Source organism: Curtobacterium sp. MCBD17_003, from assembly GCF_003234885.2.
In the GTDB taxonomy this organism is placed as follows: domain Bacteria; phylum Actinomycetota; class Actinomycetes; order Actinomycetales; family Microbacteriaceae; genus Curtobacterium.
The window spans coordinates 508,308-563,946 of the sequence record NZ_CP126275.1 but is presented as its reverse complement, the minus strand read 5'-3'; the positions used below and the strand labels follow the sequence as shown (position 1 = coordinate 563,946).

General features: G+C 73.2%; 55 protein-coding genes (2 of these 55 only partly in view). 16 read left to right on the top strand and 39 right to left on the bottom strand.

The genetic code is table 11. The annotated features are described in order from the left end of the window. A protein-coding gene (locus DEI88_RS02785; RefSeq protein WP_181434603.1) for a hypothetical protein crosses the window boundary here: on the bottom strand, positions 1–91 show its 5' portion. 80 nt of this gene lie to the left of the window's left edge; the window shows 91 of its 171 coding nt (coding positions 1–91); it begins with the start codon at positions 89–91; its stop codon lies beyond the left edge, outside the window. A 300-nt stretch (positions 92–391) separates the two neighbouring features. Here DEI88_RS02785 and DEI88_RS02780 point away from each other — a divergent pair, with 300 nt between their 5' ends. From DEI88_RS02780 to DEI88_RS02770, 3 genes are read left to right on the top strand one after another with little or no spacing between them, the layout of a single operon-like run. Then, complete coding sequence (locus DEI88_RS02780; RefSeq protein ID WP_111035459.1) at positions 392–1,072, top strand: TetR/AcrR family transcriptional regulator; 681 nt, start codon at positions 392–394, stop codon at positions 1,070–1,072. Beyond that, complete coding sequence (locus tag DEI88_RS02775) at positions 1,069–1,812, top strand: P-loop NTPase family protein (RefSeq protein ID WP_146246121.1); 744 nt, start codon at positions 1,069–1,071, stop codon at positions 1,810–1,812. The genes DEI88_RS02780 and DEI88_RS02775 overlap by 4 nt, the downstream gene beginning before the upstream one ends. Beyond that, a complete protein-coding gene (locus DEI88_RS02770; RefSeq protein WP_146246120.1) occupies positions 1,809–3,917 on the top strand; it encodes a YhgE/Pip domain-containing protein in 2,109 nt (702 codons plus the stop codon). The genes DEI88_RS02775 and DEI88_RS02770 overlap by 4 nt, the downstream gene beginning before the upstream one ends. Positions 3,918–3,962: 45 nt before the next feature. Here DEI88_RS02770 and DEI88_RS02765 read toward each other — a convergent pair whose 3' ends face one another. Both DEI88_RS02765 and DEI88_RS02760 read right to left on the bottom strand, forming a co-directional pair. Continuing rightward, on the bottom strand, positions 3,963–4,769 hold the full coding sequence (locus tag DEI88_RS02765) for an NAD-dependent epimerase/dehydratase family protein (protein WP_111048947.1): 807 nt from the start codon (positions 4,767–4,769) through the stop codon (positions 3,963–3,965). A gap of 215 nt (positions 4,770–4,984) precedes the next feature. After that, the gene (locus DEI88_RS02760; RefSeq protein ID WP_284183584.1) at positions 4,985–5,716 is read right to left on the bottom strand and encodes a TrmH family RNA methyltransferase; all 732 of its coding nucleotides are present in this window, start codon (positions 5,714–5,716) and stop codon (positions 4,985–4,987) included. A gap of 230 nt (positions 5,717–5,946) precedes the next feature. Here DEI88_RS02760 and DEI88_RS02755 point away from each other — a divergent pair, with 230 nt between their 5' ends. Continuing rightward, positions 5,947–6,744, top strand: coding sequence for an HAD-IIA family hydrolase (locus tag DEI88_RS02755; RefSeq protein WP_111012270.1), 798 nt, complete (start codon positions 5,947–5,949; stop codon positions 6,742–6,744). A 54-nt stretch (positions 6,745–6,798) separates the two neighbouring features. Here DEI88_RS02755 and DEI88_RS02750 read toward each other — a convergent pair whose 3' ends face one another. After that, entirely contained in the window at positions 6,799–7,746 is a 948-nt protein-coding gene (locus DEI88_RS02750) for a CPBP family intramembrane glutamic endopeptidase (RefSeq protein WP_111072851.1), read from the bottom strand. A gap of 95 nt (positions 7,747–7,841) precedes the next feature. Between DEI88_RS02750 and DEI88_RS02745 the strand changes: the two genes are divergently transcribed. Together DEI88_RS02745 and DEI88_RS02740 are read left to right on the top strand one after the other, a co-directional pair. Beyond that, the gene (locus DEI88_RS02745) at positions 7,842–8,903 is read left to right on the top strand and encodes a sodium:calcium antiporter (RefSeq protein WP_111011658.1); all 1,062 of its coding nucleotides are present in this window, start codon (positions 7,842–7,844) and stop codon (positions 8,901–8,903) included. Between the two features lie 53 nt (positions 8,904–8,956). Next, complete coding sequence (locus DEI88_RS02740) at positions 8,957–9,904, top strand: aldo/keto reductase (RefSeq protein WP_111072850.1); 948 nt, start codon at positions 8,957–8,959, stop codon at positions 9,902–9,904. Between the two features lie 147 nt (positions 9,905–10,051). Here DEI88_RS02740 and DEI88_RS02735 read toward each other — a convergent pair whose 3' ends face one another. After that, positions 10,052–12,130, bottom strand: a complete 2,079-nt coding sequence (locus DEI88_RS02735; RefSeq protein WP_146246131.1) for a septum formation family protein — start codon at positions 12,128–12,130, stop codon at positions 10,052–10,054. A gap of 437 nt (positions 12,131–12,567) precedes the next feature. Next, entirely contained in the window at positions 12,568–13,119 is a 552-nt protein-coding gene (pyrE, locus tag DEI88_RS02730) for an orotate phosphoribosyltransferase (protein ID WP_111011661.1), read from the bottom strand. A 101-nt stretch (positions 13,120–13,220) separates the two neighbouring features. Here pyrE and DEI88_RS02725 point away from each other — a divergent pair, with 101 nt between their 5' ends. Beyond that, entirely contained in the window at positions 13,221–14,870 is a 1,650-nt protein-coding gene (locus DEI88_RS02725; protein WP_111072848.1) for a hypothetical protein, read from the top strand. Positions 14,871–14,921: 51 nt separating this feature from the next. Further along, the gene (locus DEI88_RS02720; protein WP_258375186.1) at positions 14,922–15,686 is read left to right on the top strand and encodes an aminoglycoside 3'-phosphotransferase; all 765 of its coding nucleotides are present in this window, start codon (positions 14,922–14,924) and stop codon (positions 15,684–15,686) included. A 152-nt stretch (positions 15,687–15,838) separates the two neighbouring features. Here DEI88_RS02720 and DEI88_RS02715 read toward each other — a convergent pair whose 3' ends face one another. Genes DEI88_RS02715 through DEI88_RS02695 form a run of 5 tightly spaced genes read right to left on the bottom strand, consistent with a single transcriptional unit; the run spans position 15,839 to position 18,357 of the window. Next, on the bottom strand, positions 15,839–16,432 hold the full coding sequence (locus tag DEI88_RS02715; RefSeq protein ID WP_111012265.1) for a hypothetical protein: 594 nt from the start codon (positions 16,430–16,432) through the stop codon (positions 15,839–15,841). Further along, on the bottom strand, positions 16,429–17,178 hold the full coding sequence (locus DEI88_RS02710; RefSeq protein WP_146246130.1) for a hypothetical protein: 750 nt from the start codon (positions 17,176–17,178) through the stop codon (positions 16,429–16,431). The genes DEI88_RS02715 and DEI88_RS02710 overlap by 4 nt, the downstream gene beginning before the upstream one ends. Continuing rightward, entirely contained in the window at positions 17,175–17,627 is a 453-nt protein-coding gene (locus DEI88_RS02705; protein WP_181441306.1) for a hypothetical protein, read from the bottom strand. The genes DEI88_RS02710 and DEI88_RS02705 overlap by 4 nt, the downstream gene beginning before the upstream one ends. Beyond that, on the bottom strand, positions 17,624–17,815 hold the full coding sequence (locus tag DEI88_RS02700; protein WP_111009649.1) for a DUF2273 domain-containing protein: 192 nt from the start codon (positions 17,813–17,815) through the stop codon (positions 17,624–17,626). The genes DEI88_RS02705 and DEI88_RS02700 overlap by 4 nt, the downstream gene beginning before the upstream one ends. After that, positions 17,812–18,357, bottom strand: coding sequence for an Asp23/Gls24 family envelope stress response protein (locus tag DEI88_RS02695; RefSeq protein ID WP_111012263.1), 546 nt, complete (start codon positions 18,355–18,357; stop codon positions 17,812–17,814). The genes DEI88_RS02700 and DEI88_RS02695 overlap by 4 nt, the downstream gene beginning before the upstream one ends. 162 nt (positions 18,358–18,519) lie before the next feature. Here DEI88_RS02695 and DEI88_RS02690 point away from each other — a divergent pair, with 162 nt between their 5' ends. Then, a complete protein-coding gene (locus tag DEI88_RS02690) occupies positions 18,520–19,356 on the top strand; it encodes an exodeoxyribonuclease III (protein ID WP_111027541.1) in 837 nt (278 codons plus the stop codon). 65 nt (positions 19,357–19,421) lie between these two features. Here DEI88_RS02690 and DEI88_RS02685 read toward each other — a convergent pair whose 3' ends face one another. Then, positions 19,422–20,342 carry an AEC family transporter gene (locus DEI88_RS02685; protein WP_111012261.1) on the bottom strand — a complete coding sequence of 307 codons (921 nt, stop codon included), beginning with the start codon at positions 20,340–20,342 and terminating at the stop codon, positions 19,422–19,424. 122 nt (positions 20,343–20,464) lie between these two features. Between DEI88_RS02685 and DEI88_RS02680 the strand changes: the two genes are divergently transcribed. After that, positions 20,465–21,064 carry a nitroreductase family protein gene (locus tag DEI88_RS02680; protein WP_111009653.1) on the top strand — a complete coding sequence of 200 codons (600 nt, stop codon included), beginning with the start codon at positions 20,465–20,467 and terminating at the stop codon, positions 21,062–21,064. A gap of 170 nt (positions 21,065–21,234) precedes the next feature. Here DEI88_RS02680 and DEI88_RS02675 read toward each other — a convergent pair whose 3' ends face one another. Further along, positions 21,235–21,765, bottom strand: coding sequence for a P-loop nucleotide/nucleoside kinase family protein (locus tag DEI88_RS02675; protein WP_111035448.1), 531 nt, complete (start codon positions 21,763–21,765; stop codon positions 21,235–21,237). 101 nt (positions 21,766–21,866) lie between these two features. Here DEI88_RS02675 and DEI88_RS02670 point away from each other — a divergent pair, with 101 nt between their 5' ends. Then, complete coding sequence (locus DEI88_RS02670) at positions 21,867–22,637, top strand: HAD-IIB family hydrolase (protein ID WP_111072490.1); 771 nt, start codon at positions 21,867–21,869, stop codon at positions 22,635–22,637. Between the two features lie 188 nt (positions 22,638–22,825). On the opposite strand, the gene DEI88_RS02665 is transcribed toward DEI88_RS02670, so the two are convergent. Both DEI88_RS02665 and DEI88_RS02660 read right to left on the bottom strand, forming a co-directional pair. Further along, complete coding sequence (locus DEI88_RS02665) at positions 22,826–23,452, bottom strand: phosphoribosylanthranilate isomerase (protein WP_111009656.1); 627 nt, start codon at positions 23,450–23,452, stop codon at positions 22,826–22,828. Positions 23,453–23,657: 205 nt separating this feature from the next. After that, the gene (locus DEI88_RS02660) at positions 23,658–24,725 is read right to left on the bottom strand and encodes a serine/threonine-protein kinase (protein WP_111072491.1); all 1,068 of its coding nucleotides are present in this window, start codon (positions 24,723–24,725) and stop codon (positions 23,658–23,660) included. A 176-nt stretch (positions 24,726–24,901) separates the two neighbouring features. On the opposite strand from DEI88_RS02660, the gene DEI88_RS02655 reads away from it, so the two are divergent. Next, positions 24,902–25,102, top strand: a complete 201-nt coding sequence (locus DEI88_RS02655; protein WP_111009884.1) for a hypervirulence associated TUDOR domain-containing protein — start codon at positions 24,902–24,904, stop codon at positions 25,100–25,102. Between the two features lie 153 nt (positions 25,103–25,255). Here the strand turns inward: DEI88_RS02655 and DEI88_RS02650 are convergent, their stop codons facing one another. The 14 genes from DEI88_RS02650 to DEI88_RS02585 all read right to left on the bottom strand — a co-directional run bounded on the left by DEI88_RS02650 (position 25,256) and on the right by DEI88_RS02585 (position 41,301). Continuing rightward, positions 25,256–25,921 (bottom strand): DedA family protein, encoded by a 666-nt coding sequence (locus tag DEI88_RS02650; protein ID WP_258375146.1) that lies wholly within the window; start codon positions 25,919–25,921, stop codon positions 25,256–25,258. 217 nt (positions 25,922–26,138) lie between these two features. After that, complete coding sequence (locus DEI88_RS02645) at positions 26,139–26,702, bottom strand: DUF2231 domain-containing protein (protein WP_111072492.1); 564 nt, start codon at positions 26,700–26,702, stop codon at positions 26,139–26,141. Positions 26,703–26,850: 148 nt separating this feature from the next. Further along, positions 26,851–28,044, bottom strand: coding sequence for an ABC transporter permease (locus DEI88_RS02640; protein WP_111072493.1), 1,194 nt, complete (start codon positions 28,042–28,044; stop codon positions 26,851–26,853). Then, entirely contained in the window at positions 28,041–28,859 is an 819-nt protein-coding gene (locus tag DEI88_RS02635) for an ABC transporter ATP-binding protein (RefSeq protein WP_111072494.1), read from the bottom strand. Before DEI88_RS02635 ends, DEI88_RS02640 begins: the two co-directional genes overlap by 4 nt. Beyond that, positions 28,856–29,947 carry a peptidoglycan-binding protein gene (locus tag DEI88_RS02630; protein WP_111009662.1) on the bottom strand — a complete coding sequence of 364 codons (1,092 nt, stop codon included), beginning with the start codon at positions 29,945–29,947 and terminating at the stop codon, positions 28,856–28,858. The genes DEI88_RS02635 and DEI88_RS02630 overlap by 4 nt, the downstream gene beginning before the upstream one ends. 44 nt (positions 29,948–29,991) lie before the next feature. Next, entirely contained in the window at positions 29,992–30,540 is a 549-nt protein-coding gene (locus DEI88_RS02625; RefSeq protein WP_146246094.1) for a hypothetical protein, read from the bottom strand. 68 nt (positions 30,541–30,608) lie between these two features. Then, entirely contained in the window at positions 30,609–31,142 is a 534-nt protein-coding gene (locus tag DEI88_RS02620; RefSeq protein WP_146246095.1) for a hypothetical protein, read from the bottom strand. A gap of 47 nt (positions 31,143–31,189) precedes the next feature. Further along, a complete protein-coding gene (locus DEI88_RS02615) occupies positions 31,190–32,398 on the bottom strand; it encodes a sensor histidine kinase (protein ID WP_111072497.1) in 1,209 nt (402 codons plus the stop codon). Positions 32,399–32,448: 50 nt separating this feature from the next. Continuing rightward, a complete protein-coding gene (locus DEI88_RS02610) occupies positions 32,449–33,102 on the bottom strand; it encodes a response regulator transcription factor (RefSeq protein WP_111072498.1) in 654 nt (217 codons plus the stop codon). Positions 33,103–33,284: 182 nt separating this feature from the next. Continuing rightward, the gene (locus tag DEI88_RS02605) at positions 33,285–35,453 is read right to left on the bottom strand and encodes an ATP-dependent Clp protease ATP-binding subunit (RefSeq protein WP_111009667.1); all 2,169 of its coding nucleotides are present in this window, start codon (positions 35,451–35,453) and stop codon (positions 33,285–33,287) included. 73 nt (positions 35,454–35,526) lie between these two features. Beyond that, the gene (locus DEI88_RS02600) at positions 35,527–37,011 is read right to left on the bottom strand and encodes an MFS transporter (RefSeq protein ID WP_111072533.1); all 1,485 of its coding nucleotides are present in this window, start codon (positions 37,009–37,011) and stop codon (positions 35,527–35,529) included. Next, entirely contained in the window at positions 37,008–37,859 is an 852-nt protein-coding gene (locus DEI88_RS02595; protein WP_111009668.1) for an SDR family oxidoreductase, read from the bottom strand. The genes DEI88_RS02600 and DEI88_RS02595 overlap by 4 nt, the downstream gene beginning before the upstream one ends. Positions 37,860–38,073: 214 nt before the next feature. Continuing rightward, positions 38,074–38,337, bottom strand: a complete 264-nt coding sequence (tatA, locus tag DEI88_RS02590; protein WP_111072534.1) for a twin-arginine translocase TatA/TatE family subunit — start codon at positions 38,335–38,337, stop codon at positions 38,074–38,076. Between the two features lie 147 nt (positions 38,338–38,484). Further along, positions 38,485–41,301, bottom strand: coding sequence for a glycoside hydrolase family 2 protein (locus tag DEI88_RS02585; protein ID WP_111072499.1), 2,817 nt, complete (start codon positions 41,299–41,301; stop codon positions 38,485–38,487). Positions 41,302–41,548: 247 nt separating this feature from the next. Here DEI88_RS02585 and DEI88_RS02580 point away from each other — a divergent pair, with 247 nt between their 5' ends. The 3 genes from DEI88_RS02580 to DEI88_RS02570 all read left to right on the top strand — a co-directional run bounded on the left by DEI88_RS02580 (position 41,549) and on the right by DEI88_RS02570 (position 44,172). Further along, positions 41,549–41,974 (top strand): pilus assembly protein CpaE, encoded by a 426-nt coding sequence (locus DEI88_RS02580; protein WP_111012416.1) that lies wholly within the window; start codon positions 41,549–41,551, stop codon positions 41,972–41,974. A 267-nt stretch (positions 41,975–42,241) separates the two neighbouring features. Further along, positions 42,242–43,078 (top strand): aldo/keto reductase, encoded by an 837-nt coding sequence (locus DEI88_RS02575; RefSeq protein ID WP_111009671.1) that lies wholly within the window; start codon positions 42,242–42,244, stop codon positions 43,076–43,078. Between the two features lie 152 nt (positions 43,079–43,230). Further along, positions 43,231–44,172 carry a hypothetical protein gene (locus DEI88_RS02570; RefSeq protein WP_146249084.1) on the top strand — a complete coding sequence of 314 codons (942 nt, stop codon included), beginning with the start codon at positions 43,231–43,233 and terminating at the stop codon, positions 44,170–44,172. A gap of 78 nt (positions 44,173–44,250) precedes the next feature. On the opposite strand, the gene DEI88_RS02565 is transcribed toward DEI88_RS02570, so the two are convergent. The 9 genes from DEI88_RS02565 to DEI88_RS02525 form a co-directional block, all read right to left on the bottom strand. After that, on the bottom strand, positions 44,251–45,399 hold the full coding sequence (locus DEI88_RS02565) for a class I SAM-dependent methyltransferase (RefSeq protein ID WP_111012250.1): 1,149 nt from the start codon (positions 45,397–45,399) through the stop codon (positions 44,251–44,253). 38 nt (positions 45,400–45,437) lie between these two features. Then, on the bottom strand, positions 45,438–45,851 hold the full coding sequence (locus tag DEI88_RS02560) for a heat shock protein transcriptional repressor HspR (RefSeq protein WP_111009674.1): 414 nt from the start codon (positions 45,849–45,851) through the stop codon (positions 45,438–45,440). Positions 45,852–45,855: 4 nt separating this feature from the next. Then, complete coding sequence (locus DEI88_RS02555) at positions 45,856–46,851, bottom strand: DnaJ C-terminal domain-containing protein (protein ID WP_111072500.1); 996 nt, start codon at positions 46,849–46,851, stop codon at positions 45,856–45,858. Between the two features lie 104 nt (positions 46,852–46,955). Beyond that, positions 46,956–47,663: a nucleotide exchange factor GrpE gene (locus tag DEI88_RS02550; RefSeq protein ID WP_111072501.1), complete on the bottom strand. Its 708-nt coding sequence runs from the start codon at positions 47,661–47,663 to the stop codon at positions 46,956–46,958. A gap of 3 nt (positions 47,664–47,666) precedes the next feature. Then, positions 47,667–49,526, bottom strand: a complete 1,860-nt coding sequence (dnaK, locus tag DEI88_RS02545) for a molecular chaperone DnaK (RefSeq protein ID WP_111009677.1) — start codon at positions 49,524–49,526, stop codon at positions 47,667–47,669. A 164-nt stretch (positions 49,527–49,690) separates the two neighbouring features. Continuing rightward, a complete protein-coding gene (locus DEI88_RS02540; protein WP_111072502.1) occupies positions 49,691–50,950 on the bottom strand; it encodes an ABC transporter permease in 1,260 nt (419 codons plus the stop codon). Beyond that, positions 50,947–51,894 (bottom strand): ABC transporter ATP-binding protein, encoded by a 948-nt coding sequence (locus DEI88_RS02535; RefSeq protein WP_258368529.1) that lies wholly within the window; start codon positions 51,892–51,894, stop codon positions 50,947–50,949. The genes DEI88_RS02540 and DEI88_RS02535 overlap by 4 nt, the downstream gene beginning before the upstream one ends. A gap of 67 nt (positions 51,895–51,961) precedes the next feature. Continuing rightward, a complete protein-coding gene (locus DEI88_RS02530) occupies positions 51,962–52,828 on the bottom strand; it encodes an alpha/beta fold hydrolase (protein ID WP_111072503.1) in 867 nt (288 codons plus the stop codon). A 58-nt stretch (positions 52,829–52,886) separates the two neighbouring features. After that, positions 52,887–53,591, bottom strand: a complete 705-nt coding sequence (locus tag DEI88_RS02525) for a GntR family transcriptional regulator (RefSeq protein WP_111009680.1) — start codon at positions 53,589–53,591, stop codon at positions 52,887–52,889. Between the two features lie 75 nt (positions 53,592–53,666). Between DEI88_RS02525 and DEI88_RS02520 the strand changes: the two genes are divergently transcribed. Then, on the top strand, positions 53,667–54,854 hold the full coding sequence (locus tag DEI88_RS02520) for an MFS transporter (protein WP_181434600.1): 1,188 nt from the start codon (positions 53,667–53,669) through the stop codon (positions 54,852–54,854). A 109-nt stretch (positions 54,855–54,963) separates the two neighbouring features. Here DEI88_RS02520 and DEI88_RS02515 read toward each other — a convergent pair whose 3' ends face one another. Then, a protein-coding gene (locus tag DEI88_RS02515) for a baeRF2 domain-containing protein (protein WP_111072504.1) crosses the window boundary here: on the bottom strand, positions 54,964–55,639 show its 3' portion. Its footprint extends 542 nt past the window's final position; only the last 676 of its 1,218 coding nucleotides appear in the window; the start codon falls outside the window, past its right edge; its stop codon occupies positions 54,964–54,966.

Genomic DNA, 55,639 nt, shown 5'->3' with positions numbered 1-55,639 from the left:
TGGCGGCGAGGGCGTCCGGCGGCGTCAGGCCACGGCGGCGCCACTCGATGGGGTTCTGGCGCAGGCTGGCGAGGGTCTCACGGTCGAGCATTGATGGCCTCCTGGTCGAGGAAGAGTTGGCGCATGTCGATTGGTTGCGTCGGGGGGAACGCGTCGACCGCGTGGGGCCCCTCGGGATTGCGCCGGTTCGTCATGGGTCGAGCATGGCATCGAAACACTAGGCCGTCTAACTACTTGTCCACCTTGCGCATCCTTTGCGTCAGAGCATCCCCTAGACGCGGGCCAAGGCCTCCGGAGGGCCGCAGAACGAACTCCGAGCCGCGTTGCGCAGCCGATCGCGATCCGCCACCCCGATGTTGCACAGCACTGTGCACGTTCGTAGGCTGATCCCATGCCCTCGAGGAGTCCGCGACGCGACGCAGCCGAGAACCGGACCGCGCTCGTCGACGCCGCCCGCACGGTCCTCCAGGCCGACCCCGACGGTTCGATCGAGACCATCGCCGCGGCGGCGGGCCTGTCGCGCCGCGCGGTCTACGGACACTTCCCCACCCGTGAGGACCTGGTCGACGAGGTCGTCACGGGCGGCGCGCGCCGGATCCTCGGCACGATGCCCGCGGCGGCCGAGCTCGCACCGCTCCTGCCCGACGTCCGCATCGCGACCATCGCCGCCGCGCTCTGGGCCGAGGTGGCCGACGTCCGCTCCCTGGCCCGGATCGCCCTGCACGGACCCTCGGTCGACCGCATCGCGTCGGTGTTCGCCCCGCTCCGCGCCGCCGTGCTCGACGCCTGCGCCGACGGCGTCCGGGCCGGGCTCTTCCGCGACGACGTGCCCGTCGAATCGCTCGCGCGCCTCGTCGAGGGCGCCTGCATCGCCGTGCTCGACGAGGCCACACGCGCCGGCACGAGTCCCGCCGACGGGCACCGCATGGTCGTCGTGTCCGCACTCGGCATGGCAGGGCTGGACTGGAGGTCCTCCCTCCATGTCCTCGAGACCGTCCCGCCGCGGACACCCATCGTCGCACCCGCACCCGCATCCGCATCCAGACCCGTCACCCCGGAGCCGCCCGCATGATCCTCGAACTCGACGCCCTCGCGATCGGCAGCGGGCCCGGCGCCCCACTGCCCCCGGTGTCCGCCGTCGCCGAACCCGGTCGCCCCGGGCTCGTCGCCGTCGAGACCGAGCAGACCCCCGTCGTGGCGTCACTCGTCGCCGGCGGCCGGATGCAGCCCGACGCCGGCCGCCTGCTCGTCGACGGTGTCGAGGACCCGGCCCGCGTCCGCCGGACGGTCGCCCTCGTCGACACACCGACCGTCGCCGAGCCCTTCGCCGTCATGACCGTGCGCCGCATCGTCCGCGAGGAACTCGCCTTCGCCGGACGCCACACCGGCCGCGACGCCGTCACGACCGTGCTCGACGAACTCGACCTGACCGAGTGGGCCGACACCCCGATCGAACGCGTCCCGACCGCGCCGCGCATCCGCCTGCTCGTCGAGCTCGCACTGCTGCGCGACGGCGTCGAGGGGCTCGTCGTGACCACCCCCGAGCGCCACGGCGGGTCCGTGGCGGACTGGTTCGCGGTCCTCCAGAACGTCGCCGACCGCGGCATCGCCGTCCTCGTCATCGCCTCGGCGGCGGCCGTCGAGACCATCACCGCCATCATGCAGCGGAGCCAGCCACGAGCGGGAGGCACGGCGCACGACGGACGCGCACCGTCCCTCCCGGCCGCATCGCCAGCCGCACCCGCACCCGCACCCGCACCCGCACCCGCACCCGCACCCGCAGCGTCCACCCAGGGGAGCACCCGTTCGTGACCACACCCGCACTCGTCCGCGCTGAACTCGGCCGGCTCACCGCGACCCCCCTCGCCCGCGTCGCGTTCATCGCGCTCATGATCGTGCCGCTGCTGTACGGCGGGCTGTACCTGTGGGCGAACCAGAACCCGTACGCCAAGCTCGACCACGTCCCCGCCGCGCTCGTCGTCAACGACACCGGGGCGACCGTCGACGGCCACCACGTCGACTACGGCGAGCAGGTGGCGAAGCAGACCGTCCGCGACGGCTCGTTCGACTGGACCGTCACGTCGGCGTCGGCCGCCACCTCCGGCATCAAGTCCGGCCGCTACGACTTCGTGGTCACGATCCCCGCGGCGTTCTCCCGGGACCTCGCGAGCGCCTCGGACAGCGACCCGCAGCGCGCCGAGCTCGTCATGACGACGAGCGACGCCAACTCCTACCTCGCGTCGACGATCGCGGAGCAGGCCGGCAAGACCATGCGCACCTCGGTGTCCGAGCAGGTCGGCAAGCGAGCCGCCAAGACCCTGCTCGTCGGGCTCGCGGACATCCGGACGAACCTGCTGCCGGCCGTCCGGGGCAGCGGGTCACTCGCGTCCGGTCTCGGGACGGCCGAGTCGGGCGCCCAGCAGCTCGCGGCGGGGACGGGGAAGCTCTCCTCCGGGGCGTCGCAGCTCGCGTCGGGTACCGCCGACCTGCCGTCGCAGACCGCCGCGCTCGCCTCGGGCGCGTCACGGGTGGCCTCCGGCTCGGCCTCGGTCGCGTCGGGCGCCGCGTCCCTGGACGGCGGGCTCGACCAGCTCCGGTCCCAGACGGCCTCGCTGCCGTCGTCGACGCAGCAGCTCGCGACCGGTGCCGCACGGGTCGCCGCCGGCAACCAGCAGCTCGCCACCACGTTCGACCCCGTGTTGAACGGCGTGGCCGCGCTGTCGCCCACCACCCTGCTGACGCAGATCCAGGCCGCCCTGCCCGCCGACGCCGCCCTGACACCCGCGCAGCAGGCCGCGATCGCCGCCGCGCTGCAGAACTCCACGCTCCAGCAGCAGATCACCGGCCTGCAGCAGCAGAGCGCCACGCTCCGCACCCAGCTCGACCAGCTCGCCTCCGGGTCCGCCCAGGTGTCGTCCGGCGCGGCCTCGCTCGCCACCGCGACCCCCACGCTGACGAACGGCATCGCACGGCTCGACGACGGCGCCGGCACGCTGTCCTCCGGTGCCGCCCAGGTCTCGAGCGGCGCCGCGGCCGTGTCCTCCGGGGCATCGGCCCTGGCGAAGGGCGCCACGACCCTGTCCTCGGGCGCGTCGTCCCTCGCCGCCGGGGCAGCCACGGCCGATGCCGGCGCGACGTCCCTGGCGTCCGGGCTCGACACCCTGCACGCCGGCGCAGTCGAGCTGCACACGTCGCTCAAGTCCGGTCGGAACGACATCCCCGCATCGAACGCCTCGACCCGGAACGCGCAGGCGTCGGTCATCTCGGACCCGGTGCGCGTCGCCGACCAGGACATCGCCAACGCCGGGACGTACGGCGCGGGGCTCGCCCCGTTCTTCATCTCGCTCGCGGCGTGGATCGGCATGTACGCGCTGTTCCTGATCCTGCGGCCGATCTCCCGCCGCGCGATCACCGCCGTCCGGAAGCCCCTGCCGATCACGCTCGGCGCCTGGCTCACCCCGGCGCTGCTCGGCCTCGTGCAGATGCTCGCGCTGTTCGCGATCGTGCGGTTCGCGCTGGGGTTCGGCGTGGAGCACGTCGCGGGCACGATCGCCGTGATGGTCCTCGCGTCGGTCACCTTCGCCGCGATCATCATGATGCTCAACGTGCTGCTCGGGTCCGTCGGGCAGTTCCTCGGGCTCGTGCTCATGCTCATCCAGCTCGTCACCGCGGGCGGGACCTTCCCGTGGCAGACGCTGCCCGCGCCGCTCGCCGCACTGCACTTCGCCCTGCCGATGAGCTACTCGGTCGACGCGATCCGGCAGCTCATGTACGGCGGCTCGGTGTCCGCTGCGTGGTCGGACTCGGGCGTGCTCGCCTGCTGGCTGCTCGGGGCACTGGTGGTCACCGCGCTCGTGGCCGGGCGGCAGAGTCGGTTCCGGACGCTGCGGGACCTGCGGCCGAGCCTGATCGGGTAGGCCGGGGCTCCGAGCGACGGGGCCCTCGGGTCACGGGGCCTCGGGTCAGGGGGCCGGCTCGCCCAGGGGCTGCGTCGCCATGCTCCCCCCGAGCCACCGCATCTCCTCGTCGGGCATCGCGGCGAACTCCTCGTCCGACAGCACCGCGGCCGCGTCGTCGACCGGGCGGAACCCGATCCGCTCCCCCGCCGTCAGGTCGACCTGCGAGCCGCTGTTCCGGGAGGTCGCCCACACCACGTGGTGCCCCGGCTCGGTCAACCCGACGGTGACCTCGACGAGGCGCGCGAGGTCGTCCGCAGACGTCCACACCCACCGCGCCCGTCGGGAGTGCGGACGCTCGGGCGCGAACGCCGCGATCCGGGCCGAGACGATCGACATCTCGAAACGGTCGACGAACAGGCTCCCGAGGAGTTCCATCACGGCCTTCGACACCCCGTAGTACGAGTCCGGGCGGGGCAGCCGGTCGCCGGGGACACTGCTCGGGGCGTCGTGCTCCTCGGCGACGAACCCGACGGCGTGGATCGAGCTCGCGAGCAGCACGCGGAGCACCCCGTTCGCCGCGGCGACCTCGAGCACGTCCTTGGTCCCGGTCATGTTCGTCGCGACGATGTCGTCCCAGGTGGCCTCGGTCGGGATGCCCGCGAGGTGCACGACCGTGTCGACGCCGATCATCGCGGTCTCGAGCGCGGCGCGGTCGTGGAGTTCCCCCGGCACGAAGCGCTCCCCGTCGCCCACCGGTGGGTCGGGCTCGCGCGCGTCGAACAGCACGAGGGAGTGTCCGGCCGCCAGGAGCCTCGGGCGCAGCGCCGACCCGATGCGTCCCGCGGCCCCGGTGATGAGCAGCGTCGCCATGCGTCGACACTACGGCCGGGAGGCCCACCACGGCCCAGGCGAGCACGCGCCGGTCGTCGCCGGGTGCTGTCGCCGACGCCGCTGCACCCTCCCCCGGTGTCGAACCGGGTACGGGACGTTGAACCCGGTACGGGCGTTGAACCGGGTACGGGACATTGAACCGGGGCATTCAGCGGTGCGACGTGCATTCGCGCGGTGCAACCCCGCGCCGCGGGTCAGCCCGCCGGTCGACGCTCGCTGCCGGGCAACACCCCGTGCTGCACGATCCACGCGTGCATGACGATCGCCGCCGCGGCCGAGGCGTTGATGCTCCGGGTCGACCCGAACTGCGTGATCTCGAGGGACCGGTCCGCGCCGGCGAGGGCCTCGGGCGAGAGCCCCGGCCCCTCCTGCCCGAACAGGAACACGCACCGCTCGGGCACGGCCGCGGTCTCGATCGACTCGGCGCCGGGCAGGTTGTCGATCGCGACGACCGGTCGCCCCTCGTCCCGCATCGCCGCGAGGAACGTCGCCACGTCGGGATGGTGCACCACGTGCTGGTACCGGTCGGTCACCATCGCCCCGCGTCGGTTCCAGCGCCGCCGTCCGATGATGTGCACCGTGCCGGCGAGGAACGCGTTCGCACTCCGCACGATCGACCCGATGTTGAGGTCGTGCTGCCAGTTCTCGATCGCCACGTCGAACCCGTGCCGACGGGTGTCGAGGTCGGCGACGATCGCCTCCATCCGCCAGTACCGGTAGGCGTCGACGACGTTGCGGGTGTCACCGTGCTGCAGCAGCTCGGGGTCGAGCCGTGGGTCGTCGGGCCACGGTCGGGGGTGGGGCCCGACCCCGTGGGTGGTGTGCTCGTGCGACGGCGGGAGGACGGGGGCCGGGGCTGCGTCGGGGACAGCAGCGGGGCCTCCCGGCCGGACGGGGACGTCGGGTGCCGGGGCGTCGTCGGTCACCAGTCGAGGATACGGCGGCCGGGAGGCACGGGTCCGGTGCGCGGGCGCGTTCCCGCACCGAGCGGGCGGCCGGGAGGCGCGGCTCGGGTCCGCGTGCTCGATCCCTCACCACGTGGCCGGGCTGGCACTCCGCCCACAGGCAGCCGTGAGCCCGACGGGTGGTCGAGGCTGCGACGGTATGGTGAAGCGGCCCGCTGGGCGGCGGGACCGGACTCCGACGAGAGGGACGCATGGGATCGCGCGACGAGGTCGAGGCGTGGCTCACCGACATGGACGGCGTGCTCGTGCACGAGAACCACGCGCTCCCCGGGGCGCCCGAACTCGTGCAGCAGTGGCTCGACACCGGGACGCCGTTCCTCGTGCTGACGAACAACTCGATCTTCACGCCGCGTGACCTCAGCGCGCGGCTCCGACGGTCCGGTCTGAGTGTGCCGGAGGACCGCATCTGGACCTCGGCGCTGGCGACGGCCGACTTCTGCGCGTCGCAGATGCCCGGCGGTTCCGCGTTCGTGATCGGCGAGGCCGGCATGACGACTGCCTTGCACGAGGCCGGGTTCATCATGACCGAGACCGCGCCGGACTACGTCGTCGTCGGCGAGACCCGGAACTACTCGTTCGAGGCCATCACGAAGGCCGTGCGACTCATCCGCGACGGCGCCCGGTTCATCGTCACGAACCCGGACGCCACCGGTCCGAGCGCCGAGGGTGTCCTGCCCGCGACGGGCGCCATCGCCGCGATGATCTCGAAGGCCACGGGCAAGGAGCCCTACGTGGTCGGCAAGCCCAACCCGATGATGTTCCGCTCGGCGATGAACCGCATCGGGGCGCACTCCGAGAACACGGGGATGATCGGCGACCGGATGGACACCGACATCGTGGCGGGCATCGAGGCCGGGCTGCACACCATCCTGGTGATGAGCGGCATCAGCGACATGTCCGAGGTCGAGCGGTACCCGTTCCGTCCGAACGAGATCCTGTCGGGCGTGCACGAGCTCGTGACGCAGACCCCGTACGAAGTGGAGATGTAGGGGCTGCTCGGGTGGTTCCCTCCGCGTCCCGGCCCCGGGGGAGGGCCGTTACAGCTAGCCCAGGGCCACGGGCTCGGCGTCGGACGCGGGGCCCGACGGCGGCGGCCCCTCGGACACCGGACCCGACGGCGGCGGCCCATCGGCGGCGTGCGGTGAGACGGCCGCCGGGACCTCGAACGCCGAGCGTGGTGGAACGTGCTTCCAGCGCTGCGCGAGGCGCCGGGGCCGATCGGTGTGCAGCGCGACGAACGCGGCAGCGACGACGCCGAACACGAGGATCCCGAAGGTCAGCAGCCCGAGGAACCCGACGACGGGCAGCGGCACACTCGTCCCCGCGGCTCCGGCACCGATCACGCCGAAGTCCCAGACCGCGTGCAACAGCATCGGCACGAGCAGGGTCCGGGTGAGCCGCCGCGCGATGTACAGCACGGACCCGAACGCGGCCGCGAACACCACCTGTTCGATCGTGGTCCCGAGGCCCTGTCCGGCGAGGGCGTTGAGCAGGTGCAGGCAGCCGAACACCGCCGAGGACACCATCCACACCCAGAGTTCCGGCAGGCGACGGCGGAGCCCGACGAGCAGGACGCCGCGGGCCATGGTCTCCTCGAAGAACCCGACGAGCAGCGTCGCCAGTCCGAGCAACAAGAAGTAGGCGAGGGGGCGGCCGTTCCAGGCGACGGTGGCGAGCCTCCCCGCCTCGATGAGGAGGATGACGATCGGCGCGACGGCCGCCCATCCGGGGGCTCCGCGACGCAGGTCGATCGTGCCGATGCGCCACCAACCGAGTCCGGTCACGACGAGGGCGAGCGCGACGGCGGCGATCGCCTCGGGCACGAGCAGGGCGGTGACCACGCTCGGGATCGTCAGGCCGACCCGCTCGTAGTCGTCACCGGGCCGGGCACGGATGACCTCGATCGTCGCGAACACCACGACCGGCGCGATGCCGACCAGGAGGGACGGGGGGACGCGCGGACGCCTGCGCTCCGTCGACCGTTCGCGCACGCCGCTCCCCCGCTCCGGGCGTCCGGGCGCGCCCTGCAGGGAGCGTACATCGCCGCTCCGGCACCGCGTCGGCTCCCGGAGGGTTCGATGGGACCATGGCGTCCCTCCCGTTCTGGCTGCTCGTGCTCGTGTTCGTGGCGGGGTCCGCCGTCATCTGGGTGGCGGGCATCCAGCTGTCGAAGACCACCGACGTGCTCGACGACCGCCTGCACCTCGGGAGCGCGCTCGGGGGCCTCATCGTGCTCGCCCTCGCGACGAACCTGCCCGAGATCGCGATCACGGTGAGCGCCGCGTTCTCCGGCTCGATCGAGGTCGCGGCCGGGAACATCCTCGGCGGCATCGCGCTGCAGACCGTCGTCATCATGATCATCGACGCGTTCGGCAAGCGCGGGAAGGGCGTCAAGCCGATCACCTACCGTGCCGCGTCGCTCGGACTCGTGCTCGAGGCGATCGTCGTCGTCGCCGTGCTCGCGGTCGTCATCGCAGGGAGCCAGCTGCCCTCGAACCTGCTGTTCGCCCGGCTGACCCCGGACGTGGTCCTCATCGCCGCGATCTGGGTCGTCGGCCTGCTCCTCGTCCAGCGGGCGAGCAAGAGCCTGCCGTGGCACGACAACGGCACGGCCCCCGACAGCTCGCCGCACGCGACCGGGCACCGCCGCTCCAAGCCGAAGCCGCCGCCGATGGGCACCGCGAAGGCCGCGGTCATCTTCGCGGTGTCGGCCGCGGCGACGCTCGTCGCCGGTGTCGCGGTGGAGCAGGCGGGCGATGCGGCCTCGGGGCAGATCGGCCTGTCGGGCGTGCTGTTCGGCGCGACCGTCCTGGCCCTGGCGACGAGCCTGCCGGAGATCTCCACGGGCCTCCAGGCCGTCAGGCAGGGCGACGACAACCTGGCGATCAGCGACATCTTCGGCGGGAACGCGTTCCTGCCGGTGCTGTTCCTCGTCGCGACCGTGATCAGCGGCAAGGCGGTGCTGCCGCAGGCGAACGCGAGCGACATCTACCTGACGGCGATCGCCGCGCTGCTCACCCTCGTCTACGCGGTCGGGCTCGTGTTCCGGCCACAGAAGCGGATCATCGGCATGGGGATCGACTCGTTCGTCGTGCTCGTGCTGTACCTGATCGGGGTGGGCGGACTCATCGCGATCTCCGTCGGCTGAGGATCCGTACCGGTCCCGGAGCGACTCGGAGGCCCGAGGCATAGCCTCGCGGCATGACCCGCATCGGCACCAGTGACCTCCACGTCTTCCCCCTCGCCCTCGGCGGCAACGTCTTCGGTTGGACCGCGGACGAGCAGACCTCGCACGACGTCCTCAGCGCGTACGTCGACGGCGGCGGGAACTTCATCGACACCGCCGACGTCTACTCGGCGTGGGCCCCGGGCAACTCGGGTGGTGAGTCCGAGACCGTCATCGGATCGTGGCTCGCGGCGACGGGCAAGCGCGACGACGTCGTGATCGCGACGAAGGGCTCGCAGCACCCGGAGTACCAGGGCCTCGCAGCGGACACCGTCGCCGCGGCCGCCCGTGCCTCGCTGCAGCGCCTCGGCACCGACCGCATCGACCTCTACTACGCGCACTTCGACGACCAGGACACCCCGCTCGAGGAGACCGTCCGCGCGTTCGACCAGCTCGTCAAGGACGGCATCGTCCGCTTCACCGCGATCTCGAACTACTCCGTCGACCGCGCCCGCGAGTGGATCCGGATCGCGCAGGAGAACGGCCTCGCCGAGCCGGTCGCGATCCAGCCGCACTACAACCTCGTCAAGCGGCAGCCGTACGAAGCCGAGCTCGCACCGTTCGTGCACGAGACCCACCTGGGCGTCGTGCCGTACTTCGCGCTCGCCGCCGGGTTCCTGACGGGCAAGTACCGCACTCGCGAGGACATCGCGGGCAAGGACCGCCAGGGGCAGCTCGAGGGGTACTTCTCGGACGAGGGGTTGCGCGTGGTCGACGCCCTCGCCTCGGTCGCCGAGGCGCACGACGCCCCGATCGCGTCGGTCGCGCTCGCCTGGCTGCAGACGCGACCCGACGTCGTCGCGCCGATCGCGAGCGCCCGGAACCTCGAGCAGCTGCCGGCGCTCCTCCGGTCCGCCGAGCTCGTGCTGACGGCCGACGAGATCGCCGCGCTCAGCGACGCGTCGGCCGCCGTGCCCGCCTGACCCGGGACCGATCGGACGACGGACGGGAGGCACGGTACCAGCGGGTGCCGCGCCTCCCGTCCGTCGTGTCGGAGGTCCGAAGGGTCGGTGCGAGCGGGTGCCGCGCCTCCCGTCCGGCGCGCGGGGGCAGCGCGGCGGCGATCACGGTCAGGCCGAGGGCGCGAGCGAACTCGTCAGTGGCTGTCCCGACGACCGCGAGGCGAAGCAGTAGTAGTAGCGGTCGCCCGCGTTCCACTCGCTCTGGTCCGCCGGGTACGCGCCCTGGACCTGTAGGTCCGTGTAGGCGGCCGCGGCGCCGAGGTCGATCGCACTGGTCGCGCTGCACAGTTCGGTCATCTGACCGCGTAATGCGTCGGGCCCGGGGTAGCTGGACTGGGTCAGCGTGCCGCGGAACGTCATCTGCGCAGCGTGGGCGGCCGAGCAGTCGACGACCGTGAAGATCTGTGCCCACGCGTTCTCGTACGGTGACAGGCACTCGCCGCCCGCGAGGTCGCGCCACGAGTGCTGCCCCACCGACGCCGCCGTGGTGGCGAACACCGCCGTGGCCGAAGGAGCCGGCGCGGGCGTCGAGGACGTCGACCGGGTCGACGCCGCGGCCGGTGACCGTGACGCCTTCGGCGACGACGTGGAGGACGGAGCCGGCGCCGGCTGGTTCTGCGGGTCGCCGCCGAGGATCCACCGCACGACGAGGAACACGAGCACGAGCAACACGATGATGATCGCGATCGCGCCGTACACGAGCAGCTGCTTGCCCCGACGACCCTGCGCGGCGAGGCGCCCGAAGCCCTCGTTGAGGAGGTTGTCGCCGCGGCCGTCCCCCCGCCCGACCGGCACGGCACCACGAGCCCTCTGACCCGGGAGCGCCGAGCCGGAGGAACGACCGGCGCCGGCCGGAGCGGCACCAGGAGCGCCGGTCGGAGGAGCACCGGGAGCACCGACGACGGGCATCATCCGCGTGCCCGTGTCCCCGACGCGACCGGCGGCGGAGTCGGCGTGGTCGTCGCCGAGGGCAACGTCGTCCTCGACCCCGTCGACGGCGCGGAGTGCGCCCGTGCCGAACAGCGCGTTGATCGCCCGGGTGTCACTGGTCTCGCGGCCGTCCCACTCGGTCTGGTCGACGACGTCCGCGGGTCCGGTCTCGACGACGTCCGCGGGGCCGGTCTCGGGGCCGGTCTCGTGCGCCCAGGCCATCGCCTCCGGCCCTTGCTCGGGACGGGGACGGCGGTCGTCCGGCACGTGCGCCGATCGGTCGGTGCCGAGCAACGCGTCGAGGTCCTGGCCGACGGCCGGAGGCAGGTGGGCCGGGTAGACCTGCTCGGGGTGGGCCGGATCCACGGGCGACACCAGGGGCGGCGCGGCCGTGGGTGGGAGCGGATCGGCGGCGCGCGAGGGGCTCTCGGGCACGACTGCGGGGCCGGTCTCGGGCTGCGCCCACCAGGGCAGCGCAGCGGTGGGGGTGTCGACGCCGGAGTCGTCCGTGTCGCGCTCGGCGGCGTCTGCCGTGTCGACGACGGGCTCCGCGGTGTCGGATCCCGCAGGGACGCCCTCGGGGGCGTCGTGCTGCGCCGGGATGGCCGCCGTGACCTCGGAGTGCGCGGACTGCGCGGTCAGCGCGGAGCCCGCCTCGGCGGCGTCCGATCCCGCATCGTCGTCGGACAGGGACCAACGCGTGGGCCGGGAGCCCGCTGCGGGGGCAGGGACGGCAGCGGCAGGAACGGGAGCAGCGGAGGCAGCAGGGGCAGCTGCAGGTCCGTCGACGACCGCGGCACGGCTCGCCTCGGCGTCGACATCACCAGCACGGTCAGCGCCGTCGGCATCACCGGCATCGGCGTCGCGGTCGGCGTTCGTGCCCTCGTCGTCGGCACCACCGAGCGCGGCCCAGTCGAAGCGCGAGTCGTGGTCGGACGTTCCGGCGCCCGCTGCCTCGTCGCCCGGCAGGCGCAGCAGATCGGTGAAGCTCGGCCGCTCCTCGCCGCGGGGCAACCGGGCGCGGACACCCGCGACGGGCGGCTCCGTCGGTGCGGCCGCGGGCGGGATCACGTCGTCGCGCTCCGACGGGAGGCTCGGGGCCACCCCCGTCGCTCGGCCGAGCCAGTCGACGTCCTCACGGCCGGTGCCGTGCGGGTCGACCCGACGGCGCTCCTCGTCGATCGCGCGGACCTCCTCGGCGCGCTGATCCCGAGTGGACCGTGCCGTGGGCAGCCGCAGGGAGCTCGGGTGGGACACCGCCCGGGCAGGGGTCGCAGGTGGAGCAGGCGGCTCCGGCGCAGCAGGCGGCTCTGGGGCAGCAGGCGGCTCCGGCGCAGCAGGCGGCTCCGGCGCAGCAGGCGGCTCCGGCGCAGCAGGCGGCTCCGGCGCAGCAGGCGGCTCCGGCACAGCAGGCGGCTCCGCCACAGCAGACGCGTCCGCGGCCGGCAGCTCCGGCGGGATCTGCTCGGTCGGCGGCAATGGCGTCACCTCGCCTGACTCGGCGGCACGCTCGGCGGCTCGGCGCTCGCGGCGGGTCGGCCAGTTGTCGGGGAGCTTCGCCTCGCCGAAGATCGACGACGCGCTGCGGAGACCGCTCGGCGGGACGGAGCGCGCGGCAGTGCGAGCGTCGTCATCCGACCGGACAGCATCGTCCGGACGCGGTTCCTCGGGCTCGCCGTCGGTGGGACGTCCGCTCACGGGGCCAGCCCGAGGTCGGCCAGTCCGATCGCCGCGTAGTAGGGGTACCCGGCACGCTCGATGGCTTCCTTCGCGCCGGTGTCACGGTCGACCACGACGGCGACGGCGGCGATGATGGCGCCTTCGCGCTCGAGCGCCTCGGCGGCCTTGAGCGGGGAGCCACCCGTGGTCGAGGTGTCCTCGAGCACGACGACGCGCTTGCCCCGCACGTCGGGGCCCTCGACCTGCCGGCCGCGGCCGTGGTCCTTCGGCTCCTTGCGGACGACGAACGCGTCGTAGGCCTGGCCCCGGGCCGCGGCCTGGTGCAGCACCGCGGTGGCGATCGGGTCGGCGCCCATGGTCAGTCCGCCGACCGCGACGACGTCGGGGACCTCGGCGACGAGGTCCGTCATCACCTGGCCGATGAGCGGCGCGACCCGGTGGTCGAGGCTGACCTTGCGCAGGTCGATGTAGTACGTCGCCTTCTTGCCGCTGGTCAACGTGAAGTCGCCGTGGAACACGGCCTCGTCCCGGATGTGGGCGATCAGCTGGCTACGCGCGTCGGTCACGATCCACCACAGTATCCGCTCCCCCTCGGGGATCCCAGCCCACCGACGAGGCCTGTGGACAGCGCTCCTGGCGGGTCAGCGCCTCCCGGTACGCTCCGGACATGGCCCAGGCGACCCGACCCCGCGCGCTCCTGCGGGTGCTCGGGGCCGAGGCCCTCGGTGCCGCGATGGCCCTCGCCCTCGCGCTCGCCGCACTCCGGCACGTGCTCGCCACCGACCGCGTCCGGCTGCTCTGGTACGACGGCGACTCGGTGCTCCTCCCCCTGGTCGAACGCTCGCTCCGGCTGGGGCAGTCGTTCGAGTGGGCGATGTCGCCCACGCTGTTCTTCTTCCCCGAGATCCCGGTGTACCTGGCGTGCGCCGCGCTGACGTCCACGCCGCAACAGGCACTCGCGCTGAACGGCCTGCTCGTGGTCGTGGCGGTGTACGTCCTCGTGCGGGCGGTCGCCGCGCAGGTGATGCCCGAGGCGCCCCGTGCGGTCCGCGTCGCCGTCGCGGTCGGCGCCCTCGGCGTCGTGACGTTGCTCGTCCTCACGGAGTCCTCCGGGACGGCGTCGAGTCTCGAACTCGCGTCGCTTCTCCTGACGACGACGTACTACTACGGCGCGGTGCTCGCGATGCTCGGCACGGCCGCGCTGGCGTTGCGGGTGGTGCGCACGGCCTCCCTGCCGGTGCCGCGCACGTCGTGGGTCGCGTTGGCCGTCACGACGCTCGTGGCGGCGTCCAGCACGGCGTCGGACCCGCTGTACGTGCCGTGGTCCGCGGCGCCCGTGATCGTGACGGTGGGGTTGCTCGCCCTGGCCCGGCGTGTGCCCTGGCGTGTGGTGTGGGGGCTCGGCGTCGCGCTGGCCGGTGGGTCCGCGCTGGGCTACCTGCTCCGGATCCCGCTCGCGCCGTTCGTGTCGCTCGACCCGTCGACGTACATCCACCCGGGTGGTGCGGGCACGACGCTCTCGTACTTCGCGGCGCTGACGGACGAGCGCGCCGGCGCGGGCCTCGGCGAGGTCGAGCTCGTGCTGCTGCTCGTGCTGTTCCTCGCCTCCCTCGGCGGCACGGTGTGGGCCTGGCGCGTCCGGAGCTCCCGGACGGTGCTCGTGGCGTCGGCGCTCGGCATGGTGACCGTCGTCGCCGTCTCCGTCGGCGTCGTGCTCGCGGGCTCGTCCACGCCGCGCTACCTCGAGCCGATCGTCACCGCGCCGCTCATCGGGCTCGTCGCGGTCGCGGAGCTGGCCCGGACGGCGATCCGGCGAACGCGCCTCCACACCGCTGGACGCGGACTCCGTCTGATCGCCGTGGCCGCCACAGTCGCGCTGCTCGCGGTGGGCGGGGCGGTCGCGCCGTCGACCGTGGAGGCCGTGGTCACCGCCTCCTACGCGCCCGCCTCGTGCCTGGACCGGTGGGTCGGCGGTCGCGGGGTCGTCGGCGTCGGACAGTTCTGGACGGTCCGACCGCTCGCCGCGTACGGGGACGAGGGCGTGCGACTGCTCCAGGTCCGCGACGACTTCACGACCTACCCGTGGCTCGTGGACCTCGCCGCCTACCGCGACGCCCGTCCGACCTACGTCGTCATCGGGTCGCAGGACGTCTGGACCACCCCGGTGCAGGACGCCCTCGGCGATCCCTCGGCGATCGTGCACTGCCCCGGCTACGACATCTACGACTACGCCGGCACGCCGGGCGCCGCGACGTTACGTCACGACGTCGTCTCGACCGCGCAGGAGTTCATCGAGGAGCGCGGGTTCGGCGGGTAGACCTCGACCCGTGCGCTGGCGTCGACCGCCCAGAGCGACGAGGATCGGTCCGTGCTGCCCATCGCCGGACTTCCCCAGGGCCACGTCGACGTCCCCGAGTGCGTCTCGGCCCTGGCCGCCGGACGGGCGATCACCGCGGTGTGGCGCAACGCCCTCGACGGCCGCACGTTCCGGCTCGGCGAGGGGCCCGCGGCCCAGTACGTCAAGTGGGCACCCCACGGTGTGCGACTCGACCTGCTCGGTGAGATCGCGCGGCTCTCGTGGGCGGGGTCGTACACGCCGGTGCCGCGCGTGGTCGACCACGGCGAGGACCCGGACGGCCGCTGGCTCCGGACGGTCGCGCTCCCGGGTCGGACTGCGGTCGACCCTCGGTTCCAGGCCGATCCCCGGCCCGCGGTGATCGCCGCCGGCCATGGGCTCCGCGCCCTGCACGACGCCCTCCCGGTGGCCGACTGTCCGTTCGAGTGGTCGGTCACGCAGCGCATCGCCCGCTCCGGTGCCGACGACGACACGGTGGCGGCGCTCGGTCCCCGTCCGGAGCCGGACCGGATCGTGGTGTGCCACGGGGACCCGTGCACCCCGAACACGATCGTGGGCGAGGACGGGCAGTGGGTCGGCCACGTCGACCTCGACGCCCTCGGCATCGCGGATCGGTGGGCGGACATCGCCGTCGCGACCATGGCCCTCGGATGGAACTTCGGCGACGGGTGGGAGTCCCTGTTCCTCGACGCGTACGGCATCGCGCCCGACCCCGAGCGCACCCGCTGGTACCGGGCGCTGTGGAACCTCGGCGACGGGGCGCTGCCGCGCGACTGAGCGGCGCCCGGCGCACGTCGAACCGCGTCCTTCCGTTCGAACACCCACATGCCGCGGTTCGACCGGAAGGACCCGGTGCGACACGACCCCCGGCCGACGCACCCCCGGCGGCGCACCTCCGGCCGACGCACCCCGGCCGGCGACCCCCCGCCTCAGTGCACCCGAACCGGCTGCCCGGCCGCACCCCCGCGTGCGATGTGCAGCAGGACCGGCAGCCGCATCCCGAGCACGGCGTCGAGGTCGCCGACGACGTCCTCGATCCGCGTCGTGAGATCTCGCGGCGCCGAACCCTGCCGGGGCCGGACCCGGATCCGAACGGCACGGGCGCCCCGGACGCGGTAGACGTCCACGGCGAGCGAGTGGACCTCGGGCAGCGCACCGATGGCCGAGGACAGCGCGTGCTGCACCGCGGTGGAGTCGATGGTCACGAGGCCGTCGACGGGGGCGGCGGTGCCCTCGTCCTCGACCACCGTGGCGACCCGACCGCCACCGCGGGTGGCAAGCACCACGAGCGCGAGGACCGCGACGAGCAGGGCCACACCGAGCGCGATGGACCACGCCGTGACCGACGCCGGACGGTCGGCACCGGAGCCGAACCCGGCGAGGGCGCCCGGCGCGATGCGGTGCCACGTCCGTGCGGCACCCGGCACGGTGCCGAGCGCGACCACGGCGAGCCCACCGGCCAGGAGCACCAGGCCGACGAGGACGAGCAGCACGCGGCCGAGGGTGCGGTTGCTCGCGGTCATCCGTCGACCCTCCCGGCCGGTTGCACGCGCACCCGCACGCTGATCGCGGGTGTGGGGTCGATCGTGTCGACCTCGGCGCGCACGGCCTCGGTCACGGCGACGACGGGGACGTCGACGCCGGCGGCGGGCCGCAGCACGACCTCGGCGGTTCGGCGCCCGACGGTGCCGACCGCGCCCTCCGGGCCGAGGCGCGTGACGCTGCGGGCGGCGCGCGCGGTGGCGGAGGCCAGCACCTCGTCGTCGACGACGACGGCGAGCCGCTGTGACGGCATCGTGTGCCGCGCACGCCGCTTCGGCAGCACACCGAGCAGCACGAGGACGAGCCCGAGGAACGCCACGAGCCCGCCCACCACGTCCAGGACCGGGAGGACCGTGCCGGCCGGAGCGGCGACGGCCGCGTCGACGACGGTGCGCGGTTCGAACCCCGCAAGGCGTTCGTGGAGCAGGACGAGGACCGCGGCGAGCGCCACAGCGGCGGCCACGAGGACGACGCAGACCATGGTGACGGAGACGGCGACGGACCGGGAGACGTGCGTCTCGCGCCGCAGGAGCCGACGGTGCACGCGGTCGTGCTCGGCGGGGTCGTCGGTGAACCGGTCACGGGGGTCGCCGAAGCCGGGCAGGGCGGCGAGACCGTGCGGCGATCCGCGGCCGTGGGAGGCGCGGGGACCGTCGGGACCGTCGGGACCGTCGGGACCGTCGGGACCGCCGGGCGAGCTGGCGCGGTCGCCGGTCTCCATGCTCATCGGACCCGCCCCGGGACCTCGACGATCGACGACGTGAACACCACGGACACACGGGAGACGTGACGCCCGGTCACGGTGTGCACCCGTTCGGCGATGACGCCGCGGGCGCGGTGCGTGCGGGCGAGGACCGGCTCGTCGGGCACCCGGTGCGAGCCGAGCTGTGGCAGCGCGAGCGGTCCGCGGACCTCGATCGCCAGGGCACCGCGGCCGTCGTCGGCGACGCGCGCGCGGACCTCACGGACGGGCACGTGCAGGGCCTCGGCGGCGGCGGCCTGCGCGGTGTGGACGAGAGCGGGCGCGGCGATGCGGTCCCAGCCGGGGACGGGCCTCCCGGCCGACCCGACCGACCCGACCGACCCGACCGGCCCGGCCGACCCGACGGACCCGACGGACCCGGCCGACGCGGCAGACCCGACCGCCCCCACCGGCCCGTTCGGCTCACTCGTCACGACGAACTCCGGCGTCCACGCAGGACGTCGGCGAGCCGGCGGACGTCGATGTCGCCGCTGACGAGCCGTCCGACCAAAGCGCCGACGGCCATGAACACCGCGACGACGACGAACGCCCAGAACCCGAGCGTCACGGCCACGATCGCGAGGACCGCGCCGGCGCCCATGCCGACCACCGTGGCGTTCACTGGACCCGCGCCTCGGTCGGTTCGCCGTTCAACGCGGGGATGTTGACGTCGTTGATCGCGACGTTGACCTCGGTGACCTCGAGGCCGACGAGCGTGGTCAGGGCGGCGGTGACGGCCGAGCGGACGTCCTGTGCGACCTCCATCATCGGCATCGGGTACTCGACCACGATGGTGAGGTCCACCGCGACCTGGGTCTCGCCGACCTCGACGCGGACGCCCTGCCCGAGGTCGCTCGAGCCGATGGCGTCGCGGATGGCCCCGAACGCGCGGGCGGTGTTGCCGCCGAGGGCGAAGACGCCGGGGACCTCGCGCGCCGCGATCCCGGCCACCTTCGCGACGACCGCGTCGTCGATGACGGTCCGGCCGTGCGTCGTGACCTCGGTGGTCGTGGTGGGGTCCGCGACGACCGCGCTCGAACCGTCGACGCGCGAGGACCCGCCCGCCGTCGTGCGCGCTGTCGTCACCCGCGTCGTGCTCGCGCCGGTCGTGCCCGCGCGGCCGGGGGTCGCCGCTCCGCCCGCGCCGTTCGTGGTGGTTGCCATGTCCGCTCCCGTCGTCGATGTCGTGATGGAGGTCCTGCGACCGTGCGCCGCGGGCGCCGGGTCTGCCGTCCAACCAACACCCTGCCGTGCGGGGCCGACCGCCCCGGTCGGGAGACCCCCAGGGACCGCCGGGCGTCGGGGGCGGCCGGTAGGTTCGTCACCATGCGTGTCGCCTCGTGGAACGTCAACTCGATCCGATCCCGCGCCTCCCGTGTGGTCGACTGGCTCGTGCGTGAGGACGTCGACGTGCTCGGCATGCAGGAGATCAAGTGCAAGCCCGAGCAGTTCCCGGTCGACCTGTTCGAGGCCGCGGGCTACACCGTCGAGGCCCACGGCCTGAACCAGTGGAACGGCGTCGCGTTCGCCAGCCGGCTGCCGATGGAGGACGTGACGCGCGACTTCCCGACGCAGCCCGGGTTCCTCAAGGGGCACGAGGGCGACGACGTCCCCGTGGAGGCCCGCGCGATGGGTGTGACGGTCGACGGCGTGCGGCTGTGGAGCCTGTACGTGCCGAACGGCCGCGCGGTCGGCGACCCCCACTACACGTACAAGCTCGACTGGCTCGCGCGGCTGGCGGCCCGCACCGAGGAGTGGATCGCCGCCGCTCCGGACCAGCCGCTCGCGCTCATGGGCGACTGGAACGTCGCCCCCTTCGACGAGGACGTCTGGGACCGCGCGCTGTTCGAGGGCCACACGCACGTGTCCGAGCCGGAGCGGGCCGCGTTCCGCGCGTTCGAGGGCATCGGGCTGACCGACGTCGTCCGGCCGCTCGTGCCCACCGGGTACACCTACTGGGACTACAAGCAGCTGCGGTTCCCGCGGAACGAGGGCATGCGCATCGACTTCGTCATGGGGTCCCCCGCATTCGCCGAGGTCGTCACGGCAGCCGCCATCCACCGCAACGAGCGCAAGGGCGACGCCCCGAGCGACCACGTGCCGGTGAGCGTCGACCTCGACCTCGACACGAGCCTCGACGACGACCGCCCGATGATCTTCTGACGCCGCATCCGCCGGACGGGAGGGCCGGGGCGGGCCGGTCCCGCGCCTCCCGGCCGGCGGTGGCGTCAGTGCAGCAGCGCCGCCACGACGACGAGGACGGGCACCGCGCCGATCGTCGACACGAGCACGACGTCCCGCGCGACGGGCACGGCCGCGTCGTACCGCTGCGCGTAGTTGAAGACGTTCTGCGCCGTCGGCAGCCCGGCGAGCACCGTCAGGACGAACAGGTGCTCGTGCGACACGTGGAACACGAAGCGCGCGATGACGTAGGCGAGCACCGGCATCACGAACAGCTTGAGCGCGCTCGCCACGACCACGTCCACCCGGGTGTCCGGGTCACGGAAGGGCGCGTTGCCGTGCAGGCTCATCCCGAACGACAGCAGGACGACGGGTACCGCGGCCGCGCCGACGAGCGAGAACGGCTCCATCACCGGGTCGGGGATCCGCACGCCGGTCAGCGACACGACCAGGCCGAGGAGGGACGCGATGATGAGCGGGTTGCTCACCGGTCCGAGGATCCGCCGCCGCAGGCCCCCGCCCGAGGACGTCGCCGTGTCGAGGATCGTCAGCGCGATCGGCGCGAGCACGACGAGCTGCAGCAGGATGACCGGCACCACGTACGCCGGATGGCCGAGCACGTAGACGGCGACGGGCAGGCCGATGTTGTTCGAGTTGACGTACCCGGCGGCGAGCGCCCCGACCGTGGTCTGGGCGAGGTCGCGGCGCAGCACGAACCGGAACACGGCGGCGGTCCCGAGCGCGACGACGAGCGCGGTCACGAGCGACACCACGAGCATCTCGGACAGCAGCACGTGGATGTCCGCCGTCGCGATCGTGTGGAACAGCAGGCACGGGGTCAGGACGAAGAACACGAGCCGGCTCATGACGAACTGCGCGTGCGGGCCGAGGACCCCGAGCCGTCCGACGAGGTACCCCGTGGCGATCACGGCGCCGATGATCGCGAACCCGATCAGCACTCCGCTCACGGGTCCATCCTGGCATCGAGCGCATCGGCGGAGGGACGGCCGTCTGATCCGACATCGGGCGCCGGTCGGAGTCGACGACACCCGTGGGAATACGTTCGCATGGAACACCGTTGGGAGGCACCATGACCGCAACGTCCGACACCACCACGCTGACCCGTTCCACCGACTCCAGCCGCCCGCTCGTGCCGCTGCTCGAGGAGCGCTGGAGCCCCCGCTCGTTCGACGAGACGGCGACGATCGACGACGACACCGTGACCACGCTGCTCGAGGCCGCGCGCTGGGCCCCGTCCGCGTCGAACACCCAGCCCCGCCGGTTCGTGGTGGGCCGCCGCGGCACCCCGACGTTCGACGTGATCATGGAGCACCTCATGGGCTTCAACCAGGCGTGGGCGCACCGCGCGAGCGCCCTCGTCGTCGCGATCGCCGAGACCGCTGACGAGGACGGTCAGCCCCGCCGCTGGGCGGAGTACGACCTCGGTCAGGCGATCGCCGCGCTCGCCGTCCAAGCGCACGCCGAGGGGCTGCACGTGCACCAGCTCGGCGGCATCGACGTCGACGGCCTCCGCACCGCGTTCGCGTTGCCCGAGCGCTTCGTGCCCGTCACGGTGACCGCGATCGGGACGGTCGCCGACCCGTCGCAGCTCGACGAGCAGGCCGCCGCCCGCGAGCTCGCGCCCCGCACGCGCCTGCCCCTCGACGAGCTGGTGCTCGCGCGCGACTGACCCCGGGTCCGGGACCCCGGGCCCCGCCCCCGGCCCCCTGTTCCGCCGAGATCGCAGAAGATGCCGCTTCGACCCCTGTCAGAGCGGCATCTTCTGCGATCTCGGCGAGGGGGCGGGGGGCGCGCCCCGGCAAGGGCGGGGAGCGCCCGGCAAGGGCGGGCGGCGGCCCGTCAGGGGCGCGGCGGCCGCACGGCCCCGAGGGCCGCGGCCACCAGGGCCTCGACCGGCTCCGCCGCGTCGAGCACCGTGCGCTCCGCCGCCCAGCGCTCCGCCGCCCATCCGTCGAGGGCGTCCGCACGCGGAGCCAGGGTGTCCCACCCCGGCTCCGGGAGGCGCGTGAAGCGCTGACCCCGGCCCTCCAGACGGGCGCGGTGCCGGTCCGGGTCCGCGAGCCGGAGCTCGAACCAGTGCGTCTCGGCGCCCGACCGTTCGGCGAGCCCGATCCACTGCTCGCGAGCGCGCGGGTCGTCGTTCACGGCGTCGACGACGACCGATCGTCCCACGGCGAGCTGCGCCTCCGCGACGCGTTCCACCACACCGTAGGCGGCGACACCCGTGGTGGACCCGGCAGGCAGCCCGGCCGCGAGCAGTGCGTCCTCGACGAGGTCGACGGCGAGCACGACCGCGTCGACCCGGGCCGCGAGCGCCGCCGCGAACGTCGACTTGCCGACACCGGGCAGCCCCGCCAGGACGATGAGCACGCGCTCACCCTACCGACCCTCAGGAGACCCCTGGCCAGCGCGGCCGGCCTCGTCCCCGCGGACCCTCCTGCCGCCCCGGCGCCTCTGCCAGGATGGTCGCCATGCCCGTACCCCGTCTCGTCGCCTTCGACCTCGACGACACCCTCGCCCCGTCGAAGTCCCCGCTCGACCCCCGCATGCTCGACACCTTCGCCCGCCTGCTCGACGCCGTCCCCGTCGCCGTCATCTCCGGCGGCCAGTTCGCCCAGTTCGACCAGCAGCTCGTCGCCCCGCTCCGGGCCCGTGAGGGCCTCCGCCTCGACGACCTGCACCTCATGCCGACCTGCGGTACCCGCTACTACCGCTGGCTCGACGCCGACTGGCACCTGGAGTACGCCGAGGACCTGACCGAGGACGAACGCACCCGAGCGATCGCCGCCGTCGAGGACCAGGCGAAGCAGGCCGGCCTGTGGGAGACCGAGACCTGGGGGCCGATCATCGAGGACCGCGGCTCGCAGATCACGTTCTCGGCGCTGGGACAGGCCGCTCCGGTCGACGCGAAGAAGGCGTGGGACCCCGACGGCAGCAAGAAGGACCACCTCAAGCGGCTCGTGCAGGCGCAGCTCCCCGACCTCGAGGTCCGCTCGGGCGGCTCCACGTCGATCGACATCACCCGCAAGGGCATCGACAAGGCGTACGGGATGACGAAACTCGCGCATATCACGGGCATCGCGCTCGACGACATGCTGTTCGTCGGCGACCGCCTCGACCCGGAGGGCAACGACTACCCCGTCAAGGCGCTCGGCGTCCCCTGCCACGCGGTCACGGGCTGGCCGGACACCGCCGACTACCTCGACGAGCTCATCCCCCGCTTCCGCGCGCCCGTCGTCTGACGCCGGCCCGCGGATGCGCCGGCCGGGAGGCCCGGCCCGGCCCCGTCCCTCCTGTCCGGCCCCGCAGGTGCGCGCGTGGACGACGAGTGCGCCCGCAGACGACGGCGCAGTTGTCGTCGGCGCGCGCCCGCTCGTCGTCGGCGCGCGCCCGCGACACCCCGGCCCGCCCCTCGCCTCCGCGCGGCGGGTCAGGCGATGCTGCGGACGGCCTCGACGAACGCCCGGATGCGCGCCGGGTCCTTGACGCCGCGCGAGGACTCGACGCCGCTCGACACGTCCACGCCGTCCGGGTCCAACAGCTGCACGGCGGCGCGGACGTTCGCCGGCGTGAGTCCACCCGCGAGGATCCAGGCCTCGTCGACGCGTCCGGCGATCGTGCTCGGGTCGACGAGCTTGCCGGCCCCGGGTTCCGCTGCGTCGAGCAGGAGCAGGTCGTGGTCGTACGCGGCGCGCTGCTCGGGCGTCTCGCGGAGGTAATCCTGGGCCGCCACCGCCCGGATCGTGAAGAACCCGGCGTCGCGTGCGCGCGCGAAGTCCGAGGGGGTCTCGTCGCCGTGGAGCTGGAGCGTCGTGAGCCCCACCGCCGAGGCGACCCCGACGATCTCGTCGATCTCCTGGTCGCGGAACACCCCGACGGCGTCGATGCCCTCCGGCACCCGCTCGACGAGTTCCTTCGCCTGGTCGGCCGTGACCGTGCGGGGGCTCCCCGCCGCGAACACGAAGCCGAGCGCATCGGCTCCGGCGTCGATCGCGGCGTCCACCGTCTCGGGGGTCGACAGTCCGCAGATCTTGATCCAGAGGGCGTCGGTGGTCATGCTCCGATCCTGCCCGACCGCACCTGCGCTGTCACGGCCGCGGGTCCGTCGGCGTCGCCCCGGGCGTTTCCCGTGACCCTCGGTGCTCGACCCGTGCCGACCCCGCCGGGCGAGAGTGCACGACGCGCCGCTCGGGTTCAGAGGAAGCGGCGCGTCGTGCACCCGTGGCGGAAACACCCGGCGCGTCGTGCACCCTCGGCACCGTCTAGTGCGCGGCGGCGCCGAGCAGGTACGACCCGAAACAGGCCGCGACGACGCCGATGCCGGCCAGGCTGCCGACGATCGTGTTCCGGCGGCGCCACCGCCGCACCGCGTCGAACGTGCCCCGGCGGGTGTGCCGGTGTGCGGCGCGGTGCAGCCGGTGCTCGGCACGGTGCGACGAACGGGAGGACCGGGTCCGGCCGAGCGGGACCGGTCCCGTGACGCGGGACGCGCCTCCACGCAGGACGCGGGCGACGGTGACGGCGCTCGGTCGCTCCTCGGGTTCACGCGACGTCATCGCCACGAGGAGATCACGCCACTCGCTGCCGACCGTCTCGGGGATCTCGGGGTCGTGCTGCAACCGGGCGAGGGCGGCCTCGATGACCGTGCCCGAGTACTCCTGCTTGCCGGTGAGGGCCTCGAGGAGCACCAGACCGAGGGAGTACACGTCGGTCGCGAACGTGATGGACTCGCCCGCGACCTGCTCGGGGCTGAGGTACGCGGCGGTACCGATGATCGTGCCGTCGCCGGTCAGGCGGGAGCCGTCGACGAAGTGGGCGACGCCGAAGTCGGTGAGCTTGACGGTGCGGGCGAACCCCGCGGACCCCTCGTCGCTGATGAGGATGTTCGCCGGCTTGACATCCCGGTGCACGATGCCGCGGGCGTGCACGTACGCCAGGGCGTCGGCGAGCTGCGCCCCGAGCGAGGCGACCTCGTAGTTGTGCAGGGGTCCGTCGGCGAGGCGGCGCAGGAGCGTCGGGTCGGAGATGAGCTCCATGACGATGAACCGGTGGGGCCCGTCGACGAGTTCGTGGGTCCCGGCGTCGTACAGCGGGATGAGTCCGGGGTGGCTCAACATGCTCAGCAGCCGGATCTCGCGCTCCTGGCGGACCCGGTCCGCGTGCGTCGTCGACTGGGGCGTCGCGAACAGCTTGATGGCGACGTCGCGGTAGGTGTGCTCGTCACGGGCGCGGTACACGGTCCCCATGCCGCCGGTGCCGATCACCTCCGTCAGCCGGTATCGCCCGGCGAGGACGGTGTCGGCCGTCACCGTGCTGGAGACCAGACTCATTCGGGTTCGTCGATCCTCTCGGGGCGCCGGGGGTGCGCAGCGCGTCGCTGGGTGGGCGACGCACCGTCCACGCTACGCGTGCACCTTCGGCGCGCATGCCGTGTTATCCACTTGTGACCGGTGGATGTACCGCGAGCGCTGCACGTCCTCGCAAGTCGCCGGGTACGGTCCAGCGCATGGCGATCCACGAGGGCGACGAGGTGCACTGGAACACCTCGCAGGGCGAGACGACCGGCACCGCGCGCGAGAAGAAGACGAAGGACTTCACGTTCGACGGGCAGGACTTCAAGCCCACCGACGACGACCCGTACTGGATCGTCGAGTCGGCCAAGTCCGGCAAGAAGGCCGCGCACAAGGAGTCGGCGCTCCGGTCCTGAGGGCAGTTCCCCGGCCGTACCGGTGATCCCGGCGGCACCTGCGCGTGTCGACGACAACTGCGCGTGCTGGCGTGGGCGCAGTTGTCGTCCGCGCGCACACGACCCGCGCACCAGGAGCGCGCACGACGAGCCGCGCAGTCGGGCTCGAGGGGCTCAGCCCCGCTGGCGGCGCTCCCGCCCCCGACGCCGGACGCGCCGCACGACGAACACGGCGACGCCGGCCACGAGCGCGGCGTACACACCGCGGTCGATCCACGCCGACCAGCCCTCGAGCAGCTCCCACCGCGAGCCGAGCGCCGCGCCCGCGAGGACGAGCGCCGTGTTCCACACGACGCTGCCGAGCACGGTGCACACCGAGAACGTCACGAGGTGCATCCGCCCGGCGCCGGCCGGCAGCGAGACGAGGCTCCGCACGCCGGGCACGAGCCGCCCGAGGAACACCGCCGCCGCTCCGTGCCGGTCGAACCAGTGCGCGGCGCGACGCAGGTCGTCCTCGTCCACGAGTGGCAACCGCGCGGCCCACCCGATCGAGCGCTCGAGTCCGACCCGGGCCCCGAGCGCGTAGAGGGCGAGCGCCCCGAGCCACGAGCCGATGGTCGCCGCGACGAGGACGAGCGCCAGGTCCATCGCTCCCGCGCCAGCGAGGAACCCGGCGAGGGGCAGGATGACCTCGCTCGGGATCGGCGGGAACACGGTCTCCGCGAACAGCAGGAGTCCGACGCCCCACTCGCCCAGGCGGTCGATCACCTCGAGCACGAACCCCGTGAGGCCGCCGACCCCGCTCGGACCGTCGGTGCGGGCGGTGGCGGTCATCGTCATGCCCGCACGGTACCGACGGCGCCTGGGCACGCGGTGCCGTGTGGCCGGACACCCCCTCGGAGTGGGAACGGGAGGCGGCGCCCAGTCGGACGCCCGCCTCCCGCCGATGCCACCCCGGCATCTCCACCCCGGCGCCACCCCTGACGCCGGAGACCCCCGGACACTACCGCGTCCGGCCGTGTGCGACCAGTCCCGCCGCTCGCACCCTGCGTCGGTCTCAGGCGCCGACGGGAGGACGCTCGAACGGCACCTCGCCGTGTTCGCTCACGCCCGCGCGCTGGCGGTAGGACAGGTGCCCACCGAGGTAGCCGCCGCCGGACACGACCACGAGTCCGAGCATGCCGAGGACCTTGCCGCGCAGGTGGTTCCCGCGCTTCCGCTGCCACCACGACAGCCCGTAGAGCGTCATCGCGGTGCCGTTCACCACGGCGTGCACGTACCCCGTGCGCTGCTGCTCGCGGTCGAGCTCCGACCAGTCGGTGAGCCCGGCCGTGGTCGCGACGCCGGCCGACACCACGCCGACGCCGACGAGCGTTCGGGACGACCGGTGCGTCCCCGGCAGCAGGTCGAGCAGGGCCGAGGACAGCCACGCGCCGAGGGGTACCTGGACCATGAGCGGGTGCAGCGGGTGCCCGAACGGCACGCCGTGCAGCAGCTGCTTCAGGGCGTCGGGCTGGACGAGGGCCTTGACGGCCTTCACGTCGACGTCGATGAGCTTGTCGAGCACGCTCGCGTGCTCGATCGCGCTGGTCAGACTCTGCAGTGCACGGATCTCCCGCATGACGCTCCCTCGGATCGGCTGTCCCAGACCGTAGTCGGCGGACGGGAGGCCCGCTCGGGTCGGTCCCGGACCTCCCGGCCGGTACGCAGGAACCTGGGAACGGGAGGCACGGCGACCGTCCGGTGCCGCGTCTCCCGTCCGTTCCGGGTCATGCGGCCGCGAGCGCCGACGTCGGCGGGATCCGTGCCGCCCGCGCGGCTGGGTAGATGCCCGAGACGCCACCGATGAGGACGGTCGCCCCGACCCCGCCCAGGACCGCCCACGCCGGGATCGCGACCGGCCACCCCTGCGCGAGCGCGAACCCGACCGTCACGGCGACCCCGATCGTGACGCCGGCCACGCCGCCGAGGAGCGACAGGAGCAGCGACTCGACGAGGAACTGGTCGCGGATGTCCCGTCGGCGTGCCCCGAGCGACCGGCGGACCCCGACCTCGGCTCGGCGCTCGAGCACCGTGATGACCATGGTGTTCGCCACGCCGATGCCGCCGACGAGCAGCGCGACACCGCCGATACCGACGAGCAGGCCGGTGAACGAGTCCTGCGACGCGTTCTTCGCGGCGAGCGCGTCGGAGGGCCGGGTCACGGCGACGTCCTTCGGGTGGAGGGGACTGATCGACCGGGGCAACCGTTCGCGGGCCTCGGCGACCGCGTCCGGGTCCACCCGCGTGAGGATCTGCGTCGGATGCCCGTCGAACCCCATCCCTGCGGCGGTGGAGCGCGGGATGAACACCTGCGTGTCGAGCTGCGGCGCGAGGGCGAGTGGCTCGAGGATCCCGACGACCGCCAGCCGATGTCCGTCCGTCCAGATCGCGGTGTCGTCCGTGACCCGGTCGATCCCCAGGCGCTTCGCCGCTTCCGCGCCCAGGACCGCCTGCTCCGGCGCGGATGCGTCGTCCGCGCCGACGAGCCAGTGCCCCGCGGCGAACCGACCGGCGAGCACGCGTGGGACGTCGCCGAACGCGGCCACGAGGCCGATGCCCTTCGACTCGAGCGCGGGGACCCGGGCGCTCCGGTAGACGCGTCCGTCCTCGACGCGTCCGACACCGGCGGCGTCGCGGACGTCGGACTGTCGGACGGCCGTCGACACCCCGTCGACGGGGAGCGGTTCCGGCTCGCCGAAGCCGGTGGCCTGCTGTGCCGCGAGCACGTTCGTCCCGAGCGCGTCGAGCAGGGCGTCGAGCTTCGCCTTGCTCGAGCTCGAGATGCCGACCACCGCGACCATCGCGGCGATGCCGATCGCGATGCCGAGCGCCGAGAGGACGACCCGGGTGGGACGCGTCCGCAGCCCGAACAGTCCGAGCCGCACCAGGTCGCCGGCGTGGACGTGGCCGGTCGCGGTCATGCCCGCGCCTCCGTCCCCGTGCCCGCTGCCCGGATCGCGTCGGCGAGCGTCGTGGCGTCGATGCGCCCACCGCGTCCGTCGTGCCCGTCGCCTCCGCCGTGGGTCTCGTCGGCGATCCGGCCGTCGCGCATGCGCACCTGCCGGGGCAACGAGGCCGCGAGCTCGAGGTCGTGGGTGATCACGAGCACCGTGGTGCCCCCCGCGTTGAGCTCACGGAGCAGGTCGAGCACCGCTGCGCCCGACGCGGTGTCGAGCGCGCCCGTCGGCTCGTCGGCGAGGAGCACGGTGGGGTCGCCCACGATGGCCCGGGCGATCGCGACGCGCTGCTTCTCGCCGCCGGAGAGTTCGTGCGGACGGTGGTCGAGCCGGTGCCCGAGCCCGACCCTGCGGAGCGCGTCCGCGGCCCGTTCGGTGCGCTCGCGGCGGCCGGTGCCCGTGTAGAGCAGGCCGTCGGCGACGTTCTCGACGGCGGTGGCGCCCTGCGCCAGGTGGAAGTGCTGGAACACGAAACCGATGTGGTCCGCGCGGAGCCGCGACACCGCGTCGTCGGACATCGTGCCGACGTCGTGCCCGGCGATGACGACCCGGCCCTCGGTCGGCAGGTCGAGGGTGCCGATGATGTTGAGCATCGTCGACTTGCCGGAGCCACTCGGCCCGACGACCGCGACGAGTTCGCCCGCCGACACCCGCAGGTCGATCCCGCGCAGGGCCTCGACCTCGCCGTACCGCTTCGTGACGCCCTCGAGGACCAGGACGCGGCCCTCCGGGTCGTCCGGCGCCGTCGTCCGCCGGGGCACGGTCGCGACCGCGGTCATGACGGCACCACCACCCGGTCGCCCTCGTGGACCCCGCCGCTGACCTCGACGCGCCCGTCGGCCGCGAACCCGACCTCGACCGGTACCCGCTCGGTCTCGCCCGACGCCCGGACACGATCCACGGCGTACCCGTCGCCGCGCGCGGCCAGCAGTGCCCCGACCGGGACCGAGAGCACCCCCTTCCGCGTCTCGCCCTCCACCTGGACGTCCACGCCAGCCGCCTCGGCCACGCCCGACGGGACCGCGGCACGGAGGTCGATCTCGACGACCAGGCCGCCGTCGTCCGACGACGGGTCCGCGCCCACCGAGCGCACCGTGCCGTCGACGTGCTCGGTCGATCCGGAGAAGCCGACCGAGACGGTGGACCCGACCGGGAACGAGCCGGCAGCGAGTTCGTCGATCGGGACCGTCACCGTGCGGGTGGTGCTCGTGTACCCGTAGAGCGGTCCACTCGCCGGGGAACCGACCGTGGCCTTCGGCTCGGCGACGCGGACGTCCCCGTCCACGAAGGCGATGTCGTCCGCCGTGAGCCGTCCGGTCACCGCGAACCCGCGGTCCCGCTGCCACTGACGCACCGCCGCGGCCGTCCGAGTGCCGAAGCGGTCGTCCTGCGCGACGTCGTACCCGAGGGCAGCGAGGTTCCGGTTGAGCTGCGCCACGTCGGTCCCACGCAGGCCCCGTTCGAGCGGACGCCACAGTGGGACCGCGCCGTGCATCGCCCGGACCGGCCGTTCGTCGCGCCAGTACAGCGCCTCGTCCCGGTGCACGACCTGTCCGTAGTCGGGCAGGCCGGTCAGGGTGCCGCTCCCGGACCCGAGCAGGTCCTTCGGCGTCCCGTGGCCGAGCGTGCCCGCGAACGTGCGGCGTTCCGTGAGGTCGCCCCGGACGACGGGTGCCGTGGGGCGTCCGTCCGCGGTGCGCTTCGGGGCTCCGCCCCCGGAGGACGGGGTCGCGCTCGCGGACGCGGCCTTGCCGGGCGCGGCGACCGCGCGATCGTCCTCGGGCACGACGGTCGTCACCGCGACCGTGGCGCTCGCGACCACCACCACGACCGCGGCGCCGACGGTGACCGCCGTCCCGCGGCGCACCCGCGTGGGCCGCGTGGGTCGTCGCGCCGGCCGTACGCGGCGGCTCACTTCGCGATCTCCGCGCCGTGGACCTGCTTCCAGCACGTCTCCTCGGCCGCGAGGAACGCGCTCGAGGGCGGGTCACCGGGGTCGTAGTCCACCTGGCCGTGCACGGGGTCGGGGTAATCGGTGATCCCGTGCTCGCGCATGCACCGGGACACCTCGGGATCGGCGTCCACCGCCTCCGCGGGCTCGGCACCACCGGCGCGTTCCTCCGCGCACGACACGAGTGCACGCTGGTAGGCGTCGGGGTCGACGCCTTCCGGTACCGCTGCACGTTCGCCCCCCTGCGTCGGGTCGCTGTCCTCCATCGGGATCCCCCGGTCCCGCATGCACGCCGAGAACGCGTTCGCGTCCGCGCTCGGTGCCGACGAGCGGGTGCGGCCCGCCTCGTCCCGCCCGCTCTCAGCCGCGCAGCCGGTCGCGCCGGTCATGCTGAGCAGGGCGAGGACGACGGCGAGCGTCACCCGGACCCCGTGGGTCGGTACCGATCCGCCGAGTCCGGAGCGCCGTCCGTCATCGCGGAGCGACCTCGTGGTCGTGGTCATGGTCATGGTGGTCCTCCTGTGCGTCGTGGTCGCCGCCTCCCGGCGACCGGGTTCGGTGAACGGCGTCTCCCGGGTCATCCGGTCGTCCCCCAGTCGGCGAGGTACCGATCGCTGCACTCCTCGTCGGCCTGCGCGACGGTTGGTGAGTCGCGCAGCGGTTCCTCGGCGTACTTGCCGTAGTCGAGCCCCGATTCCGGCTCCGGCTCCGGGAAGTCGTCGAGGCCGTGCTCCCGCATGCACGCCGAGAAGTCGCGGAGCTCCTGGTCCCAGATGGCCTTCTGCTCGTCGGAGGCCCTGGGCGCGTCGTCCCCCCGGCAGCTCGCGGACGCACGCTGGAACGCGTCACCGTCCACCCCGGACGGAGCACGGACGACTCCGGAGGACCACTCCGCCTCGGACGGGTCCTCGATGTCGAACCCCGCGTCCCGCATGCAGGAGCCCCACGCGGCGGCGCCGACGGAGCTGGAGCCCCCGCGCGAGGACGAGGATCCGGGCGCGTCGGAGCACCCGGACAGGACGACGCTCACCGCGAGCGCCATCGTGGAGGACAGGAGGAGCGCCGCACGGGGCCTCCTCCGCGGCCGGTCGGTGTCACTGGTTCGTTCCATGCGGACAGTCCAGCGGGCGGGCCGTTTCGCGGGCGTCCGGTCGACGGTCACACGGGCGAAACACCGTGGACGCGGACCACCAGGCCGCCCGCCGACCGGGGCGTGATCGCCAGGCGCCACCCGTGCGCGCGCACGACGGCGTCGACGACCGACAACCCGATGCCGCTGTGTCGACGGCCCGGGTGTTGCTGCTCCGCGCGCGTGAACGGCTCGGTCAGGGTGCGGGCGGTCTCCGGCGACACGAGTGGCCCGCTGTTCTCGACGACGAGCCCGTCGTGGGTCACCTCGATGCGCACGAACCCGTCCGGTCGGTTGTACTCGAGCGCGTTGTCGACGAGGTTCTCGACCAGGTGCCGGACGAGCACCGGATCGCCCGCCACCCGGAGGCCGTCGCCCGGCTGGACGTGGAGGTCCAGGCCCGCGGACCGCGCACGAGTCCGGGACGCGGCCGCGGCGCCCTCGACGACGTCCGCGAGGTCGACCTCCTGGGCTCGGCCGGTGACACCCCGTTCCGCCTCCGCCAGGTCGAGCAGGCCCTCGACCAACTGTTCGTTCCGCCGGTTCGCGTCGAGGAGCTCCTGGCGGACGGCGCGGATCGTGTCGGGGTCGGCGTCGTCCTCGAGCCCGATCTGGATCGCGGCCCGTTGCAGGGCGAGCGGCGTCCGCAGCTCGTGGGAGGCCTGGGCGACGAAGCGGCGTTGCCCCTCGAACGCCTGCTCGAGCCGTCCGAACAACGCGTCGATCGTGTCCGCGAGCCGTCGGACCTCGTCGTCCGGGCCGCCGAGGTCGATGCGTTCGTGCAGGGTCGTCGCCGAGATCCGCTCCGCGGTCGCGCGGATCACACCGATCGGACGGAGCACGGCCCGGGCGACCAGCCAGCCGGCACCGGCGGCGACCAGGCCGGCCGTCCCGATGCCGACCGCCGACCACAGCCACTGCTGCGACGCCACCAGCTGCCCGACACGGGCGACGCCGGCGACGGACCCGCTCGGGCCGGTGTGCCCCTCCGGAGGGGGCGCACCCGGCAGCGCCGCGCGCGCCGACGCGGTCGCCTCGGGGACGGTCCACACCGGGCTCGCGCTCGTGCCGCACCCCGCGACGTCGGCGCGGGGACACGCTCCGCCGTCGTCGAATTCGAGCACCGTCACGATCCCGCGCTGCGTCATGAGGTTCACGAACACCAGGACCGCCGCGGCGAGCACCATCGACAGGCCGCCGAACGCCACCGCGGTGCGCGTGTGGATGCTCCACCGCATCCGCGGTCCTCGACCCGGGCGCGACCCGTCGGCGCGCCCCGACCCGGTCGTCACAGCGCGTACCCCTTGCCCGGCACCGTCCTGATCGGATCGGGCTCACCGAGCTTGCGGCGGAGCTTCGACATCGTCACGCGCACGGCGGACGTGAACGGGTCGACGTTGACGTCCCACACCTTCTCGAGCAGCTCCTCAGCGCTCACCAACCGGCCGTCGGCCCGGAGGAGGACCTCGAGCAGCCCGAACTCCTTGGGCGTCAGGTCGAGCGGGCGCCCGTCGCGGGTGGCCATGAGCCGGTTCGTGTCGAGCACGATCCCGTCGTGCCCGAGCACCGGCGGGGCAGCGGGGGCGCTCCGGCGGCCGAGCGCCCGCACCCGCGCGAGGAGCTCCGGGTACTCGAAGGGCTTCGGCAGGTAGTCGTCGGCGCCGAGCTCGAGCCCGGCCACGCGGTCCGCCAGGGTCGTCGCGGCGGTCAGCATGAGCACCCGCGTGCACCCACCACGGGCGGTGCACCGACGAGCGACCTCGTCACCGTGGAGGCCGGGCAGGTCGCGGTCCAGGACGACGACGTCGTAGTCGTTCACCGCCAGGAGTTCGTCCGCCTCGTCGCCGCGGAACACCACGTCGACGGTCATCCCCTGCCGTTCCAACCCGCGGGCGATCAACTCGGCGAGGGACTGCTCGTCATCCACCACCAGCACCCGCATCCCGTGGAGGGTAGGGCCCCGGGTCCGGGATCCGCACCTTCCGCGTACACGACATGGCGCTGCCCACGCGATGTCTCACCCGCCGGATCGCCGGGAGGCACAGTGTCGGTCACCCGCACCACGGACGGGAGGCGTGGCGTGCGTCCTCCGCACCCCGCGCCTCCCGTCCGTCCCGCCGAGCGCTACTCGACGAACTCCGGCACCACGAACGGCTCGACCGTCAGCGACTCGCCGTCGTCGGCGACGTCGACGCGGACGGTGTCGCCGTCGCGGACGTCGCCCGCCAGCAGTGCCCGGGCGAGCTGGTCGTCGATCTGCCGCTGCATGAGGCGACGCAGCGGCCGCGCGCCGTACACCGGGTCGTACCCGCGCTCCGCCAGCCAGGTCCGGGCCGAGGGCGTGACCGCGAGCTCGAGCCGACGGTCCGTGAGGCGCGTCGCGAGTCGGTCGACCGAGAGCGACACGATCTGACCGAGGTCGTCGGTCGTCAGCGCCTGGAACACGACGATGTCGTCGAGGCGGTTGACGAACTCCGGCCGGAACGCCTGCTGCACCATGGCGCGGACGGACTCCTCGCGCTCCGCGGCACCGAGCGACGGGTCGGTCAGGAACTGCGATCCGAGGTTCGACGTGAGCACGAGGATCGTGTTCCGGAAGTCCACGGTACGGCCCTGACCATCGGTCAGACGGCCGTCGTCGAGCACCTGGAGCAGGACGTCGAAGACCTCGGCGTGCGCCTTCTCGACCTCGTCGAGCAGGATCACGGAGTACGGGCGGCGACGGACGGCCTCGGTGAGCTGGCCGCCGGCCTCGTACCCGACGTACCCGGGCGGGGCGCCGATGAGTCGCGCGACCGAGTGCTTCTCGCCGTACTCGCTCATGTCGATGCGGACGAGGGCCTTCTCGTCGTCGAACAGGAAGTCGGCGAGCGCCTTCGCGAGCTCCGTCTTGCCGACGCCGGTCGGGCCGAGGAACAGGAACGACCCGGTCGGGCGGTCGGGGTCGGAGATGCCCGCCCGGGAACGCCGGACGGCCTCGGACACGGCCGTGACGGCCTCGCGCTGACCGATGATCCGCTTGCCGAGTTCGGTCTCGAGGTGCAGGAGCTTCTCGGTCTCGCCCTGGAGCAGCCGCCCCATGGGGATGCCGGTCCACGCGGCGATGACGGCGGCGATGTCCTCGTCGGTGACGCGGTCGTTCACCATCTGCGGACCGGCCGGCTCGTTGCGCTCGGCCTCCGCGAGTTCCCGCTCGATCACCGGGATCTCGCCGTAGAGCAGCCGGGAGGCCCGCTCCAGGTTGCCTTCGCGCTGGGCGCGCTCGGCCTGCATGCGGAGGTCGTCGAGCCGGGTCTTCAGTTCGCCGACGCGGTTCAGGGAGGCCCGCTCGAGCTCCCAGCGCTGCTGCAGTTCTGTCAGGCGCTCCTGCCGCTCCACGAGGTCGGCGCGGAGCTTCTCGAGGCGGTCCTTCGAGGCGTCGTCCTTCTCCTTCTTGAGCGCGAACTCCTCGAGCATGAGGCGGTCGACGCTCCGCTTCAGCTCGTCGATCTCGACGGGGCTCGAGTCGATCTCCATCCGGAGGCGTGACGCGGCCTCGTCGATGAGGTCGATGGCCTTGTCGGGCAGCTGCCGACCGGTGATGTAGCGGTCGCTCAGGGCCGCGGCGGCGACGAGGGCGGAGTCGGCGATCGTGACCTTGTGGTGCGCCTCGTAGCGCTCCTTGAGCCCACGGAGGATCGCGACGGTGTCCTCGACGCTGGGCTCCCCGACGTACACCTGCTGGAACCGGCGTTCGAGCGCGGCGTCCTTCTCGATGTACTCGCGGTACTCGTCGAGCGTGGTCGCCCCGATCAGGCGGAGCTCACCGCGGGCGAGCATCGGCTTGAGCATGTTCGCGGCGGCGACGGAGCCCTCGCCCCCGCCGGCGCCCATGAGCGTGTGGAGTTCGTCGATGAACGTGATGACCTGGCCGTCGGAGTCGTCGATCTCCTTGAGGACGGCCTTGAGGCGCTCCTCGAACTCGCCGCGGTACTTGGCCCCGGCGACGAGCGCGGCGAGGTCGAGCGAGACGAGCCGCTTGTCCTTGAGGCTGTCGGCGACGTCACCGGCGACGATGCGCTGCGCGAGCCCCTCGACGACGGCGGTCTTGCCGACGCCGGGCTCGCCGATGAGCACGGGGTTGTTCTTGGTCCGGCGCGTGAGCACCTGCGAGATCCGGCGGATCTCCGAGTCGCGTCCGATCACCGGGTCGAGCTTGCCGCTCCGCGCGATCGCCGTGAGGTCGACGCCGTACTGCTCGAGTGCGGTCTTCTGCTGCTCTTGCGACGCGGGAGCGCCCTGCAGGTTGGCCATGGGGGCGTCCTTTCCTGTGGTCCTGATGTCCTGGTGCGGTGGTTCCGGCACCTTGAGTCCTGTTGACTCAAGTTTACTCCGACGGCACCGCGTCCGCCAGCGTCGGGCGATCGCGGCGCGGGTTCCTGATGCCGATCGCCGACACGGTGCCGCCCGCCACGAGCAACACGGCCATGAGGACGACCGCGCGGTGGAAGCCGGCCACGCTCATGCCGTCGGCGCCGAGCACGACCCCCGCCAGGGCCACGAGCACCAGGCTCGCGATCCGGGCGACCGCGTTGTTCACGGCGGAGCCGACACCCGCCCGCGTCTCCGCGACGGACCCGAGCACGGCACTCGTCAACGGCGCCACCATCAGGGTCAACCCGACACCCATGAGGAGCATGCCCGGGAACACGGTCGCGAAGTACCGCGGGCGGTCCCCGGCGCAGAGCATGACCAGGACGCCGAGCCCCGCGAGCACCGGACCGCCGGCCATGAACCACCGGGGCCCCGTGCGGCCGGACCACCGCCCGACCGTCGTGGAGAACCCGAGCAGCACGAGCGTCGGGGGCAGGGTCGCCACGCCCGCCAGCCAGGCGGAGAGCCCCCAGACCTCCTGGAGGAACAGCGTCACCGTGAACCCGGACAGGCCGAGCGCGCCGTACACCGCGAGCGTCGTGAGGTTCCCGACCGTGAACGACCGGGCTCGGAACAGGTCGAGGGGCAGCAGCGGGGCCGCCACGCGGCGCTCCCACGGCACGAACACGGCGAGCGCCCCCACCCCGACGGCGAGTGCGACGACCACGAGCGGCGACGCCCACCCGAGGCGCTCCTGCTCGATGAGACCGAGGACGAGCGCCCCCACCCCGAGCACGGCGAGGCCGGCACCCACGACGTCGATCGCGGGCCGGTCCGTCGCGCGCACGTCCCCGGTGACCCGACGGACGAGCGGGATCGTCACCGCGATCGGCGCCGCCGTGAGGACGAACACCCAGCGCCAGCCGATCGAGTCCACCACGACCCCACCGATCACGGGCCCGGCGATGACCGACGCGCTCGACCACGCCGTCCACGTGCCGATCGCCCGGGCCCGTGCCGCACCCCGGTACGCGGCGATGACGAGCGCGAGCGAACTCGGCGTCACGAGCGCGCCCCCGACGCCCTGCACGGCCCGCGCGCCCACGAGCACGCCGCCCGTCGGGGCGATCGCACACGCGACCGACGCGAGCCCGAACAGGACGAGTCCCCAGGTGACGACCCGGACCCGCCCGACGAGGTCGGACACCGAGCCCGCGACCAGGATGAGCGCCCCGAGGGTCACGAGGTAGGCGTCGACCGTCCACTGCTGCACGACGATCCCACCGCCGAGCTCCCGGCCGATCGACGGCAGGGCGACGTTCACGACGCTGCTGTCGAGGCCGACGACGAACGTGGCGAGGACGGCGACCACGAGCACGACGCGACGGTCGCGGTGGAGTGGTGCCGGGCCTCCCGGCCGATCGGCGTCGACGCTGCCGGACGCGCCGGAGGCGCCGGATCCGTCGGAGGCGCCGGATCCGTCGGCCCCGTCGGTCATCCGGCGGCCGGCTCGCCGGCGTGCGTCCCGCCCTGCGCAGCGAGCGACACCGGCTCCCACTCCACCCAGGTCCGCAGGCGGTCGGCGTAGAGCGTCTTGACGAGGTGCGTCGGCTGCTCCCCGAACAGCACCCGCAGGGGCTTGTCGTCGGCGTCGACGATGCGGAGCAGCGCCGCCCCGGTCGCCGTGGGGTCACCCCGGCCGGCACTCGCGGCGGCCCGCCCCGCGAGGACCTGCTCACGGAGCCCGTCGTACGCCGGCAGGGGCGCGGAGTGCCGGGCGCTCGACCCGGCCCAGTCCGTAGAGAACCCGCCGGGCTCGACGAGCGTCACGTCGACGCCGAAGCCGCGCACCTCCTGGGCGAGGGCCTCGGTCAGCCCCTCGAGCGCCCACTTCGACGCGTGGTACGCCCCGATCATCGGGAACGCCGCGATGCCGCCGATCGTCGAGATCTGCACGATGTGACCGGAGCCCTGCGCCCGCAGGATCGGGAGCACCGCCTGCGTCACGTGCAGCACCCCGAACAGGTTCGTGTCGAGCTGGTCCTGGAGCTCGGCGTCGGTGAGCTCCTCGACGAACCCGAAGTGGCCGTACCCGGCGTTGTTGACCACCACGTCGAGGCGTCCGAAGCGTTCGTGCGCGCGGCGGACCGCGTCGTCGACCTGCGCGCGGTCGGTGACGTCGAGCGTCAGCGGCAGGACCGCGTCACCGTAGGCGGCCACCACGTCGTCGAGCGTCGCCGCGTCGCGCGCCGTCGCCGCGACCCGGTCACCGCGCCCCAGGGCGGCGAGGGCGAACTCACGGCCGAGTCCGCGGGACGTGCCCGTGATGAACCACACCTTGCCCATGGGGGCCTCCTCTCGGCGCCCACGCGTCGGGCACCGCCACCGACGCTATCCCCGGGAACGACGAGACCGCCGCGCCTCACAGAGGCTGCGGCGGGAACGACGAGACCGCCGCGCCTCACAGAGGCTGCGGCGGTCTCGGTCCCGGGGCTGGGAGTCCTCCGGCGGTGCCGCCGGGCATGCAGCGGGCCGCGCGCGGCGACCCGGACGCGGTGTCTCAGACGCGGTGGTCCGACTGCGGCTGGACCGACGGGGCCGGGTTGAGGACCGGCTCCTGCTGCACGGTGCCGGCCTGCGGCGCCGCCGTCGTGGTCGTGGTCGTCGTGGTCGGAGCGTCGTGGTTGGTCTCCATCTCCTTCTTGAAGATGGTGATCGACTGCCCCAGACCCTTGGCGAGGGCCGGCAGCTTCGTCGCACCGAACAGCAGCACGATGATGCCGAGGATGATGATCAGGTGGATGCCGGTGAGGCCCTGGAACATGATGTCCACTCCTTGTCTGGAACTCGTCGGGAGCGCATCGCCGTCGAAGCGACCCCGGGGAGTCCGTGATGCTCCATGGTAACGCCGCCTCGCCCGGAAGCCCAGTGGCACCGGGATGCTCTCAGGACAGGCCTGGTGCCGCCCGGGCTAGCGGGTACTGGCGGCCGCGGCCTCGTCCGCGAGCACCCGGTCGAGCGTGAGCAGCACGGGCGCCCGCACGAGCTCGGCGCTCCGGTCGGCCCGGACACCGTCGAGCCGGAAGGGCACGCGCTCCCCCGGCAGCAGCGTCATGAACCCGCGGTCGACACGGCCCGTCGGACTCACCCGGTCGGGCTGGACGAGCAGGTCGCGGACGAGCCCCTGCGCCTCGACCGTGAGCACCGACCCCGACGCGGCGTCCTCGACCCACACGCGGTACTCGGCCGGCCGCCAGTGCATCTCCTGGTCCGGCAGGGGCGTCCACACCGCCCGGCGCCAGTCCATGTCCGCCACGATGAGCTCCTCAGCGGGGTCGTCGACGACACCGACGTGGTCGGGCACCGCGAGCCGCAGCACGCCCGGTCCGGCGAGCTCGACCGGCAGGACGACCTCTTGCAGGATCCGTCCGGTCAGGTCGATCCGTCGCACCCGCACCGTGGTCGTCAGTCCCCGCCGGGAGGACCGGATCGCGATCTCGACGGGCACGCGGCGGTCCGCCTCCCGGTCGCGTCGTCGACCGCGCACGGTCCCGGGGTCGAGGACCGCGGTGTCCGCGAGGTCCCCGAGGGCCTCCTCGTCGCTGCCGGCCGTCGGACGGCCCGGCTCGGTGGCGGGGTCAGCCGCCCCGGGGACGGGGAGGGACAGGGTCGCGGGGTGCGCGCCTCCCGGGTCGGCGGCACGGTCCCGTCCGTCGAGGGGCCGGTCCCGCTCCCCCGCCGCGGGTGGCTCGATCGGCACGATCGCCAGGAGCACGTCGTCGTACAGGCGGCGCAGCTCGTGGAACAGGGGCTTCGGACGTCCGGCGCCGTCGACGGCCGACCACGACGCGACCGGCCACAGGTCGTTGAGCTGCCACACCACGACGCCAGTGTTGTGCGGCCAGTGGGTGCGCCAATGCTCCACACCCGTCGCGATCGCCCGGGTCTGCTGCAGCTGCGTCAGGTAGTGCCAGCGGTCGAACACGTCGTCGGTGTCGCCCTGCGGCACGGGGAACCGCGGCGCGAGGCCACGGGCGAGCTTGCCCATGCCGTCCTCGGCCTTCTGGTGGTGCACCACGCCGGGCGACGTCGGGGTCATCGGCTCGTCGTCGACGGCCTCCCGGATCGTCCGCCACTGCGGGGGTGCCTGCCAGCCGAACTCGCTGACGAACCGCGGCACGCTGTCGCGGTAGTGCTCGTCGCCGATCTGGTTCCAGACCTGCCACGAGTGGTGGGTCTCGTGGTCGACGTCGTTCGCGTACACGCGCTCGTCACCGGACCAGGGGCTCGCCGCCGTGTAGAAGCGCGACGGGTCCACCGCGTCGACGATGGTCGGCAGCAGGTCCAGGTAGTAGTCGAGGCCCCACGGTCGGTCACCGAGCTCCGCCGCCCAGCCCATGTCGTCGTGGAGCCAGATGTTCTCGTTGTTGCCGTTCCAGACGACCAGGCTCGGGTGCCGGCTCAGGCGCGCCACGTTGTCCCGTGCCTCGGCGATGACCTCGGAGCGCATGGGCTCGCCCTCGGGGTACGCGGAGCAGGCGAACAGGAAGTCCTGCCACACGAGCAGGCCCCGGGCGTCGCACTCCTCGTAGAAGTCCCGCGACTCGTACACGCCGCCGCCCCACACCCGCACGAGGTTCGCGTTGCACGCCGTCGCCTGGGCGAGCCGCGCGGCGTACCGGGCACGGTCGACCCGGGACACGATGACGTCGTCGGGGATCCAGTTCACCCCGCGCACGTCGATCGGCACGCCGTTCACCACGATCGTGAAGGGGCGGCCGGTGGCGTCGGGCTCGGTGTCGACCCGGAGGGACCGGAAGCCCGTCCGGAACACGTCGCGGTCGAGGACCTCGCCGTCGGTGGTCTGCACCTGCACCTCGACGTCGTACAGCGCCTGCTCGCCGTACCCCCGGGGCCACCAGAGCCGCGCGTCGGGGATCCGGACCGTCACGACGGCCTCGTCCTCCTTCGGCGTCACCGTCACCCGCGACCGCTGCTTCGTGTCGTGCCCGGACACCGTGACGACGAGCACGAGGTCGTCGTCCTCACCGTCGTGGTCGCGGTCCGCCGTCGTCGCACCGGCCGGCGTCGGACCGGAGCGTTCGATCGCGATGTGCGCGTCGAGGACGCCCTCGCCCGCCTCGACGTCGACGAGCGGACGGACGTCGCGCAGCCGGGCGGTCGACCAGCGCTCGATGGCGATCGGGCGCCAGGGCCCGCTCGTCACGCACGTCAGGCCCCAGTCCCAGCCGAAGTTCGACGCCATCTTCCGCACGTACGCGAACGGCTCGTCGTAGGGGCCGGGCATGCTGCCGAACCGGTCCGCCATGCGCTCGGTCTCGCGGTAGGGCGACTCGAACAGGATCTCGAGCTCGCGGTCCGTGCGTTCGTTCGTGCCCCCGGTCCGGTCCCGCAGGTCGAACCGGTAGCGCCGGTGCATGTTCCGTGTCGACCCGATCGACACGCCGTCGAGGGACAGCGACGCCACGGTGTCGAGACCGTCCGCGACGAGGTCGACCCGGTCGTGTCCGCGCGGGTCGACGTCGATCCGTCGCCGGTACGCCCAGTCGGCCTGGCCGACCCAGCGCACGAGCTCCTCGTCGCGGTTGCGCGTCGGGTCGGGCACGAGGCCCACACGCTCCAGGTCCGTGTGGATCTGCCCCGGCACCGTCGCCGGGATCGCCGTGCCGCGGACCCCGGCCGGGAGGCCCGCGGGCACCCCGCTCGTGGCGTCCTCCGCGAGCATGGCGGTCCAGTCGGTTCGCAGTTCCTCGCGTTCGAGGGTCATCTGGGTCCTTCTCTCGGCCCCGCGCTGCGGTGCCGGCGGTCGGGACACGGTGCGGCATCGGCCGCGTCGGGCCCCCACCGCTCCGGTCGTCGTCACCTTGCGGCGCGGTCCCCGGACCTCCCGGGGACGCCGCCTTGAGCTGCGACGGAATGTTAGTCCCTGCGTCCACGACACTCCGTCAGACTCCGTGTACCGGCGGTCGGCAGCACCCGAGTCCGGATCCACCACCGCGTGGCAAGGTGGAGCAATGATCAGCGTCGACCTGGCCCGGACCCTGCGCGAGGCGGGACTCCGGTGGCACCCCGAGACCGGGGACCGCTTCGTCATCGACAAGCCCGGGGTCGACGACGACGTCTACACCGTGTCCGAGATGACGATCGAGAAGCACGAGTACCCGAGCGGCACGATCCTCGGCTTCAACGGCACGACCGAGTGGGCACTCGACTCCGTGGCGGCCGACGACGCACTCTGGATCCCGCGCGAGGACCAGCTCCGGACGCTGCTCGGGCCGGCGTTCGTGGGGCTCACCCGCATCGAGACCGCGGACCGGGGCGTCGTGCACACCGTGACCTGCCGCATCGACGACGTCGAGCGGACCTTCGCCGCGCCGGACGCCGCGACGGCCTACGGCGAGGCGCTGCGCTCCTACATCACGGCCTCGCTGGCCATCTGAGGGACCGGGCCCGATCACCGGGCGGGAGGCGGGCCTCCCGGACCGGACCTGCCGCGGGCTGCTGCCGGGCCGCCGGGCCGGACCGGACCCGCTCACGGGGCTGCTGCCGGGCCTCCCGGCCGGACGCGCCCGCCGGACGGGTGCCGGGCCTCCGGGCCGACCCCAGCCGGGCGTTCCCGGAGCGTCCGCTCGGAGCGGGGTGTTGACTCGACGGGTGCCGCTCGGCACGGGTGCCGCACGGCACCACCACCCAGACGAAGGAGCACCGTGACCAGCACCGTTCCCGACATCACCCTGAACGACGGCCGCACCATCCCGCAGCTCGGCTTCGGGGTGTTCCAGATCCCCGCGGAGCAGACCAAGGAGGCGGTACTCACCGCCCTCGAGGTCGGCTACCGCCACATCGACACGGCCGAGATGTACGGCAACGAGAAGGAGGTCGGCGAGGCCGTCGCCGCATCGGGGATCCCCCGTGAGGAGATCTTCATCACCTCGAAGCTCAACAACGGGTTCCACGCTCCCGACGCCGCGCTCGAGAACGGCAAGAAGTCGGCCGAGCTGCTCGGTGGCTACATGGACCTGTTCCTCATCCACTGGCCGCTGGCGACCGTGATCGACTTCGTGCCGACGTGGAAGGCGCTCGAGGAGCTCTACCACGCGGGGACGTCCCGCTCCATCGGCGTCTCGAACTTCCAGGCGCACCACCTGCACCGTCTGCGCGACGAGACGACGGTCACCCCCGCGGTGAACCAGATCGAGGTCCACCCCTACCTCGTGCAGGACCCGCTGCGTGCGGCCGACAGCGAGCTCGGGATCGCCACCGAGGCGTGGTCCCCGATCGCGCAGGGCCTCGTGCTCGACGACCCGACGATCACCCGCATCGCCTCGGCCCTCGACAAGACGCCCGCGCAGGTCGTGCTCCGCTGGCACATTCAGCGCGGCGACATCGTGTTCCCGAAGTCGGTCACCCGATCCCGCGTCGAGGAGAACTTCGCCCTGTTCGACTTCGAGCTCTCGGGCGAGGACATGACCGACATCACGTCGCTCGACAAGGGGCAGCGGACCGGGCCGGACCCCGACACGTTCGACTACGTGCCCGCCTGAGGCCCGGCGCGCGCGGCTCCGCTCCCGCAGCTGCTCATCCAGACGACAAGTGCGCATGCGCCCGCATGCGCACTTGTCGTTCCCGTGAGCATCGCGACGAGAAGGCTGTGGAGAACGTCGGGACACGGCCGTTCGTCGGGCAGCATCTGCTGATGCTCGAGGTCCTCCGTGTCGACGCCCGCACGCCCGACGACGTCGCGCGGAGTCGGCAGCGTGCTGCGTCCGACGCCCGCGGGGCACCGGTGCGGGAGGGCCTGCTCCGGCTCGCGACGGGTGCCTACGTCCGTCGGGACGACTGGGAGGCCGCGGACCGCCGGACTCGTCACATCGCCAGGATCGCCGCCATCGCACCACTGATCCGCGAGGGACGCGTCGTCGCGCACCGTTCCGCAGCGGCGCTCCACGGCTGGCCCGTCCTGGATGGCTGGCCCTCGCAGGTCGACCTCGCCGAGCGTGGGCGTGTCCGACTCGACCGTCGGGCGCGATCCGTCGCGCTGCACCCCATGACGGCGGAGGCCCACGAGCTCCGCGAGGCGCTCGGGGCACTCGTCCCGGTGCACGACCCCGCCGTGGTCGCGGCGGACATCGCTCGCGCGGCGACGTTCCCGGAGGCCGTCGTGATGCTCGACCACGCGGTGCGATCCGGCGTCGACCGGCAGCGCGCCGAGGAACTCGCGAGTGGGGCCGGCGCTCGTGGCGCGGCCCGTGCTCGCCGGGCCTTCGCATTCGCCGACGGTCGCTCTGAATCGGTGGGCGAGTCCTTGACGCGCGTCGTGCTCCACGAGCTCGGCGCCCCGCCGCCGGTCCTGCAGCACGAGTTCCACGCCCCGGACGGAGCACTGGCGCGGGTGGACTTCTGGTTCCCGGACCAGGGCGTCGTCGTCGAGTTCGACGGTGAGGTCAAGTACCGGGACCGGGCGATGCGCGCCGGCCGCGACCTCGAGCAGGTCGTCATCGACGAGAAGTACCGGGAGGACTGGGTCCGCGCCGTGCCGGAGGTCCACTCCTTCGTCCGGGTCCGCTGGGCGCAGCTCTTCCGGCGGGCAGCGTTGGCCGCGGTGTTCCGTCGGGCCGGACTTCCCCTCGCCGCATGAGGCTGGTGTGCACGCGGACGACAACGGGACATGCGGCCGCATGCGCAGTTGTCGTGCGCATGCGCATCCACGACGAGCTCAGCGGCGCGTCGAGGCCGTCACCGTGAACTTCGGGGTGCGCGTGACCTGCCGGGTCGGCCCCACGAGGCGCTCCAGGATCGGGCGGTAGCGCAGGTGCGAGTTCCAGACGACCCAGAGCTCGCCGCCCGGGCGGAGGACCGTGGCCGCGTGCCGGAACATCTCCACCGCGACGTCCGTGGTCACCGCGGTCTCGTCGTGGAACGGCGGGTTGCACAGCACGAGGTCGGCGCTCTCGTCGTCGAGCTCGTCGCCGGCATCGGACCGCACCGTCGTCACCCGGTCGCCGACCCCCGCGAGGTCCGCCGTCAGCCGCGCCGAGGTCACGGCCGACGTGGCGACGTCGGTCGCGACGACGTGCACCCCACGCCGACGGCGCGCGACCGCGGTCGCGATCACACCGCTGCCGCACCCCAGGTCGACCACGTCCCGGGCGCCGGGCACCGCTTCGTCGACCACGTCGAGCAACACCCGCGTGCCCTGGTCGAGCGCGGTGCCCGCGAACACCCCGCCGTGCGCGGCGACGGTGAACCCGAGTTCGTCCGAGAACACCCGTCGGGGCCACGGGTCCGTGATCGAGGCCCGGTTCGCCGCGGCCCGGAGCGGGTCCGTCGCGACGAGCAGGCGGGAACGGTGGCGTCCCCGGCTCGCCGTGACGTCACCGAACGAGCGGCGGAGGACGTCGTTCTGCGACAGCGTCATGTACTTCGTCCGGCCCCCGGCCAGGAGCACGACGTCGGGAGCGGCGAACCGCGCCACCGATCGGGCGATCTCGTCGAGCCGGTCGAGCGACTTCGGCAGGCGGAACAGCACGAGGCGCGCGTCCTCGAAGGCCTCCTCGTCGTTCTGCGGGTGCTGGAAGCCGCCCCGGCCGAACGTGCCGGCGTTGGCGGCGAGCGCCCGCTCCCCCACGAGCGAGTCCTGCAGGACGCGGACCTCGCTCGCGCCGTGCAGCGCGATCACACCGAGGGTGAGCACCCCGAACTGGTCGTCGACGACGGTGACGGCGCCGGGGTGCCGGAGCGCGTCGCCGTGGATGAGCGGCGCCTCGTCGAGCATGAACCGGTCGGTGCCGTCGATCGCCATGAGATCGGGCTCCTCGACCTCCGGGAAACGCCGGAAGTGGTCCACGAAGTCGAACGAGGGCATCGTGGGAGGCTACCGGGCCGCGCTGGGAACGCGGGGCCTCAGTCCCCCCGGGGACGCCAGAGCACGACGGCCGTGTTGCGCTCCGGCCGGGACCCCGCACGGAGCGGCACCGCGCCTCCGGTCATGGTCGCCGCGAAGATCCGAGCGCCGGGACGGCTGATGAGCTCGTCGGCGAGTGCGCTCTCGAGCTCGCGGACCCGGGCGCGGAGCGCGGTGTTCTCGTTCTCGAGGTCGATCACGCGGCGGATGCCCTCGAGGCTGACGCCCTCGGCGCCGAGCCGGGCGACCTCGCGCAGCTGCGTGACGTCGCGCATGGAGTACCGGCGGGACCCACCCCGCGTCCGCTGCGGCACGACCAGCCCGAGCCGGTCGTACTGCCGCAGCGTCTGCGGGTGGAGCCCCGCCAGTTCCGCCGCCATCGCGATCGCGAGGACCGGCGAGTACTCGTCCATGGCCTCAGGACTCCCGGGCGCGCGCGATCAGGTCGTCGCGCGGGTTCTCGGCCGGGAGGGCCGTGGCGAGTGCCTCCACCGCCTCGCGTGCCGACGGGGTCAGGTGGGACGGCACGGCGACCTGGACGGTCGCGAGCAGGTCGCCCGTCCCGTTCTTCGTCGTCACGCCGCGGCCCTTGACGCGCAGGACGCGTCCGGACGGGGTCCCCGGAGCCACCCGGAGCTTGACCGGGCCGCCGCCGAGCGTCGGGACCTCGATGGTGGCGCCGAGCGCGGCCTCGACGAACGTCACGGGGACGTCGACGCGGAGGTTCAGCCCGTCGCGCTCGAACACCGGGTGCTTGCGGACCTGCACGGTCACGACGAGGTCGCCGGCCTCGCCACCGTCGGGGCTCGGCTCGCCCCGACCCTTGAGCCGGATCTTCTGGCCGTCGGCCACACCTGCGGGGATGCGGACGTTGACGGGGCGTCCGGAGCCCTGCGTCAGCTTGACCGTGTCGCCCGCGATGGCGGTCGTGAAGTCGAGCGTGGTCGACGCGGTGACGTCGCGGCCCTTCGTCGGACCGCCGAACCCGCGGTAGCCGCCGGAGGACTGGCCGAAGCCACCGCCCCCGCCGAACATGCCGCCGAGGATGTCCTCGAAGCCACCGCCGCCCTGGCCGAAGCGGACGCGCTGACCGCCGCCGCCCCCACCGAACATGCCGCCGAAGACGTCCTCGAAGCCACCGGCACCGCCCGGCGCACCCGCCGTGAAGCGCGCACCGGAGCCCATGGCGCGGATCTGGTCGTACTCGGCGCGCTGCTCCTTGTCGGAGAGCACGGAGTAGGCCTCGGAGATCTCCTTGAACTTCGCCTCAGCCGAGGCGTTGCCCGGGTTCGAGTCCGGGTGGTACTGCCGCGCGAGCTTGCGGTAGGTCTTCTTGATGTCTGCGTCCGACGCGTCCTTGGAGACGCCGAGGACCGCGTAGAAGTCCTTGTCGAACCAGTCCTGACTGGCCAACCGACACCTCCTTCGTCATGTCGTCTCGGGGTCCCGGGGCGGGTCGCACCCGGAACCGGGGCGAGCGGGAGCCCACAGGGGCTCCCGCTCGCCGGGGTCGATCGTCAGGCGGGCACCGACACCGCGACCTTGGCGGCGCGGAGCACCCGCTCGCCGAGCTTGTAGCCCGGCTCGACGACGTCGGCGACGGTCTGTTCCGTCGCGCCCGGCGTCGGGAGCTGCACGATCGCCTCGTGGACCTGCGGGTCGAACTTCTCGCCCTTCTCGCCGATCGGGGTGAGGCCGAAGCGGTCGAACCCGCCGCGGAGCTTCGACGCGATGACCTGCATCGGGCCCTCGGCGAGGTCGCCGTGCGCCTCGGCGCGGTTGAGGTCGTCGAGTGCCGGGAGCAGCGCGCGCACGACCTCGGCGATCACGGCGTCGCGGTTGGCCTCGCGGTCGCGCTCGACGCGCTTCCGGAAGTTCACCAGCTCGGCCTGTGCCCGGAGCATGTCCGCGCGCATCTCGGCGACCAGGTCGCGCTCGTCGACGGTGAGTGTGTCCTCGCGGAGGCCGCGGGCCGCGTCGTCGAGCAGTGCCTGGTCCTCCGGGCTCAGCTCGACGTCGGCGTCCTCGGCGTCCACCAGGTCCTCGGTGCCGTCGACGTCTGCCGTGCCGCCGTCCTCGGACGTCTGGCCGGGGGTGCCGGCGGGGGCGTCGTCCGCCCCCGCCGCCGACTCCGACCGCAGCTCGCCCGTCTCGGGGTCGATCCGCCGCTTGTCGCGGACGATCGGCTCCTCGTGTTCGTTCTCGTTGCGGTTCTCGTCTGTCATGGGTTACTTCTTGTCGTCCTCGTCGTCCACGACCTCGGCGTCGACGATGTCCTCGTCGTCACCGGTCGCGGCACCGTCGGTCGCACCGGCGGCACCGGCTGCGTCGGCCTGCTGGCCCTGGGCGTAGATCGCCTGGCCCAGCTTGCTCTGCGACTCGTTCAGCTTGTCGAACGCGGACTTGACCGCCGCGTCGTCGTCGCCGTTGAGCGCGGACTTGAGCGCGTCGACGTCACCCTGGACCTCGGACTTGACGTCCGCGGGGAGCTTGTCGTCGTTCTCCTTGATGAGCTTCTCGATCGAGTAGGCGAGCTGCTCGGCCGAGTTGCGGGTCTCCTGGGCCTCACGACGCGCCTTGTCCTCGGCCGCGTGCTCCTCGGCCTCGCGGACCATGCGCTCGATGTCGTCCTTGGACAGCGACGAGCCGCCCGAGATGACCATCGACTGCTCCTTGCCGGTGCCCTTGTCCTTCGCGGACACGTGCACGATGCCGTTGGCGTCGATGTCGAACGTGACCTCGATCTGCGGGATGCCGCGCGGGGCCGGTGCGATGCCGGTGAGCTCGAACGTGCCGAGCGCCTTGTTGTCGCGGGTGAACTCGCGCTCGCCCTGGAACACCTGGATCGCGACCGACGGCTGGTTGTCGTCGGCGGTCGTGAAGGTCTCGCTGCGCTTGGTCGGGATCGCGGTGTTGCGGTCGATGAGCTTGGTCATCGTGCCGCCCTTGGTCTCGATGCCGAGCGAGAGCGGCGTGACGTCGATGAGCAGGACGTCCTTGCGCTCGCCCTTGAGGACACCGGCCTGGAGCGCGGCGCCGACGGCGACGACCTCGTCCGGGTTGACGCCCTTGTTCGGCTCCTTGCCACCGGTGAGCTGCCGCACGACGTCGGCCACGGCCGGCATGCGGGTGGAGCCACCGACGAGCACGACGTGCGCGATGTCGGAGACCTTGACCCCGGCCTCGCGGATGACGTCGTTGAACGGCTTCTTGGTGCGGTCGAGCAGGTCGGAGGTCATCTGCTCGAACTGCGCGCGAGAGATGGTCTCGTCGAGGTTGAGGGGGCCGTCGCTCGTCAGCGTGAGGTACGGGAGCTGGATGCTCGCGCTCATCTGGGAGCTGAGCTCCTTCTTCGCCTGCTCCGCGGCCTCCTTGAGGCGCTGGCGCGCGATCTTGTCCGTGGACAGGTCGACACCGTGGGCGTCCTTGAACTTCTTGACGAGGTGGTCGACGATCCGGGCGTCCCAGTCGTCACCACCGAGGCGGTTGTCACCGGCGGTGGCGCGGACCTGGATGGTGGAGAAGTCGTCGTCCTTGCCCACCTCGAGCAGGGAGACGTCGAACGTCCCACCACCGAGGTCGAAGACGAGGATGAGCTCGTCCTCCTTGCCCTTGTCGAGGCCGTACGCGAGCGCCGCGGCGGTGGGCTCGTTGATGATGCGGAGCACGTTGAGGCCGGAGATCTCACCGGCCTCCTTCGTGGCCTGCCGCTCGGCGTCGTTGAAGTACGCCGGCACCGTGATGACGGCGTCGGTGACGTCCTCGCCCAGGTACTGCTCCGCGTCGCGCTTGAGCTTGCCGAGGATGCGCGCCGAGATCTCCTGCGGGGTGTACCCCTTGCCGTCGACGTCGACCTTCCAGTTCGTGCCCATGTGGCGCTTGACCGAGGCGATGGTGCGGTCGACGTTCGTGACGGCCTGCCGCTTGGCGGTCTCGCCGACGAGGACCTCGCCGTCCTTCGTGAACGCCACGATCGACGGCGTGGTGCGCATGCCCTCGGCGTTCGCGATGACGGTGGGCTCACCACCCTCGAGGACCGAGACGACCGAGTTGGTCGTTCCGAGGTCGATGCCTACTGCACGTCCCATGTGTTGGGTCTCCTTCTGTTGGTGCTGGCCCTGCCGTCACGGCGGGACCGATGGAAGTCGTCGCAGGACTTGCGCCTGCTGGACTCAACTTTACTCACCACCAGCTGGACGTCAAGTCCACGTGCCAGAAGTTGCGTCGACCTGACGCAAGTCCGTGTGCCCGGTCAGGAGGCCGAGGACGAGTCCGTCGGTCGGCGCGCGGACCGCCAGGACCGCACCTGCCGCAGCGTCACCTTGCTGCCGTACTGCGCGACGGAGTGCCGGAAGAGGAACACCGCGAAGCGGAGGACGAGGAACGCCGCCACGTAGAGCTCGAGGACGCACACCACCGACGCGACCGGGCCCAGGGTCCCCATCGCGTTCCGGAGCATCGCGGTGACCGGCGTGAACGTCGGGAAGTACGTGAACACCGCCGTCACCGGGGACGTCGGGTTCGTCAGCACGAAGAACACCGCGTACACGGGGATGAGCACCGAGAACAGCGCCACCGACTGCAGCGCACTGGCGTCCTTGATGGTCGGTACCGCGGCGCCGACCGTCACGAACAGGCTCGACGCCAGGAGCACGCCGCCGACGAGCAGCAGCGCCCCGACGAGCATCCGCCACGGGTCGACGGGGATCGGCCCGAACCGCGCCGCCAGCACGGGCAGGACGACCCCGATCGTCGCGAGCGACGGCACGAGGAACACGGCGAGCTGCACGAGCACGACGAGCAGCATCGCGATCACCTTGCCGCGGACGAGCACGGTCGCGTCGAGCGTCGTCAGGATCATCTCGGAGATGCGGTTCTCCTTCTCCTCGACCACGACCGTGACCATGCGCGCCGCCAGCAACAGCACGAGCGCGAAGAACGCCGCCGCGAACACCATCGGCGGGAGCGCGGACGCCCATCCGGGGGCGACGTGTCCGTGCGCGTAGGCGGTGACGTTCGTGGCGGGGGTCCCCCGCAGGAGCCGGACGGCCTCCGGGTCGTGCACGCGTGCGGCGACGCTCGCGTGCAGGACCTTCGTCGCCGTGTTCGCGTACTTCTGGTTGCCGAAGAGTCCGGCGTCGCGTGCCGCGACCTCGATCGTGCCCGTCGCCGGGTCGGCCGGGAACTCGACGAAGGCGTCGAGCGTGCCGGCACGGACGCGGGCGACCGCCGCCCGCGCGTCGGACGTGGGCGTGCCTCCCCACCGTGCCGCGACCCGTTCCGAGACGAGACCCGAGTGGTCGACGTAGGTGAACGGGACCTTCGTCGCCGCACCGATGCTCGTGACGGAGTCGGCTCCGGCCGCGTTGCCCACGCCCACGAGCAGCCCGACGACGACGATGAGCACGGGGAGCGCCAGCGTGCCGATCCAGAACGACGGCTTCTTGACCGTGCGGACGAACTCGAACCGGACGACGGTGCCCAGCCGGCCGCTGCCGAACCGCCCGCTCACGCCCGGGCCTCCGCCGCGACCGGCGTGGGCACGGGCGTCTCGACACCGGCGTCGTGCCCGTAGACCTGCACGAAGATCTCGTCGAGCGGGATGCGCCGCATCTCGAACCCGGTCACGCCGATGCCTGCCGCGACGAGCGAGGCCAGGAGGTCCGCACCGTCGGTCGGCTCGGTCGGCGCCAGGTCGGTCACGTGGCCCTCGCGCCGGATGACGCGGTATCGCGGGCTCACGGGGACCTCGCGCTCGGCGTGCACGCGGGCGACGGCCCCGCCGAACAGGTCCTGCACCTCGGGGATCGACCCGTACGCCGCCGCGACGCCGTCTCGGAGGAGCAGGATCCGGTCGCAGAGCCGCTCGACCTCGTCCATGTGGTGCGTCACGAGGATGACGGTCGCGCCGTCGGCTCGGCGTTCGTCGACGAGGTCGAGCAGCAACCGCCGGTTCACCGGGTCCAGGCCCTTGGTCGGCTCGTCGAGGATGAGCAGCCGGGGCCGGTCCATGATCGTGATGCCGAGCTGGACCTTCTGCTGCTGACCGCCGGACAGCTTGTCGACGCGGAGCCGCCCCTTGTCAGCGAGCCCGACGCGCTCGAGGTACGCCTGCGACCACACGCTCGCGTGCCGCGACGTCATCCCCTTGAGCCGCGCGAAGTACGTCATGACGTCGAGGACGGTCTCCTTGCGGTAGAGCCCGCGGTCCTCGGGCAGGTACCCGACCCCGCCACCTGCCGTGGCCCGGTAGCGGGCACCGTCGATCGTCAGGGAGCCGGACGTCGGCTCGGTGATGCCGAGGAGCGCCCGGATCGTGGTCGTCTTGCCCGAACCGTTGCTGCCGAGCAGTCCGAAGGTCTCACCCGCACCCACCTGGAACGACAGGCCGTCCACCACCGTGCGGTCGCCGAACCGCATCACGAAGTCGTCGACGGCGATCGCGGCACCGGACACGTGGCCTCCTCGGGTGGGGTCGCTGCCGAACCTACCCGGAAGGACCGGCGCTCCGTGCGTCCGGCGCTCAGGCGTCCGCGAGGAACCCGTCGAGCAGCCTCGCGGTCGCCTCCGGAGCCTCGACCGCCGGGCTGTGCGCGCTGTCCGGGATCACCGCGTACCGCGCGCCGAGCCGTTCGGCCATGTCGTGCTGCCACACCTGCGGCCACGCTGCGTCGTCCTGGCCGTGCGCGACGAGGGTCGGCAGCCCGGTGTCCCGGAGCGCCGCGGTGGTGTCGTCGGCCAGCTCGAGGATCGCGGCCGTCGTCGTGATGCCGACCGTGCTCGACCGGTCCATCCGCATGCGGGCGAACCGCGTCGCCTGGTCGAGGGCCGCGTCCGCGACGCCGATCGCGATCGGGTTCTGGGCGTCGAACAGCGCCCGGTTGCCCTGCTCCGCCGCCAGACGCCGAGCCAGGAACATCCGGTTCGGCCACCCGTGCGGCCCGGAGCACAACATCGTGACGGACCGGAACGCGCTCGGGCTCGCGATGGCCGCCGCCCGCGCGATCACACCGCCCAGCGAGTGCCCGAGCAGGTGCACGGGCGCGCCGTCGTCGACCAGGGCCGCGACCCGGACGACGTCGGCCGCTTCCTCGTCGAGCGTGTAGGCAGCCGGGTCGGTGGGCGCCGCCGAGTCCCCCTGCCCCCGCCTGCTCATCGCCAGCACCGACCACCCCGCATCGCGCAGGAGCGGCACGAGCGGGCGGAAGTCCTCCTTCGACCCGGTGAACCCGGGCACGAGCAGGACGCTGCCGCGGCTCGGGCCGTCCGGCAGGCCGCGGTACGCGGTCAGCCGACCGACGGGCAGGTCGACCCCGACGACGTCGACGCCGTCGGGGGTGGGCAGGTCGCCGAACGGCGGGACGGTCTGGAGGCGGTGCACGCGACCCATGCTGCTCCTCCCGTCCGACGTCGGCCCGGAGACGCGGCGTCGGCCGGGAGGCGCGGCGTCAGTCGAGCGTGCTGCTCCCGACCACGGCCATGCCGGCGCCGCGCAGGCGGCGCCGCTCCTGCGCGATGAACGCCATGAGGCGGTCGTTCGTGCCGGAGACGTGGGCAGCGAGGAGCTCCGCGGCGCGGTCCGCGTCCCGCCTCGCCACGGCGTCGAGGATGGCGCTGTGCTCGTCCCACGCGGCGTCCCGGGCCTCGGGCGTGCGCACCTCGAGCCACCGGCTCCGTTCCAGGCGGGTCATCGCGTCGGCGATCGCCTCGGTGACGAACCGGTTGCCGCCGAGCGTGGCGAGGTCGAGGTGGAACGTGCTGCCGGCCTGCACGCCGGCGGCCTCGTCGGGCGCCGGACGGAGGGTCTCGAGGTGCGCCCGGACCTCGGCGAGCGCCGCGTCCGTCGCGCGCTCCACCGCCAGACGGGCGGCGGCCGGCTCGAGCACGACGCGGAGTTCGGCGAGCGCTGCGATCTCGTCGAGGTCGATCGGCGTGACGGTCCACGACCGCCCCTCGTGCAGGATGAGGCCCTCGCGTTCGAGACGGGACAGCGCGGCCCGGACGGGCGTGCGTGAGGCGTGGAACCGGGCCTCCAGACCGCGTTCCGAGATCCGCTCGCCGGGCGCGATGCCGAGCGACAGGATCGCGGCCCGCAGGTTGTCGTAGAGCAGGGTGGTCTGCGACACGGGCGCGGCGTCGATCGGTGCGGTCACGGTCGGTCAGCGTAGCCGAGGGGCCCGCGCGATGGTATACCGTCTTGGTATACCAACGACCCGGGAGGCGGTGACATGGCGACGACGACGGTCACCACGACGAGGGCGTGGGTCATGCTCGCCCTCGGCGTCGCCGCACAGGCCACGGGGACGCTCGTGGTCTCGGCGCCCGCGTTCCTCATCCCCCTCCTCACCCGGCAGGGCATGCCGCTCACGGCCGCGGGGTTCCTGGCCGGCGCGCCGACGTTCGGCATGGTCCTGACCCTCATCGCCTGGGGCGCCGTGACCGACCGACACGGCGAGCGCGTCGTCATCGCCGGGGGCCTGGTGCTCACCGCCCTCGCCACGACCGGCGCCCTGCTCGCCGCGGGGAACCCGGTCCTCCTCGGCGTCGCGTTCCTCGCCGCGGGGATGACGAGCGCCTCGACGAACGCCGCCAGCGGCCGCGTGGTCGTCGGCTGGTTCCCGAAGCACCGGCGCGGACTCGCGATGGGGATCCGTCAGATGTCGCAGCCGCTCGGGGTCACGCTCGCGGCGCTGACCGTCCCGACCATCGCCGGGAGCGCGGGGGTCCGGGCGGCGCTCGTGCTGCCGATCGCGCTCACCGCCCTGCTCGCCGTCTGCTGTGCGCTCGCCGTGGTGGATCCGCCGCGTCCGAGCCGGGACGCCGCGGAGGTCGTGACGAACCCCTACCGCGAGTCCGCGTTCCTCTGGCGCATCCACGCCGTGTCCGTGTTGCTCGTCGTGCCCCAGTTCACGCTCTCGACGTACGGCCTCGTGTGGCTGACGCGGGACCTCGGCTGGAGCGCGCTCGCCGCCGGGGTGCTCGTCGGCGCGTCGCAGTTCGTCGGTGCGCTCGGGCGGATCGTCGTCGGGCTGTGGAGCGACCGTGCCGGGTCCCGCGTCGGACCCCTACGCGTCGTGGCCGTGTCCGCCGCCGTCGTGATGGGCGTCCTCGCGGCCGTCGACGCGACGCACTTGGCCGCCGCCGCCGTGTTCCTCGTCGTGGCGACCGCCGTGACCGTGGCGGACAACGGGCTCGCGTTCACCTCCGTCGCCGAGGCCGCGGGGCCGCACTGGTCGGGTCGGGCGCTCGGGGCGCAGAACACGGGGCAGTTCGTGGCGGCGTCGGCGGTCGGACCCGGGGTCGGCGCCCTGGTCGGCGCGGTGGGGTTCGCCGGGAGCTTCCTCGTCGTCGCGGCGTTGCCCGTCGTCGCCCTGGCCCTCGTCCCGCGGAGGGACCGGGAGCACCGCCCGGCCTGACCGCGCCCCTTCACTCTCCGCCTCCCTCCGCCACCCTCCGCGAGATCGCAGTATTTGCCGCTCTGGAGGCCCGCTGAACAGCATCTCCTGCGATCTCGCGGGAGGGAGGTCAGCCCCGGTCGGGGCCCTCGCCCCGCCCGGTCGCACCGGCCGCGGGCCCCGCCCCGGGCACGTCCGGCCCGACGTGCCAGCGGAGCAACGCGGCGACCGGCGCCCCGGACGGCACGGACGCCGCGTTCACGAGCACGACCTCCGCGTCGGTCACGAGCGCCGCACGGGTGATGCCGACCGCAGCCGGGACGGACCCGAGCACGGTGCTGCCGAGGGCCTCCTCGGGCGCGGTCGCGATCCACGGCGCGGCGTCGAGCGCGAGCACCGTGCGGTCCTCGAACGCGGCCGGGTCGACGACGACGATCGACGCCTGCGCCTGCTGGAGCGCCGACACGACGGGTCCGACACCGGTGACGGCCTCGCGGTCGCCACGGCCGACGTGCGTACGGAGCAGGTCCTCCACGTCGTGGCGGCGCTGGGCGACGACCCGCGCGAGGGCGATCTCGACGTGCTCGACGAGGGCGTTCTCGGACGCATCCGGTGCCCGGGTGTCGACCGGCACCTCGGACACGAGCGGCCGGGTCGCGGTGCTCAGCTGGTCGATGAACAGCTGGCGTGCGCGGATGTCCCCGGCGACGACCACGAGCCGCGGCCGCAGCCGGTCGACCGCCTGTTCGACGGCCTCGACGACCTGTGCCTCGTTCTCGCGCCAGATCTCCTCGGTGTGGTGCTGC

Bases quoted from the DNA above. Each gene is read 5' to 3' on its own strand.
- DEI88_RS02780 (WP_111035459.1), top strand. From the start codon at position 392: ATGCCCTCGAGGAGTCCGCGACGCGACGCAGCCGAGAACCGGACCGCG.
- DEI88_RS02775 (WP_146246121.1), top strand. From the start codon at position 1,069: ATGATCCTCGAACTCGACGCCCTCGCGATCGGCAGCGGGCCCGGCGCC.
- DEI88_RS02765 (WP_111048947.1), bottom strand. From the start codon at position 4,769: ATGGCGACGCTGCTCATCACCGGGGCCGCGGGACGCATCGGGTCGGCG.
- DEI88_RS02755 (WP_111012270.1), top strand. From the start codon at position 5,947: ATGGGATCGCGCGACGAGGTCGAGGCGTGGCTCACCGACATGGACGGC.
- DEI88_RS02745 (WP_111011658.1), top strand. From the start codon at position 7,842: ATGGCGTCCCTCCCGTTCTGGCTGCTCGTGCTCGTGTTCGTGGCGGGG.
- DEI88_RS02740 (WP_111072850.1), top strand. From the start codon at position 8,957: ATGACCCGCATCGGCACCAGTGACCTCCACGTCTTCCCCCTCGCCCTC.
- DEI88_RS02725 (WP_111072848.1), top strand. From the start codon at position 13,221: ATGGCCCAGGCGACCCGACCCCGCGCGCTCCTGCGGGTGCTCGGGGCC.
- DEI88_RS02715 (WP_111012265.1), bottom strand. From the start codon at position 16,432: ATGACCGCGAGCAACCGCACCCTCGGCCGCGTGCTGCTCGTCCTCGTC.
- DEI88_RS02710 (WP_146246130.1), bottom strand. From the start codon at position 17,178: ATGAGCATGGAGACCGGCGACCGCGCCAGCTCGCCCGGCGGTCCCGAC.
- DEI88_RS02695 (WP_111012263.1), bottom strand. From the start codon at position 18,357: ATGGCAACCACCACGAACGGCGCGGGCGGAGCGGCGACCCCCGGCCGC.
- DEI88_RS02690 (WP_111027541.1), top strand. From the start codon at position 18,520: ATGCGTGTCGCCTCGTGGAACGTCAACTCGATCCGATCCCGCGCCTCC.
- DEI88_RS02680 (WP_111009653.1), top strand. From the start codon at position 20,465: ATGACCGCAACGTCCGACACCACCACGCTGACCCGTTCCACCGACTCC.
- DEI88_RS02670 (WP_111072490.1), top strand. From the start codon at position 21,867: ATGCCCGTACCCCGTCTCGTCGCCTTCGACCTCGACGACACCCTCGCC.
- DEI88_RS02665 (WP_111009656.1), bottom strand. From the start codon at position 23,452: ATGACCACCGACGCCCTCTGGATCAAGATCTGCGGACTGTCGACCCCC.
- DEI88_RS02660 (WP_111072491.1), bottom strand. From the start codon at position 24,725: ATGAGTCTGGTCTCCAGCACGGTGACGGCCGACACCGTCCTCGCCGGG.
- DEI88_RS02655 (WP_111009884.1), top strand. From the start codon at position 24,902: ATGGCGATCCACGAGGGCGACGAGGTGCACTGGAACACCTCGCAGGGC.
- DEI88_RS02650 (WP_258375146.1), bottom strand. From the start codon at position 25,921: ATGACGATGACCGCCACCGCCCGCACCGACGGTCCGAGCGGGGTCGGC.
- DEI88_RS02645 (WP_111072492.1), bottom strand. From the start codon at position 26,702: ATGCGGGAGATCCGTGCACTGCAGAGTCTGACCAGCGCGATCGAGCAC.
- DEI88_RS02640 (WP_111072493.1), bottom strand. From the start codon at position 28,044: ATGACCGCGACCGGCCACGTCCACGCCGGCGACCTGGTGCGGCTCGGA.
- DEI88_RS02635 (WP_111072494.1), bottom strand. From the start codon at position 28,859: ATGACCGCGGTCGCGACCGTGCCCCGGCGGACGACGGCGCCGGACGAC.
- DEI88_RS02625 (WP_146246094.1), bottom strand. From the start codon at position 30,540: ATGACCATGACCACGACCACGAGGTCGCTCCGCGATGACGGACGGCGC.
- DEI88_RS02620 (WP_146246095.1), bottom strand. From the start codon at position 31,142: ATGGAACGAACCAGTGACACCGACCGGCCGCGGAGGAGGCCCCGTGCG.
- DEI88_RS02615 (WP_111072497.1), bottom strand. From the start codon at position 32,398: ATGCGGTGGAGCATCCACACGCGCACCGCGGTGGCGTTCGGCGGCCTG.
- DEI88_RS02610 (WP_111072498.1), bottom strand. From the start codon at position 33,102: ATGCGGGTGCTGGTGGTGGATGACGAGCAGTCCCTCGCCGAGTTGATC.
- DEI88_RS02605 (WP_111009667.1), bottom strand. From the start codon at position 35,453: ATGGCCAACCTGCAGGGCGCTCCCGCGTCGCAAGAGCAGCAGAAGACC.
- DEI88_RS02600 (WP_111072533.1), bottom strand. From the start codon at position 37,011: ATGACCGACGGGGCCGACGGATCCGGCGCCTCCGACGGATCCGGCGCC.
- DEI88_RS02595 (WP_111009668.1), bottom strand. From the start codon at position 37,859: ATGGGCAAGGTGTGGTTCATCACGGGCACGTCCCGCGGACTCGGCCGT.
- tatA (WP_111072534.1), bottom strand. From the start codon at position 38,337: ATGTTCCAGGGCCTCACCGGCATCCACCTGATCATCATCCTCGGCATC.
- DEI88_RS02585 (WP_111072499.1), bottom strand. From the start codon at position 41,301: ATGACCCTCGAACGCGAGGAACTGCGAACCGACTGGACCGCCATGCTC.
- DEI88_RS02580 (WP_111012416.1), top strand. From the start codon at position 41,549: ATGATCAGCGTCGACCTGGCCCGGACCCTGCGCGAGGCGGGACTCCGG.
- DEI88_RS02570 (WP_146249084.1), top strand. From the start codon at position 43,231: ATGCTCGAGGTCCTCCGTGTCGACGCCCGCACGCCCGACGACGTCGCG.
- DEI88_RS02565 (WP_111012250.1), bottom strand. From the start codon at position 45,399: ATGCCCTCGTTCGACTTCGTGGACCACTTCCGGCGTTTCCCGGAGGTC.
- DEI88_RS02560 (WP_111009674.1), bottom strand. From the start codon at position 45,851: ATGGACGAGTACTCGCCGGTCCTCGCGATCGCGATGGCGGCGGAACTG.
- DEI88_RS02550 (WP_111072501.1), bottom strand. From the start codon at position 47,663: ATGACAGACGAGAACCGCAACGAGAACGAACACGAGGAGCCGATCGTC.
- dnaK (WP_111009677.1), bottom strand. From the start codon at position 49,526: ATGGGACGTGCAGTAGGCATCGACCTCGGAACGACCAACTCGGTCGTC.
- DEI88_RS02530 (WP_111072503.1), bottom strand. From the start codon at position 52,828: ATGGGTCGCGTGCACCGCCTCCAGACCGTCCCGCCGTTCGGCGACCTG.
- DEI88_RS02520 (WP_181434600.1), top strand. From the start codon at position 53,667: ATGGCGACGACGACGGTCACCACGACGAGGGCGTGGGTCATGCTCGCC.